This is a genomic window from Paraburkholderia sp. J8-2 (assembly GCF_905220195.1).
Lineage (GTDB): Bacteria > Pseudomonadota > Gammaproteobacteria > Burkholderiales > Burkholderiaceae > Paraburkholderia.
In genome coordinates, this window is the sequence record NZ_CAJMZA010000018.1 from 1 (window position 1) to 56,089 (window position 56,089).

The window sequence follows — 56,089 nt, forward strand, 5'->3', positions numbered from 1 at the left end:
TCCGGCCACGGGCGTGATGCGTCACGCGGACGCCGGCTACGAACTCGCGCAGCAGACCGCGCGCGAGGCAGGCCTCAAGCTGCCGATGCTCGGCCGATGAGCGGCCATAAAATGGCAGGCGGCGCGGTGCAGGCGGCGAGGCTCACGCTGCTGCGTGGCGCGGCGCTCGTGGCGTCGCCGTGGAAGAACGGCGGCGGCGTCACGCGCGAAATCGCGGTGGCGCATGTGGCCTCGCACGCTAGCGCGTCGCTCGACACGTTCGCGTGGCGCGTGAGCGTGGCCGATGTCGCGCAGGCGGGGCCGTTCTCGCGTTTCGAGGGCGTTGATCGTACGCTGGTGCTGCTCGAAGGGGCGGGCATGCTGCTCGATGAAGCGGGCCGCACGCATGCGCTTACGCAGCCTCTGGACGTTGCGCGTTTCGCGGGGGAAGCCGCGATCGATGCGCGCCTCGTGAGCGGTGCCACGCGCGACTTCAACCTGATGGTGCGCCGTGGTGCGGCGCGCGGCACGCTCGAAGTGTGGCGCGAAAACGGGCCGCGCAGCATGCATGCGCAAACGGTATTGCTGTACTGCGCGCAAGGCGGGCAGGACGTGCGCGTGGACGCGGAACGCCGCGTGCGCCTCGAAGCGGGCGACACGCTGCGCATCGATACGCTCGACGCGCAATGCCCCTTGCACATCGAAACGCGCGGCGCGGGCGCCTTGCTCGCCGTGGCGCTCGACGTGCTGAACGCGCCACAGCAAGACACTACGGAAACGGCATCGCGCGATGCTGTGCACACCTGATGAAACGCACTCTCTGGCAAAACCTCAACCTGTGCCCGCATGGCGACCCGGGCCACACTATCGAGCACGCGGCGATTGCGGTGGAAGACGGCAAGATCGCGTGGCTCGGCGCCGCTGCCGACTTGCCCGCGCAGTTCGCCGAGTGGCCGCGCGAGGACCTGGGCGGCGCCTGGGTCACGCCCGGTCTCGTGGATTGCCACACGCACCTCGTCTACGGCGGTCAGCGCGCCGATGAATTCGCGCAGCGCCTCGCGGGCGTGAGCTACGAAGAAATCGCGCGCCAGGGCGGCGGCATCGTCTCGACGGTGCGCGCCACGCGCGCGGCCGACGAAGCCACGCTGTTCGCGCAGTCGGCGGCGCGCCTCGAAGCGTTGCTCGCCGAAGGCGTCACGGCTGTCGAAATCAAGTCGGGCTATGGCCTCGATCTGACAAGCGAGCGCAAGATGCTGCGCGTTGCGCGTCAGCTTGGCGAGCGCTACCCGGTCACGGTGCGTACGACCTTTCTCGGCGCGCACGCGTTGCCGCCCGAGTTCGCGGGCCGTGCCGACGACTATATCGACGAAGTGTGCGAGCGCATGCTCCCGGCGCTCGCCGACGAGGGGCTCGTCGACGCCGTCGATGTGTTCTGCGAACGAATCGGCTTTTCGCTCGCGCAGAGTGAGCGCGTGTTCGAGGCGGCCGCGCGGCGCAAGCTCGCGGTCAAGATGCACGCCGAGCAGCTTTCCAATAGCGGCGGCGCGGCGCTTGCCGCACGTCACGGTGCATTGTCGGCGGACCATCTGGAGTTTCTCGACGAAGCAGGCGTCGCCGCCATGAAAGAAGCGGGCACGGTGGCGGTGCTGCTGCCGGGCGCGTACTACTTCATCCGCGAAACGCAACTTCCGCCGCTCGATTTGCTGCGGCGCTACGAGGTGCCGATCGCCATTTCCACCGACAGCAATCCCGGCACGTCGCCCACGACCTCGCTGCTGCTCATGATGAACATGGCGACCACGCTGTTCCGCATGACCGTGCCCGAGGTGTTGCAGGGCGTGACGCGGCATGCCGCGCAGGCTTTCGGCGACGCCGGGCGTCATGGCACGCTCGCGGCCGGCCGTCCCGCAGACTTCGCCGTATGGACGGTGCAGTCGCTTGCTGAACTGGCCTACTGGATCGGGCGTCCGCTCTGCGCACGTGTGGTGCGCGGCGGCGAGACCGTTTTTGAGCGTCGCGCATTCGAGCGTCGCGTTTGAGCGCTATTTCACGCATGAATCACACCATCGAAACGAATCCGACTTCGCGCGCGCTCTTTGCCGAGCACGCGTACTTGCCCGACGGCTGGCGCCGCAACGTGCTGCTCGAATGGGACGCGGCGGGCACGCTGCGCAGCGTGACCCCCGACCTGGCGCAGGCGCCTCAAGGCGTTGCCCGCGCGGCAGGTCCGCTTGCGCCTGGCATGCCTAACCTTCATTCGCATGCGTTTCAGCGCGCCATGGCGGGTCTCACCGAATATCGCGCGAATCCTACCGACAGCTTCTGGAGCTGGCGCGACCTCATGTACCGCTTCGCCGCGCGCATCACGCCGGACGATCTCGGCGCGATCGCGCGCTGGCTCTATGTCGAGATGCTGAAGGCGGGTTACACGTCGGTTTGCGAATTCCACTACGTGCATCACGGCAAGGATGGCCAGCGCTATGCGAGCCCCGCCGAACTGGCGCAACGCGTGGTGGACGCGGCGGACGTCACCGGCATCGGCATGACGATGCTGCCCGTGCTCTATCAGTACAGCGGCTTTGGCGCGCAGGCGCCGCGCGACGATCAGCGCCGCTTCATCAACACACCGGAACAGTTGCTTGGCATCGTCGAGTCGCTGCGCGAATGGCGGCCCGAGCATGGCGCACTGCGCTACGGCGTTGCGCCGCATTCGCTGCGTGCCGTTTCGCACGACTCGTTGCGCGCGCTGCTGGAAGGTCTCGACCGCATGCTTCCGGGCGCGCCGGTGCATATTCACATTGCCGAGCAAACGGCCGAAGTCGAGGCTTGCCTCGCGAGCGAGAGCGCGCGGCCGGTGCAGTGGCTGCTCGACCGTTTCGATCTGAGCGCGCGCTGGTGCCTCGTTCACGCGACCCATGTCGATGCGCGTGAGACCGCCGCGCTCGCGCAGAGCGGCGCGATTGCGGGCCTGTGTCTCACGACCGAAGCGAATCTCGGTGACGGCATTTTCCCCGCGCGCGAGTATCTCGACGCCGGCGGCGCGTTCGGCGTGGGCTCGGACAGCCATATCGGCGTGGACTGGCGCGCGGAGCTTCGCCTGCTCGAATACGGTCAGCGGCTCGCACGGCGCGAGCGCAACGTGCTGGCTGCGCCGCATCAGGCGCAGGTGGCCGACCGGCTCTTCGAAGGCGCGCTCGCTGGCGGCGCGCAGGCGACCGGGCGCAAGGTCGGTGCCTTGAAGGAGGGCGCGCGTGCCGACTGGATCGTGCTCGACGCCGAGCATCCGAATCTGGCCGGGCAGAAGCCGCTCACGTGGCTCTCGTCGGTCGTCTTCTGCGAGCATGGCGAAACGCCGGTGCTCGACGTCTACGCGGGCGGCGTGAAGGTCGTGGAGGCGCGCCGCCATCGCGACGAAGCGCGCCTTTATGCCGACTATCGCGCGGCGCTCGCCAGGCTGCTGGCCGAGGGTTGAACGCGGGGGTTAAACGCACCCGCCATTCACGAGACTACTTTCGATGACTGATATCTTTTCGCTGGAACGCGGCACGGCGCCGCTCATCATTTCGATCCCTCATCTGGGCACGCACATTCCCGCCGCGATGCACGGCCAGTACACGGACGCGGCGCTGACCGTTGCCGATACGGACTGGCATCTCGATCGCCTTTACGCCTTTGCGAAGGAGCTGGGCGCGACCGTGCTCGGCGCACGTGTTTCGCGCTATGTGATCGATCTGAACCGGCCGCCGAACGACGAGAGTCTCTATCCCGGCCAGACCACCACGTCGCTGTGCCCAACCGAAACGTTTCGCGGCGAGCCCCTCTATCGCGACGGCTGTGTGCCGGACGCGCCGGAGCGCCAGCGTCGCGTGCAGGCATTCTGGCAGCCGTATCACGACACGCTCGCCGCCGAACTCAAGCGCCTGCGCGCAGCGCACGCGAATGTGCTGCTGTGGGAGGCGCATTCGATTGCGAGCGTGCTGCCGCGTCTGTTCGACAACAAGTTGCCCGACCTGAACATCGGCACTCAGGATGGACGCACGGTGAACGCCGCGGTGCAGGCGCGCGCGGAACGCGCGGCGGCGGCAAGCAGCTATACATGGATTGCGAACGGACGCTTCAAGGGCGGCTACATCACGCGCCATTTCGGCGCGCCGCAGGACGGCGTGCATGCGATTCAGCTGGAGATGTGCCAGTCCGTTTACATGAACGAAGCGGCGCCGTTCGACTATGTTCCCGCGCTTGCGGAGCAAGTCCAGCCCGTGCTGCGCGAAATGGTGGGCGGCGCGCTGGAGGCCATCCAGGCGATGAACAAAGCTGCGGCCTGAAGTTGGCCGCAGCGTAGCTGGCACGATGAGGGAAAGCGGCGCTTCGCGCCGCTGGCCTTATTCCTGCTCGACCGGCAGGATCAGGCGTTCGGGAATGACCGCCGGCGTAAGGCGCATGGCGGCGTAATAGAGCGCGCCCGGCACGATCAGGCCGAGAATCCACGAGATGTCCGTGCCGCCGAGTGCATCGACGAAGGGCCCCGTATAGAAGCTCGTCGAGATGAACGGCAATTGCACGAGCACGCCGAGCACATAGATGCCAATGGCCTTGGTATTCCAACGGCCATAACGGCCGTCGGGGTTCGAGAGCGCCGGCACGTCGTAGCGCGAGCGCGTGAAGCAGTAAAAGTCCACGAGATTGATCGCGCTCCACGGCGTGAAGAACGCGAGCAGAAACAGAATAAACGCCGTGAACTCCTTGAGAAACGAGTGGCGCCCCGCGAGCGCGACGAGCGTCGAGATGCCGACCATGCCGACGATGTAGACGAAACGGTGGCGCGTGGAGATCGCGCGTTTCGCGCGAAAGGCGCTCACGATCGTCGCCATCGACATGAAGCTGCCATACGCGTTGAGCGTGGTGACGGTGAGCTTGCCGAAGGCGATGCTGAAGTAGAGCATCGCGGCCACCGCGCCGCTCGCGCCAAGGCCGACGATATAGGCCACTTCGTGATGCGCGAACGCGTGGCCCGCGAGCGCGGCGGCGAACACACCGAACACCATCGCGGCCTGCGCGCCGATTACCGAGCCGAGCCCGACCGCGAGGAACGTGCGCGCGGGCGAAGTCGAGCGCGGCAAGTAGCGCGAATAATCGGCAACGTAGGGGCCGAATGCGATCTGCCATGAAGCCGAAAGCGACATGGAAAGCAGGAAGCTCGCAATCGAGAAATGGCGGTTGGCCAGCAGCGCGCCGACGTCATGGTGCGCGAAGAGCTGCGCAAACATGAACATGAACGCGAGCACGCCGATCACGCTGGCAATGCGGCCAACGAAGTGAATCGAGCGATAGCCGAGCAGCGTCAGCACGACGATGAGCGCCGCGAACAGGCAAATGCCCGCCGTATCGGAAACGTTGAGCAGTTGTGCGGTGGCCTGGCCGGCGAGCACCGTGCCGCTCGCGGAAAAGCCGACGTACATGATGCAAACCAGCACGATCGGAATGGCCGCGCCGTAGACGCCGAATTGCACGCGGCTCGAGATCATCTGCGGCAGGCCGAGCTGCGGGCCCTGCGCGCCGTGCAGCGCCATGACCGCGCCGCCAACGAGTTGTCCAATCAATAGCGCGACGAGCGACCAGAAAACATCGCCGCCGAGCACGACGGCCAACGCACCGGTAATGATCGCCGTGACCTGGAGGTTCGCGGAAAGCCAGAGCGTGAACTGGCTGAACAGGCTGCCATGACGCTCAGCTTCGGGGATGTAGTCGATCGAGCGCGTTTCCAGCAACTTGCGGCCATCGGATTCGAGACTGGCGACGGATTCAGGCATGGCCACGGACGGCTCCGGATGAGGGGGATGTCCGCATCATGTTGAATAGACAACTTCGGTGAAATAGGGGATAACCCTTTCGACGCCAATGCTCGCCTGTCGTGGCTCGCTGTGGCCTATAGCAGCCACTCGATAGGCAGGATGGAGAAGAACCAGACGCTCATGCGCTGGTTCCAGCTGGTGTTCGGCTCGGTGTCGTAGCGAACGACCGTATCGCCGTCAAGGCGTGTCCAGTAGAGCTTGCCGTTTTCGTCCAGATGCGCCTGCCAGGCGAGCTGCGGCACGCGCGTCCAGAACGCTTTTTCGATCTGGGTGGCGAGCACGGGGCTGTCGATCACGAGCCCGAGTTCGGTATTGAGATTGGCCGAACGCGGGTCGAAATTCACTGAGCCGACGAATACGCGCTCTGCATCCACGGCGAAGGTTTTGGCGTGCAGGCTCGAGCCCGAGCTGCCAAACGGACCGCTGCCAGCGCCTTTGCCCTTCTCTTTGCCGGCCGCGCTCCGCAGCTCGAACAGCTCCACGCCGCCTTCGAGCAGCGCCACGCGGCGCCGCGCATAGCCGGAATGAACGGCGGAAACGTCGGTGGCTTCCAGCGAGTTCGTCAGCACGCGCACGGTCACGCCCTGGGCGGCAAGCTGGGTGAAGTATTCCGTGCCCACCTTGCCCGGCACGAAGTACGGCGACACCAGATCGAGTTCACGGTGCGGATCGCCCACGATCTCGTGCAGCTGGCTGAGGATCAGCGTCTCCTTGGGCGCCGTGCCTAGCGCTTTCGCGGGGTCGTCGCTGACCAGTTGCGTCTTCGCCCATTCGAGCGGCAGCGTGCCGTCCAGCAGACGACGTACGTCGGTGGTCTTGCGCAGCGATTCGATGTATTCCGCGGCGTCAGGATCCGTGCGCGCGGCTAGCGCTGCGCGATCGAGCGTGTCGAGCGCATCGGGCGCCGTGTACGGCAGGATTTGCGACGCGGGGTATGACGAGGCGCTGGCCCAGTAACGGTCGAAGTCGTGCGCGACGTCGGTGGCGGCGGGGCCGATGGCCAGCACGTCGAGATCGGCGAACACCACACCGTCGGTCGCGCCGTAATATTCGTCGCCGACATTGCGGCCGCCCAGAATGGTCGCCACGCCGTCCGCCGTGAGCGACTTGTTATGCATGCGCCGGTTCAGGCGCGAGAAGTCGGTGACAAAGCCGATGTATTTGGGCCTGCGCGTGACGAACGGATTGAAAAGGCGCACCTCGATGTTGGGATGCACGTTCAGTGCGGCGAGCGTGGGGTCCAGCGAGGACGGAATGCCGTTGTCGTCGAGCAGCAGGCGCACGCGCACGCCCCGGTCGGCAGCCTCGCGCAGTTCTTCGAGCAGCAGCGTGCCGGTGAGATCGTCGCGCCAGATGTAGTACTGGACGTCCAGCGTACGCTGGGCGGCGCGCACGAGCGCCACGCGCGAGGCGAAGGCGTCGAGCGGATTCTGGAGCGCGTCGATGCCGGTAAAGTCGGGGTGGGTGGCGAGTTCGGCCGCTACGGCCGCGCCAAGTTGAGTCGATCGCGCTTGCTCTGCCGTGAGCGCCGTGGTTTGCGTGCGCTCGCCGAGCGGCGGCAATTCCTGACACGCGGCAAGACAGGTGGCAAGCGCGATGGCGCATAGCCGCAGCGTCGTGGCGCTCAGCTTCGGCAACCCGTTTGCAGTCAGCGCGATGAGCGATCTTTGCATGGAGCGTTCGCTTTTCCGTGTCGATCCCGCTTCGAGGCGCGAAGCACGAGGCTTCGCGAGTGAGCGTGCAACGACGTCAGCTTACGCGATTGGCGTGGCAGGCACCACGCCAGGCGTCCAGCTTTGGGGCGAACGCGTTGGGAGACGCGCTTAGTGTGCCTGGTGCGCTAAGTGTCCTTAATGCGCGTCGAGCGCGGCTTGGGCTCGGGCGCGCGAGTCTTGTGCCGACTGGTTGCGCTCGGTTCGTGCATCGCGCGCTTCCTGCTTGAAGGTCTGCCGCGCTTCCGCGGTCCGGGCGCGCTGTTGCCGGTTGGCTTCGCGAACTTCCATGCGCTTCTGAACGATCGGGTCGCTGTGCGTCACCGTGGCGGAGGACGGGCCTTCGTTGCCTGCCGGTGCGGCGGTTTGTGCGAACACCTGGCCCGCAAACAGGGCGCTGATCACGATGGCGACGACGGCAACGGTGCGAGTTCTGATTTTCATACGTTTTTCTCCGGCAAGTAAGTTTGGATGACTAACTAATTCTCATGCTCCGGTAAGAGCGAGAGCGGGGCCTGTCGAGCGATGAGAGGCGGGTAGCCTCGACTGCTCTTGTTTTTCAGAGCTTTCATTTTACTTTCGGGTTGAGTCGGGTCAACCCAGGCGCGGCTCTAACGACACGGTTGCGCGCCCGCGACGCGCCTGTTCATAGGCTACTGAGGAATGTGCATGACAGATGGTCGCAGTAACGCGTTCTGTCACCGACGCAGCATGTCTGCAATCGTTTGTGTGAGCAACGTCTGCTTGTGCGCTTTCCGGTGAATCATGCCCACCGTGCGGAGGAACGGCCGGCCGGGTAGAGGCACGAGCCGCAAATTTGGATCGCTGCGCCATTTGCCGCCTTGCAGAACGGGCAGCACGCTCACGCCCACGTCGTTGCGCACCAGCGAGACGATCGTTTCGATCGAGTTCAGCTCCAGATATTCAAGCGGTTCGATACCCAACTCGGTCAGCGCGTGGTCGATCACGACGCCCGTCGGCACGCGCCGGTCGAAGCGCAGGAAGCTGCGCTCGCGCAGGATGCGGCGCGCATCGTCGCCGGGCGTCGCGCGGCTTGTGACGAGCATCAGCGGTTCTTCGTAGAGCGGCGACCACGCGAGCGACTCGTGCAGCGAGCCATCGGCACTGCCGACCACGACGGCGAGGTCCACGTCGCCGTCTTCGACCATGCGCGCCAGTTCGTTCGAACGCGCCGAGGTGAGGCGCACTTCGAGCTCCGGGTGGCCGGTTTTCAGATGCGCGACGGCCAGCGAGAGCGCGCCGATCACCGACACCACCGCGCCGATGATGATCGAGCCTCGCATGGTGTCGCCGGCACTGGCGGGCAACTCGTCGATCAGCGCGAGAATGTGCTCGACCTTCGCGCAGATCTCGCGGCCTTCGCGCGTGAGGGCGACCTGGCGCGCGCGGCGGTCGAAGATCTGACGGCCGAGCGCTTCCTCGAGTCCACGCATCTGCAGACTCACGGCCGCCTGTGTGAGCGCGGTTTTCTCGGCGGCCGTGGCGAACGACCCGCTGCGCGCGACGGCCTGCAAAGTGCGCAGCATGCGTAGGGTGAGCATGTAAATAAAACTTAAGTAACGAGAATAAAATATTAATATTTTTTTGCCATATCCTTCAAGATAATCGATAGATCAGCGTGAGCCGTGCGCGCCGCAACTGAATGCGGCGGTGCGCGGCCGCCGCTATCGTTCATCAGTTCATTACCGGAATTCGAACTTCCATGACGCGCTTCAACTGGCAAAACCCCTATCCGACGCCGCGCCTGCCGGTGTTCGCCCGCAATATCGTTTCCACCTCGCATCCGCTCGCCGCGCAGGCCGGACTGCGCATGCTCTGGAAGGGCGGGAATGCTGTCGACGCGGCGATCGCCGCCGCAGCCGCCATTACCGTGGTCGAGCCGGTATCGAATGGCCTTGGCAGCGACTGTTTCGCGCTCGTGTGGGACGGCGCGAAACTGCACGGCCTGAATGCGTCGGGCAACGCGCCGGCGGCGTGGAGCGTCGATTATTTCCGCCGCAAGTACGGCGAGGAGAACGGCCTCGCGAAGCAACCCAAGCGCGGCTGGGACACGGTGACCGTGCCGGGCGTGATCGCGGGCTGGGAAGCGCTGCATACGAAGTTCGGCAAGCTGCCGTTCGCGGACCTCATGGAGCCGGCCATCGAGATCGCGGAGCGCGGCCATGCGGTGGCGACCATCGTCACGCGCAAATGGCAGGCGGCGATTCCCGAGTTGCACAATCAGCCGGGCTTCGCCGAGACCTTCATGCCGCACGGTCGCGCGCCTGAAGTGAGCGAGCGCGTGTGCTTCCCCGGCCATGCCGCCACACTGCGGCGCCTCGCGAAACACGGCCCGCGCGACTACTACGAAGGTGAACTCGCCGAGCGCATCGCCGCGTTCGCGCGCGAAGGCGGCGCGGCGCTCACGCTGGACGACCTGCGCAACTATCGTCCGGAATGGGTCGAGCCGATCGGCAAGAATTATCGCGGCTACACCGTGCACGAGATACCGCCGAACGGGCAGGGCATTGCCGCGCTCATCGCGCTTGGCATTCTCGAGCAGTTCGACATGGGCTCGCTCGCGCTCGACAGCCTCGAATCGCAGCATCTGCAGATCGAGGCCATGAAGCTCGCGTTCGCCGATGTCTATCGCTATGTTGCCGATCCGCGTTCGATGGAAGTCACGCCCGAGCAGATGCTCGACGACGCCTACCTCAAGGAGCGTGCGAAGCTGATCGACCCGAAGCGCGCAACGCAGTTCGACTTCGGCATGCCGCGCTCGGGCGGCACGATCTATCTCTCTGCCGTGGACGAGCACGGCATGATGGTGAGCTTCATCCAGTCGAACTACATGGGCTTCGGTTCGGGCGTGGTCGTGCCGGGCACGGGTATCGCGCTGCAGAACCGCGGCTGCGGCTTTTCGATGGACCCGGTCTCGCCGAACGTCGTCGAAGGCGGCAAGCGCCCGTTCCACACCATCATTCCGGCGTTCCTCACGCAGCAGGTGGATGGCCGCCAGGAAGCGGTCATGAGCTTCGGCGTGATGGGCGGCGACATGCAGCCGCAAGGGCATTTGCAGTCGGTCGTGCGCATGCTCGACTACGGCCAGCAGCCGCAGGCCGCGTGCGACGCGCCGCGCTGGAAGGTCAACCGCGACTTCACGCTCGATATCGAATCGACCTTCAACCCGCAAACGGCGCGCGCACTGCAAGGGCTCGGCCACGAGATCAAGGGCATCGACGATCCGTACATGGACTTCGGCTCGGGCCAGTTCATCTGGAAGCTCGATCGCAACGACCCCGAGCGCGGCTATGTGGCCGCGAGCGATACACGTCGCGACGGGCTAGCAGCGGGCTTTTAAGCGGCGCGCAACGTGTGCCGCGAGCGGGAATGCCTCGCTCGCGGTTCACGGCCAACAATGAGTAGACCAAATAAAAATGGAGGAGACTGACATGGAGACCGGTTCAGCGGTTTCGAGAGCGCCGCTCAGCCGCGGCATGGTGCGCCGCATCGTGTTCTCCTCGTCGATCGGCAATGCGCTGGAATGGTTCGACTTTCTCGTGTACGGCTACTTCGCGCCCATGATCGCGAAGCAGTTCTTTCCCGTGCACGACGAATGGCTCTCCACGCTGCTCGCGGTCGGCACCTTCGGCATTTCCTTCCTCATGCGCCCGCTCGGCGCGATCGTGCTGGGCATCTACGGCGACCGCAAGGGGCGCAAGGCGGCGCTCACGCTTGCCATCGCGCTCATGATGGCCGGCACGCTCGCCATGGCGGTCATGCCGCCGTATGCGTCGATTGGCATCGCGGCGCCGCTTCTGATCCTGCTTGCGCGACTCGTGCAGGGCTTCGCGGTGGGCGGCGAATTCGGCAGCGCGACGGCGTTCATGGTCGAGCACAGCGCCGCAAAGCGCGGCTACTACGCGAGCTGGCAGTTCGCGAGCCAGGGCGCGGCGGCGATTCTCGCGGCGTCGTTCGGCGGCGTGCTCGCATGGTGGCTGCCGCCCGAGCAACTGCAGGCGTGGGGCTGGCGCGTGCCGTTCTTCTTCGGGCTCGTGCTCGGGCCTGTGGGCTGGTATATCCGCTCGCATCTGGACGAGACGCCCGAATTCCTCGCGAACCAGCAGGCGCAGAGCACACAAGATGCGCACGCAACGAAGGAGCCGGGGCTCGGCCGCCAATGGGTGAACCTGCTGCTTGCGGTGGGCATCGTTGCGCAGTCCACCGTCGGCGTGTATATCCTCCAGCTCTACATGCCGATGTACGCGGTGAAGCAGCTCCATATGGCGGCGGCGACGTCGTTCGGCGTGGTCGTGCTCAATGGCGGCCTGCAGTTCGTGCTCTCGCCGGTCATGGGTGCGCTCTCGGACCGCATCGGGCGCATTCGCATCATGCTGACCACGTCGATCCTGCTTGCTTCGCTCACCTATCCGATGTTCGCGCTCTTGCAGCGCCACCCCACGCTTGGCTGGCTGCTCGTGCTCCAGGGCGCGGCGGGGATCTTCAAGGCAGCCTATTCGGGCCCGATGCCCGCGTTGATGTCGGAAATCTTTCCCGTGCGCGTGCGCTCGGCGGGGCTTTCCATCGCGTATAGCGTTGGTGTGACGCTCTTTGGCGGCTTCGCGCCGACGATTGCCGAAGTGCTGATTCACGTAACGGGCGATACGCTCGCGCCCGCGTATTACGTTTCGGTCGCCGCCGTGATCTCGGGTGTTTCGCTCGCGATCGTGGGTTGGCGCACAATGCGGCAGGCTTCGATGCGAGCCACGCTCGCGAGCTGATGGACAGAACTCCGAACTGACCCGATTGCTGGTGCGCCCGCAGAATTGCCCTTTAAAACAGGGCGTGAATGCGGGCGCGGTTTTTTTCGTGAATGCTTCATGACTTCCTGCGGACCTCGCTGAAGCATCACGAAAGAGGTGATATAGTCGCCCCCTTACCGCCGCCGTCCGGCGGGGCGAGCATTACGTTTTGTCAGGTTTTGGGAGAAGTATATGGCAGTCGAGTATCGTGGCTTTCGAGTCACTGTCGATGCGAAAGCAGACGCGACGGACACGCAATGGCTGTGCCGCGCGGTTATGGAAGGTGTCGATGCACAAGTGGAAACGGCGAAGCTGCCTTCCGTGGAGCTTGCCATTCCCAAGCTGAAGATCGATGTGCTGATGGCGCTCAGCGTGGTCGAGCAGTCGGCCAAGCAAGCCGTCGATGAATTTTGGCACGCGAAGCAGCCGGAAATGGCCTGATGTTTCAGGCGCAGGCAATCCCGATGCGATTGCCGCGCCTTGCGCTCAACGCGCGGTCACTACCGCAGTGACCCCCGCAGTGACCCCCGCAGTGACCCCATTGCGCGGCTTGCCTTCGTAATAAGCCGCAATATTCTCGACGAGTTGATCCGCAAGCGCCTGCATGGCTTCATCGCTCGCCCACGCAACGTGGGGTGTGAGGATGAACGCCGGGTGCGAGACGATGGCCTGGAACGGATGATCGGCAGGCAGCGGTTCCTGCGTCACGACATCGAAACCCGCGCCTGAAATCGCGCCGGATTGCAGTGCGTCCACCAACGCCGCTTCATTCACGAGTCCCCCACGCGCCGTGTTGATCAGCAAGGGCCGCCGCTTCATGCGCGCGAACGCCGTGGCGTCGATCAGATCGCGTGTTTCCGCCGTCAGCGGACAGTGCAGCGTGATGATGTCGCTTTCCTCTAGCAGCGTTTCGAGCGGCACATAGCCCGCTTGCGCGTCGTTGCGCGTTTTGCGCGCGGCGAACCGCACGCGCAGGCCGAGCGCGCGCCCCATTTGTGCGACCGCTTGCCCGAGTGCGCCGTCACCAATGACGCCGAGCGTCGAGCCCGCGAGATTGCGGATCGGATAATCGAAAAAGCAGAACTGCCCCGATTCGAGCCAGCGGCCGGCGCGCACGGCGTCGCGATACGCGGCCAGGCTGCGGCGCAGCGCGAATATCAGCGCGAACGTATGCTCCGGCACGCTGTTGCCGGCGTAGTCGCGCACGTTGCTCACGACGATGCCGCGCGCCGCGCACGCAGGCAGATCGACGTTGTCCGTGCCCGTGGCCGCGATGGCGATCATGCGCAGGCGTGTCGCGCCGGCCAGCGCCTCTTCAGTGATGCGCGCCTTGTTCGTGATGACGATGTCGGCGTTGCGGATGCGTGCGGCGACTTCTTCGGGCGCGGTGCGCTCGAACGTTTCCAGTGTGTGATCGAAAGGCAGCGGGCGAAGCTGCGTCTGGGGCGCGAGTGTCGCGCGATCGAGAAAAACGACGTGCATGGTTTCCGGCCTGAGCGAAAGAGGGGCAGTACGTGTATTGTCGCGCACCGGGCGTCAGGGTGGTTTGCCCGATTCGCCAACTGACTTTCCGATGAGGAAATTCACAGCAATGCCGAGCAGGATGAGAAACCGACCGGCGCTTCCAGTGCTCTCGCAGCCTTTCCATTTGCTCAAGCCAGATTGAGCAAGCATCGATTATCAAAGGGTGCGGTCGGGTTCATCATGTCTCCCACAGTCAGTCGCAGTCAGTGAGGAGACACAGCCATGCCACGACCACTCGAAGGAATCCGCGTGCTGGAGCTCGGGCAGCTCATCGCGGGTCCGTTTGCCGGCCGCATGCTCGCCGAATTCGGCGCGAGCGTCATCAAGGTGGAGCCGCCCGGCGTGGGCGATCCGCTGCGCAAGTGGCGTCTGCTGCACGACGGCACGTCGGTCTGGTGGGCCGCGCAGTCGCGTAACAAGGAGTCCATCACGCTCGATCTGCGTACGCCCGAAGGGCAGGACGTGATTCGCCGTCTCGTCGCGCAAACCGACGTGCTGATCGAAAATTTCCGCCCCGGCACGCTCGAAGGCTGGGGCCTCGGCTGGGACGAACTCAGCGCGATCAACCCCGGCCTCATCATGTTGCGCGTCTCGGGCTATGGGCAGACGGGACCGTATCGCGACCGGCCCGGCTTCGGCGTGGTCGCCGAAGCGATGGGCGGCTTGCGCCACCTGAGTGGCGAGCCCGAGCGCACGCCGGTGCGTGTGGGCATCTCGATCGGCGATTCGCTCTCCGCGCTGCATGGCGTGATCGGCATCCTGCTCGCGCTGCGGCACCGCGAGCAGCAGGGCGGCAAGGGTCAGGTCGTGGACGTCGCGCTCTACGAGTCGGTCTTCAACATGATGGAAAGCCTGTTGCCCGAGTATTCGGTGTTCGGCGCCGTGCGCCAGCCGGCCGGCAGCAGCCTGCCCGGCATCGCGCCGAGCAACGCCTACCGCTGCAGCGACGGCAAGTACGCGCTGATCGCGGGCAACGGCGACAGCATCTATCGGCGCCTGATGGAGCTGATCGGGCGCCCGGACCTCGGCAACGATCCCGCGCTCGCGCAGAACGACGGACGGGTCGCGCAGGTCGAGCGCATCGACGCCGCCATCGGCGAGTGGACCGCGCGCCAGACGCTCGACGAGGTGCTCGCGGCGCTCAACGAAGCGCGCATTCCGGCAGGGCGGATCTACGACGTCGCGGACATCGCGGCCGATCCGCATTACCAGGCGCGCGAAATGATCGTGGACGACACCTTGCCCGACGGCACAGCGGTGCAGGTGCCGGGCGTGGTGCCCAAGCTGTGCGCAACACCCGGCACGATCGAGCGCAGCGCGCCGAAGCTCGGCGAGCATACCGACACGGTGCTGGAATCGATAGGCGTGCACGCCGCAACGCGCGCAGCATGGCGCGAGCGCGGCCTGATCTGAACGGAGAGCGGCAAGATGGGAATCGGACATAACGAAAGCTTCAAGGGCAAAGTGCTGTATCTCAACGAAGTCGCGACACGCGATGGCTTCCAGAACGAAAGCGCCTTCATCGACACCGACGACAAGATCGCGCTGATCAATCGCCTGAGCGCATGTGGCTACGCGAAGATCGAGGTGACCTCGTTCACGTCGCCCAAGGCGATTCCCGCGCTGCGCGACGCCGAGGCGGTGATGCACGGCATCGAGCGCGTGCCGGGCGTGGTCTACACGGTGCTCGTGCCGAACGTGCGCGGCGCGGAGCGCGCGCTGTCGTGCAACGTGAATGAAGTGAATCTCGTGATGTCGGTGAGCGAGACCCACAATTGCACGAACTTGCGCATGACGCGCGAGCAGTCGTTCGCGCAGCTGCGTGACGTGATCGATGCGGTGCGCGGCACGGGCGTGGCGATCAATGTTTCGCTCTCCACAGCAATGGGATGCCCGATGGAAGGCGACGTGCCCGTTGAAGACGTGCTCGGCTGGATGCGGCGTTTCGCCGAACTGGGCGTGCAGGGCGTCACGCTGTGCGATACGACCGGCATGGCGTATCCGGCCCAGGTGCGTGCGCTGTGCGAGCGCGCTTCGCAGGCGTTTGGTGCGCTCGAGCTTACGCTGCATTTCCACAATACGCGCGGCATGGCGCTTGCCAATACGCTCGCCGCGCTCGATGCGGGCATCGTGCGCTTTGACGCCTCGCTTGGCGGCCTGGGCGGCTGTCCGTACGCGCCGGGTGCGAGTGGCAACGTGTGCACGGAAGAACTCGTGCACATGCTCGAACTCGACGGTTACGACACCGGTGTCAATCTCGCCGCCGTGCTCGACGCCGCCGCGCTGTTGCCTGGCCTGATCGGCCACGACGTGCCGAGCCAGATTCTCAAGGCCGGCCGCCGACTCGACCTGCATCCGGTTCCCGAACTGACGCAAGGCATGCCCGTACAACGGGCATTCTCATGACAAGGAGCGAAGAATGGCGTTGATCGACCACCTCGACCATCTGGTGCTGACCTGCGTGGACCCCGAGGCCACGAAGCACTTCTATACGGAAGTGCTGCAAATGCAGCTGGAAACCTTCGGCGCGGGGCGGCTTGCGTTTCGTTTCGGCAACCAGAAGATCAATCTGCATGTGCGCGGCGCGGAATTCGAGCCGAAGGCGCATGTGCCGGTGCCGGGCGCGCTCGATCTGTGCTTCATCGCTTCGGTGCCGCTCGACGCGGTGATCGCGCATCTCGCGCAAAAGCACTGGCCGATCGTCGAAGGTCCGGTGGAGCGCACAGGCGCGACGCAGAAAATCCGTTCCGTTTATGTGCGCGACCCGGACCTGAACCTCATCGAAATCTCCGAGCTGATTTAGGCAGACCCAGCCATTTCGCCAGTTTTCGCCGTTGAACCGGGGGGCGCCGGCGCAGCGGCGAGCACGCCGGCCCGCGTGGCCGGTACGCGGACGTGCATTCCGGCACGTCCGCCTCTCCACCCACGCTCCGTACTTCCTCCCGAGCCCGCGATGCAGGACAATCGTCTCTCGCGCGGCCTTGCCCCATTCATCATGGTCAATCCACTTCACTTCGATCTGCAGTCGCTGCGGGTCTTTCTGCTCGTCGCGGAACATGGCAGCCTCACCAAGGCCGCCGAGCACGGGCAGCTCACGCTTTCGGCCGTCAGCAAGCGCATTGCCGAGCTTGAAAGCGTGACCGATTGCGCCTTGTTCATTCGCCGCGCGCGCGGTGTGGACCTCACGCCTGCGGGCCACGCGCTGCTCGAGCACGCCACGCGCGTGGTCGATCAGGTGAATCGCATGGCCACCGAAATGAGCGACTACGCCGCCGGTGTGCGCGGGCATGTGCGCATGTGGGCGAATACGTCGGCGATCGTGCAGTTCCTGCCCGTCGACCTCGCGTGCTTCCTGAATGAGCATCCAGGCATCAAGGTCAGCCTCGAAGAACGGCTGAGCCACGAAATCGTCGAGGCGCTCGGCGCAGGCAAGGCCGACCTCGGGGTGTTCGCCGACAACGTGCCCGCGCCCGGCATCGAGCGGCGGCTCTATCGCCGGGACGAACTCGTGCTGCTCGTGCCGCGCAACCATCGCTTTGCCGAACTCGACGTCATCCGTTTCGCCGATACGCTCGACGAAGACTACGTGGGCCTGAGCGACGGTAGCTCGCTGCTCGCGCGCATGACGGACGCGGCGTTCGCCATCGAACGGTCGCTGAAGCTGCGCATCCAGGCTTCGAACTTCGACGGTGTGTTCCGCATGATCGAAGCGGGGCTCGGTATCGGCGTGCTGCCGCGCGACGCGGTGAGCGACGAGCGCGGCAAGGCCGGCGTCGTCAAGATCAAGCTGGCGGACACGTGGGCCACGCGCACGCTGTGGGTGGGGAAGAAGGCGGACAGCGCGCCGAGCTCGGACATCTTGAGCCTGTTCGACTACATGTCGGCGCGCGCGGCGCAATGACAACCGGGGCGGCCCCGCATGATGCGGCGGCCGCCCCGATCATCGAGCAACGCGCGAGGTACCAGCCGGTCAGACCGGATTGATCTCGTCCTGGCTGCGGCGCGTAGTGAGCGGGCCAAGCGCACGCAGGGTGACGGCGACGATGGCCAGCGCGGCGGAGATCACGCCGAACATCGCGATCGGGCCGTGCTGCGTAAGCACCGGCAACAGGATGAACGGCAGGGCGCTGCTCATGATGCGCGAGAGCGAGTACGTGCTGCCGATTGCGGTCGATCGCACGCTGGCCGGGAAAATCTCGGCTTGGTACACGTGATAGGCGTTGCTGAATACATTCGACGCACAGGTCGTCAGTACGCCGAAGCATACGATCAACGCAGCCTGCCCGGAATACGCGAAGCCAAGCCCGAAAATCGCAATGGAAATGAGCGAGGCGATCACGAGTGTGCGACGCTCGATCCAGTTGAGCAGCGGCACGGAGAGCAGCGAGCCGATCGGGTAGCCGAGAAACGAGAGCGCCACGAACAGCGTGCTGCCGGTTACGTCGATGCCGCGGCTTTTCACGACCACGCCTGCAAGCGTGCCGAAGCCGTAGTAGCCGAAGGCCTGGAACAGGTGAAACACGACGAGCATGAGGTACCGTTTGTCATAAGGCGCACGACGCAGCACGGCGATGCGCTCGGAGAGGCGCAGCGGGTGCTGACGCGTTTGCGGCTCGGCGAACCGCTTGGGCATCTGCGCGCCGGCGCTTTGCGCGAAGCGGCCCAGCATCGCATAGGCTTCGTCCGCGCGGCCTTGCGCCAGCAGCCAGCGTGGGCTTTCGGGCAGACGATGCTGCACGGCCAGCACGAACAGGGCGCCCAGGCTGCCGATGGCGAGAATGATGCGCCATCCCGCGATGCCGCCCAGGTGCAGCGGGTTGAGCCAGACCGCGAGGAAGCCGACCAGCGGCACTGCGACATACGAGGTCGTATAGGCCCACGCAGCGAGCCGGCCGCGCTTTTCTTTCGGCAGAATCTCCGAGAGGAACGTGTCCGCCACGGGATAGATCGCGCCTACGCCCACGCCGGTCAGAAAGCGGCAGGCCACGAGCATGGTGGCATTCACGGAGAATGCGGCGAACAGCGAGAACGCGCTGTACCACACGAGCGTGAACAGGAAGGCGCGGCGCCGGCCGATGCGGTCGGCGAGACTGCCGAGAAAGAGCGAACCGAAAAACATGCCGACGAAGGCCGAGGCGAGCAGGAGCTTGAACGCGAGGCTGTGCGCGTCGAGCCCATACTCGTTTTGCAGCGCGGCGCCGATCGAGCTGACGAGAAAGATCTCGTACATGTCGAAGAAAAGGCCAATGCCGATCACCCACACCACGAAGCGATGCAGCGCGCCCACGGGCATGTCGTCCATGAAGCTGCTGAGCGTGACGCCTTGGGGGCTTTGAAGCGGGGCTTGCGCGGTTAGCGGGCGGCGTGGCGCTTCGCCCGGCGCGCTGCCGCCGAGGTCCAGGGGATGGCTGTTCATGCTGTCTCCAGAATTTTTGATGCCGCGCCATGAGCCGCGGTTGGGGCGCAAATCCGTACGAACGGTACGGAAGAGGCGTGATGGCAAGTGTGGGAGATTTTCGCGAGCGCGAAAATTGAGGATGCGTGAAGCGTGCTTTCCTGCGGGGAAAGGCTAGGTGAGGGGCGGCGGTCCCATCACCCAGACCTGGACTTCGTTACGGCGCGCGCTGCTGCAGCGCTTGCGTTTGAGTAAGGGGATCGATCAATCCCGAACGCAGCGAAAACCCGCATAAACGTATTGGTAGCGCGGCTGGAACCAGTTGCGGAACGTCGGCCGCAACATGCATTGCGCGGTGCGCGGCGACCCGCCTTTCATTGCGTAGTGCTGACCGTCGAAGAAGTTAGCCGAATAGCCCTCGTAGAACGGGAACGCCTTGAAACCGGGCAGCGGCCCGAAGAGCGTGGAGGTCCATTCCCAGCCGTTGCCGTACAGGCCTTCTACGCCCCACGTGCTGGCGCTGTGGGGCGTGGCATCGACGGCCACCGGGTTCCAGTTGCGGAAATCGAAGTTGTCGGTGTGGCCGGGCAGCGCACCGTGCGCCGCACGCTGCCACTGCGCCTCGCTCGGCAGCGCCATGCCGCGCCAGCGCGCAAACGCGCTGGCTTCGGCGTGGCTCACGTACACGGGCCACGCAAGCGGCAAGACGATGTCTTCGAACATCGTGCGCAGTCGCCAGCCTTCGTGGCCGCGCGACCAGAACACGGGGTGCGCCACATGCGTGCTTTCCTTCCAGGACCAGTCGGCGTCGTTCCAGAGTTCGCGCCTGTTGTAGCCGCCGTCCTCGATGAATGCGAGAAACGCGCCGTTCGTCACCATGTAGCGGTCGATCTCGAATGCCGGTACGTCGACCTGCTGCTCGCCGAACTCGTTGTCCCAGCCGAATAGTCCACGCTCGGCGGTCATGCCGAGTTCCGTGCGGCCTGCGGGCACCTGCACGGTCCCGGCCTCGACCGTATGGAGCGGGTCGGCGAGTACGCCCGCGGCGGCGGGCGCCTGCTTTTGCTCGAACGGCAACTGGTGGAGCATGTAGGCGAGTGTTTCGACATGCATGAGCCGATGTTCGATTGCGACATTCAGCAACTGACCCGGCGTGTCGTGATTCGAGGCGTCGGGCGGCAAGTCGAGCGTCGCGAGCTGTGCGTCGATGCGGCTGCGGGCGTCGCGTCCGTAGGCCAGGACTTCAGCGAGGTCGGGCCAGTCGGCGGGCGTATCGGTCGGCAGGCCGCCATCGACGGGATCGATGCCGAATGCGAACAGCTGGTCGAGACGCACATCGGCGGTGGGCAGATCGAACAGACGCTTGTCGAAGAGGTTACGGTCAAATGCTTCCAGATGACCGATATAGAACACGATGCGGTGACGTTCGCGAATAGGCCGCTCGTAGAGAAACTCGGGCTTGACGACGTTGAAGAGCGCGTCGCTGGCGCTGCGCGCCGCTTCAAGGCGAGCAGCGAGCGTGGGCGATTGCGGGAGAGGCATTTCGGCGATTCTCCTTGCGTAGGCGTAGAACGAGACTTTAACGCTGCGCAGGAGTTGTGCCAACGGCGATGCCGCGCCGGTGAGGCGCGGCACGGGCAACCCGGGTGGCCGGGCCGCCCGGGGTTTGCCGCGAATTACAGGTGCCGCAGACCTTCGAGATCGATGATGCGGATCAGCTTGCCCTGTGCGTCGATCAGGCCGCGCTTTTGAAATCTCGACAGGGTGCGGCTTACCGTTTCGAGCGTCATGCCGAGATAGCTGCCCATGTCCTCACGCGTCATGCGCAGGTTGAACTCGGCGTGCGAGTAGCCGCGCTGGCCGTTGCGCTCGGACACGTCCAGCAGGAACGCGGCGACGCGTTCGTCGGCGGAGAGCGAGCCGAGCACCATCATTTGCGACGATTCGCGGATAAGCTGCTCGCTCATGAGGCGGTGCAGCCGGTCTTGCATGGCGCCGGTTTCGCGGCACAAATGCTTGAGCGCCGAGTAGGGAATGATGCAGACCGAGCTGTCTTCGAGCGCCACGGCGCTGCAGGTGTGAAAGCCCGTGCTGATGCCGTCGAGGCCGAGCGGGTCGCCGGCCAGGCGCAAGCCGGTGACCTGCTCGCGGCCGTCGCGATGCGCCATGACCGTCTTGAGCGAGCCGGAGCGCGCGACGTAGAGATTGTCGAACGCGTCGCCGGCGCGGTACACGGCTTCGCCGCGCCGTACGCTGCGCGCGGAGCAGATCAGCGCTTCGAGTTTGGGCAGGTCGTCGAGGGTGAGGCCCTGGGGCATGCACAGGTGCCGCATGGCGCAAACCGAACAGCGCGTGGACGTGCGCGGTGCCGTCACGGGCGTGCGATTGCTGCGGCGCACAGTGGTATGGGAAACGACGTTAGGATTCAGCATCGACAATGCTCCTTTGATCTCTGTCCAGGCATTGTCTACCGGGGTCGAATCTCAGATTGGTGGCAAAGTGACGCGCTTTTGAGATGCTTGGTGTTGCGCCTTGTCAGAAGGCGCTTGCGCGCCGTCTGACGGAGCGCAAGCGACTCTTCAATAACGTGCAAAACAGCGTGCACGTAATGTGACTACTGGTCGGCATTTCCCGCGGCTGACGGAATGAGGAGGACAGGCAGGGTGGACTGCCGCACGCAGCGTTCGGCAACGCTGCCGAGAATGAGGCGCTGGAAACCGCGGCGGCCGTGCGTGCCCATGACGATCAGGTCGGAGCCTTCGGTCTTCGCGGCGTTGAGCACGAGCGTCGGGACGTCGTCGAGCGAGGAGGCTTCGCCCGTGAGCATGGCGCCTTGCACGCCGCGCTCGCTCATCGCCTTGTTCATGTCCTCTGCGAGTTCGTTGCCCTGGGCGATCATCTGGTTGCGCAGGATCGAAGGATCGTAGCCGGGCGCGTCGAAATACATGGGCGTGTTCTCGATCACGTAATACGGCTGCAGGGTCGAGCCCATGGCCTTCGCCAGGTCGAGCGCGGCTTCGAACGCGCGGCGCGACGTGGCGCTGCCGTCGACGGCGACAAGAATGCGTTTATACATAAGACCTCCTCTGTGAGTGGGATCGAGAAATCGCGCGGCCTCGGGCGATGCCATGACGAGGTGGGCGCGGCGTGTCGTGACTGTCGAAAAGCTTAATGGATCGCAAGTAAAGATGCAGTCGGACTGTATGAAATGTGGAAGGAGCGGGAAGGAAGATCAAGTGGGTTGCGTCGGAATACCGCAGGGCCACCAGGATTCCATTGGCTATTTCGTCATGTTGCACGCGCACCGTCATACCGCTATCGTTGCCTCTTTTTCGCTGCGCGCAGTCTTCCCTCCCGTGAAATCTTCCTCCGCTAACCTGCCGTTTCGCGACGCGTTGCTGGCCATGCTCGGCATCGGCCTCGTCAACATGCTCGTCGCACTCGATCAAACCGTTGTCAGCACCGCTTTGCCCTCGATCGTCGCCGAACTGCACGGCTTCGAGTTCTATGCCTGGATCGCGAGCGCCTACCTGCTGGCCTCGGTCGTGACGGTGCCCGTGTTCGGCCGGCTCGGCGACTACTTCGGCCGCAAGCGCTTCGTGATTGCCGCCGTGATCGTGTTCACGGTGGCCTCCGTGCTGTGCGGACTCGCGACCGACATGCGTTTTCTCGCGGCGGCGCGCGCGTTGCAGGGCGTAGGCGGCGGGATGATGGTGGGCACGGCGTTCGCCTCGATTCCCGATCTCTTTCCCGACCCGCGCGCGCGGGTGCGCTGGCAGGTCGTCATGGCGGCCGCCTACGGCATCGGCACGGCGGCGGGGCCGTCGCTGGGTGGCTGGCTCAGTGAGCATTTTGGCTGGCGCTCGACCTTTCTCGTCAATCTGCCGGTTGGCGTGCTTGCACTTTATTTCATCTGGGCGCATCTGCCGCGCTACCAGCCGGCGCGTACCGGCGACGTGCGCATCGACTGGACGGGTGCCGCGCTCGTCGCGCTGGTGCTGGGCGCGTTCCAGACCTTGATCGAGGCGGTGCCCAAGAGCGGCCTGACGACGGGCAACGCCGCGCTGGCGGTGGCGGTACTCGCCGGCGCTGCGCTATTGCTCGCCTGCGAACGCCGCGCGACGCACCCGATCATTCCGCTCGACCTGTTCCGCGATCCGCAGCTCGTGACGCTATTTACGCTCTCGACGCTCTCGGGCTTCGTGATGTTCTCGCTGATCTTTTTCGCGCCGCTGCTCCTGCAGGGCGGCTTCGGGCTGTCGCCCCAGCAGGCGGGCCTGCTCGCCACGCCGATCGCCGCCTGTATCGCGCTAGGCAGCCTGATCAATACGCGTATCGTGATCCGGCTGCGCAAGCCCACGACGATTCTGACGGTCGGCTTCAGTCTGCTGGTCGCGGCATCCGCCGGTCTTGCCTTCGCGTCCCGAAACACGGAGCACCTCTGGCTCGAGCTGGCGATGTCGGCCGTGGGTATCGGGCTCGGCTTCATCCTGAACAATCTGAACGTGTTCGGCCAGGAGATTGCCGGGCGCGAGCGCTTCGGCATTACAACCGCCTTGCTGCAATCTACGCGCATGGTTGGCGGCATGCTCGGCACCAGCGTCGTGGCGACGATCGTCAACCATCGCTATGCGGCCGGCGTGGGGGATGCGCTGGCGGTGATCGGCGCGCCACTGCAGCAGCGCTGGCAGCCTCAGCTCGCCGATCCGCGCGTGCTGATCGACCCGTCGCTGCGCGAGGGCCTGGTTGCGCAGATGAAGGCGGCGGGGCTCGACGGCGCGGCGCTGATCGATGCCGTGCGCCACGTGCTGGTCGACGCAATCCATCTGGGAATCGGCCTGACCGGCTGCGCGGCGCTCGCAGCGGCGCTGTGCGTGGGGCGCATTTCCCACATCCGCTTCAGCCGGAGCGCCTCGGTGGCGCAGAAAAGCGGCGAGCCGAGGGCCGACGAGGTCAAAGCCGATTAAGGCCGGGCACGTTTGGGTTCAGGCGGCGCGCCAGGGTGTTTATTTTTAATTTGTCAGACAAAAACAACAGTCCACATCGCTGAGCGCGGAAATCCGCAGCACCCAGCCTGCGCGAATCCGTCTCTGCGCGGCGCCGCGCTCAAGCGGCGTGCGCCATCGCGCCGAATAGCGCGTGGTGCGTTTGCTGGCTCATCGCGATTTCCAGCGCGACGGCATTTTCCACGCCAATGCGCATCGGCGCGCCAAGCCGGGTCAGTTCGATGCCCGTGCGGCGCAGCAGGCGCTCCATGGGCGTCGTGGTGACCGTCACATAGCTGCTGATGCCCGAGCGGTCGGCGAACGAGACAACGGCGCGCATCGCGTTCATGGTCACGTCGGCGAAGCCGAAAGCCTGGTCGTTGCCCGACTCGATGGCGAAGCGGCTCAGCTCCCAGATGTTGCGGGCCGTGGGCGCAGCCTTGCCCTGGAGCAGTTGCGGGAAGGTGTCGCGCAACATGTTCGGGCCCTCGGTGGGCATCATGCGCCAGCAGCCGCGCACGTGGCCCGTGCCGTCCTGAATCAGCATGTAATGGGGCCCGAGCGCGTCGTAGCCGTCGATTTCCATCCCCGCGATGGTAGGAATGTCCCAGCCCATGCGGTCGCGGAACACGCGCGCGCGCAGCCGGTACATCTCATTGATGTCCTCATTGTCGAAATCCTGTCTCTGTCCGATCCGTATCGCAGCTTGCATGACAACTCTCCCGATTTGTGTGGAAGCGCGGCAGTACGGTTCGAAAGCTATGCGTTATGAATATAAAAAAACACCTATCTAGATAGGTAGGTGCGCAGATAGGGCCTCTTAAGGAGAATCAGTTCCGCGGCAGTCACTCATCAGGCATATCTGACAGCGAGAGTCATCATGGAACTTATGGGCAATCAATGGCACTCGGGTGCGAGCACCATGTCGTCCTCCGGAGATTTGTCTTCGGTCGTCGACCGCGTCCTGATCATTGCGTATCGGAAGAAGAAGAAAGAAAGCCAGCGCCGCTTCTGGGCGCGCTTCGGCGTGACGCAGTCGCGCGGCAGCCGGTTCGAGTCGGGCGCGGAGATTCCGCCGCCGGTGTCGATCCTGCTCGGGCTGTATTTCAACAAGACGATTTCGGACGGCGACCTTGGCCGTGCCGAGCGCGTGTTGCGCGGCGAAGCACCGATGGTGCTTAGCCCGGGTCAATAAGACCCATCTGCGTCGCAATCACGGCGGCCGCCCGCCGTGAGTTGACGCCGAACTTCCCGCGAATGTTCTTCATGTGGAAGTTCACGACGGCCTCAGAGCAATTCAGGATGTGAGAAATTTCCCAAGTGGACTTGCCTAGCGCAGTCCACTTGAGGCATTCCTTTTCCCGTGGCGTGAGCTTGGGAATCAGCGACTGGGCGTGGTCGTTCAGGTGCCGCTGGCTCGTGTCCAGCACGAGATCGCGCAGCAGCACGAGATTCGGCAACGCGCGGTTCACGTCCTCCCAGAAGTTGTCCGTGGGATTGGCGTCGTTGACGAAGCACAGCATGCCCACTTCCTGGCGCGGGCCATGGATCGGCAGCGTGATGCCTGCGCGCAGCCCGTACGAGCGGGCCTCCTCATACATCGATTGTTGCTGCTCGGTCGCGAAAAGCTCCGGCGACCAGATGAGCGGCGCCGAGCGCGTTGTGCAATGCGACACGGTAGGGTCGAAGTAGGCCATGCCGTGGTCGTTGTACGTCTGCCGCCAGGCGGCCGAATAGTTCGTGCGGATAAACGCGTCCTCGAGCCTCATGCCCGGGCGCGGCAGGATAGCCAGCATGAGCTGGCTGAATCCCCACGAACTGGCGAGCTTCGCCACCGCGTCGAACCACGCTGCCTCTTCGGGCGCGTCGAGCACGGGCGACATCTGCTCAATAAAATGTAGAGGCACGTTCAACACTCTCCATCAGCGCTGGGCGAGATCGCGGGGCAAGCCCTCAGACACTCGCTCCTCGCTTCTTATGATGTAAGAATTTATCACTAAATTCTTATCCGATCCCCCCTCGTCTGCAATCCTTCCGCCTTGTGGGGTCATTTCTGTCGGATTTCGGTGACATTGGAGAGAATTTCTGCATTTCCTGAACAAGCGCACCGGTCTGCACCAAAGCATTGCACCGGCACTGAAATAAAGCTGGGCGGCATTTCGAAAGCGGCAAAAGCGTGCATCTCGCCGCGATAATGCCGTCGATTTATCCGCTTTCATTTATTTTCAGGCTTTTCATTTCCACTTTTAACCGCACTCGACTGAATACTGGCTGAATCCGCCAGTGCGTCGATATCGCCTGGATAATCGCAAATGGTTCGCCGCACAACGGGCGGCGAACCATCGTTCAGGGCTTGCGCAGCAGCTCGATCACGCGCGTCGGCCGCATGTGGTTGAGCGCGAAGTGCAGGCGCCCGGGGCTGCGGCGCACACCCGCTTCGCGCTCGGCGTCGCGCTGCCAGTCGTAGAAGTCGCTGGGCGCTTCAGGCGCGCTCATGCCGAGGTCGACGAGTTCGTATCCGGACTCGAGCGCGATCGGCAGCCGGTGCACGTCCTTGCGGCTGTCAAAGCCCGCCAGGCCGTCCCCGGCTTCGGGCACGCTGTTGACGAGCGTGGCGTTCGTGGTCGTCACTTCGTCCGGGCAGATGTAGCCATCGCCCGCGAGGCGCGCAGCTTCGCGGTTCTTGCCATCGGTGTCGACCGAGCTATCGTGCGTGCGGTCGTTGTGGAGTTCGGCGCTGCGCGGCCGCGACGGCGACGCGCTCACGTCTCCCACATTCGCTTTTTGCATGTCGTCGGGACGATTCATGATTCTTCCTCCTTGGAAGATCGGGGTGCCTGCGTTCAGCAGGCAAGTCCGCAAACGCTGTTCCGCTGCAGCGCCGCACCCTTGAATCGGGGTGAAAAGCAAGCCGGTTCGCCAGGAGAACGCCTCCAGCGATTTTGCATTTTTTTCGTTGGTTTGGCCTTTTTCCCAGGAGTATGATCCTCTTTCAACGAGTTGGCGCGCTTTCGATTAATGGGCCGGGCGAGGGCCCATGGCGTGGCTTTGCCACACGATCCTGAATGCACGCGCCACAAAAAATGGACGAGGCAGTCAGGGCGGGTGACACACATGCACTTCGACGCTGCATTTACGCATCGTGGCTATTTGCTGAATTGCGCACCGGCGCGCGCCGGTGACGGCACATATCAACCTTATGTGGTGATATCGCGATCGAGCGATGGCGAACTCGTCGCCAACCGGTTTTTCCCTGCCGATTTGCGCTTCGCCGATGAAGCGGCCGCTATCGCCCATGCGCGCGACTGGGCCGTGCGCTGGATCGACGCGAGCACGGTCACGCTGTGAACGCGCGCGCCCTGCGGGCGTCGCCCGCCGAGAGCGCTTCGGCGAACTCGCGCAAAACGCGGTAATCTCTGGGGTCGATACACTCACTCCTGCGCAGACCTTGCGTCTGCTGCCGCATCACCATGTCCAAAGCTGCTTCCCCCGACTGGGGCCTGGAACAGATCGTTGCCGATCTGCGTGCGTCGCGTGAAGAACGGCACCGCACGCGCCATCCACTCGGCATTCGCGAATTGCCGTCGCGCGACGCGGTCGTCAACATCGTGGCGGGCCTACGCGCCGCGCTCTTTCCCACGCACTACGGCGCGCCCGACCTGACCGACGAGAGCATCGACTACTACGTCGGTCATACGCTCGACAGCACCCTGCGGCTGCTTGCCGAGCAGATTCGCCGCGCGTTGCGCTTCCTGCCGGAAAACTCGCAGGCGAGCGACGACGAACTGCGCGTGCGCGCATTCGAAGTCGCGCGCGAGTTCGGCCGGCAACTGCCCGATATTCGCGCGCTGCTCGTGAGCGACATTCAGGCGGCGTTCACGGGCGACCCGGCCGCGCAGCACATCACCGAGATCCTGCTGTGCTATCCGGGCGTGTGGGCCATGACGCATCATCGGCTAGCGCATGCGCTGCATCGCCTCGGCGTGCCGCTGCTCGCGCGTTTCATCAATGAGATCGCGCATTCGGCCACGGGCATCGACATTCACCCGGGTGCGCAGATCGGATCGAGCTTCTTCATCGATCACGGCACGGGCGTCGTGATCGGCGAGACGGCGATCATCGGCGAGCGCGTGCGCGTGTATCAGGCCGTGACGCTCGGTGCGAAGAGCTTCGCCGCCGACCTCGACGGGGCGCTCGTGAAGGGCAATGCGCGCCATCCGATCGTCGAGGACGACGTGGTGATCTATGCGGGCGCGACGATTCTCGGCCGCGTGACGATCGGGCGCGGCTCCGTGATTGGCGGCAACGTGTGGCTCACGCATAGCGTGCCGCCGGGCAGCAGCGTGCGCCAGGGCAAGATTCGCGAGATCGAGCGGGGCGACGAAGGCCCGATGAAGTGAGGAGGCGAACGGGACATGCCGTCCCGTTCGTTTTCCGCGTGCGGGGTATTCAGGTATTCGCGACGCTCATCGAGCTTGAATTGCCGACGATCGCGAGAAACTCGCGGCGCGTGGAAGGGTCGGTGCGGAACGTGCCGAGCATGCGCGACGTCACCATCTCCACGCCTGCCTTGTGCACCCCGCGCGTGGACATGCATTGATGCGCCGCTTCGAGTATCACGCCCACGCCCTTGGGCTGCAGGATTTCATTGAGCGTGTCGGCGATCTGCGCGGTCATCTTCTCCTGGATCTGCAGGCGCTTCGCGAATGCGTCGACGAGGCGCGCAAGCTTCGAGATGCCTACCACGCGGTGCTCCGGGAGATACGCCACGTGCGCGCGCCCGATGATCGGCACCATGTGATGTTCGCAGTAGCTCTCGAAGCGAATGTCCTTCAACACGATCATTTCGTCGTAGCCGTCCACCTCCGAGAAGGTGCGCGACAGGATTTCGCGTGGATCGACCTCATAGCCCGCGAAGAACTCCTCATAGGCACGCACGACGCGGCCCGGCGTATCGATCAGCCCTTCGCGAGCGGGGTCGTCCCCGGCCCAGCGCAGCAGTACGCGCACGGCGTCCTCGGCTTCGGCGCGTGACGGGCGCGTGTTGGACGCTACGGCAGCGCTCGTTGCGCTCTTGCGTGGCTTTGCTTTTCCGGCCTTTTTTTCTTCGCTCATGCATGGGCTCCTGTCATGTGGCGCGACGTCGCTTTGGCGTGCTCCACGAGCGCCCATTGTTTCATGTTTTATCGCGCCCGGTGCGAGGGCGCATCATTTTGGCCATTCGTCCAGGGCGTCGTTGAAGAGTTCCGCCACGACGCTGCGCAGCCATTCGCCGCGCGGCGCGTTGTGATACTTGCGATGCCAGTGCTGCTTGAGATCGAAGCGCGGCAATGGCAGCGGAGGCTCGACGAGCGTGATCGATGCATGCTCGGACACGTAGGCGAAGCCGATCGCATGAGGCACGGTCGCGATGAGGTCGGAGCGCGTGAGAATGAACGGCAAGCTCATGAAGTGAGGCGTTTCGAGCACCGCGCGGCGGCGCATGCGCCGCTTCTCCAGATACTGTTCCAGCACTTCCTGGCTGCGCCCTTCGGCGCGCACGACGGCATGGCCCATGGCGAGAAACTGCTCGATCGTCATGGCTTTGCCCGCAAGCGGATGGCCGCTGCGCATCATGCAGATGAAGCGGTGCGTGAAGAGGCGCTGCTGGAAGAAGTTGTTGCCGCCGAGATCGGGGAAATAGCCGACCGCGAGATCGATGTCGCCCGACTCGAGGCCGCGCTCGACCTGGCTTGGCGGCAACGACACCGAACGCAGGTTTGCCTTCGGTGCGCGTTGGGCGAACACCTGCAGGAGGCGTGGAAGAAACACGATCTCGCCGACATCGGAGAGTGCGATGGAAAAGGTGTGGGTGCTCGTGGCGGGATCGAAGTCCTGCGCTTGCAGCATGCCCTTCTCAATACGCACCAGCGCGTCGCGCGCGGCGGGAATGAGGCCGAGCGCGCGCGGCGTGGGCTCCATGCCGCGCGAGGTGCGCACGAAGAGCGGATCGCCGAAATACTCGCGCAGCTTGCCGAGCGCCGTGCTCACGCGCGGCTGGCTCACGCCGAGCCGCTCGGCGGCGCGGCTCACATTGCGCGTTTCCTCCATGGCCACGAGGAAGGGGATGAGATTCAGATCGAGGTCTTGCATGAAGGCGAGGGCGGCGCGGCACTATGTCGAAATCAGATAAAGACTAGTCGACGAATTGGAATTCTGGATATTGGGGTATGTGCCCACGGCCCAAGCTACCCTGAAAGCGCGGCAAAAAGTGCGTCCATGCACGAGTCCGCGCGTACCAGCGCAGACATGAAGTAGATTGCCTGTGTGGGCACCCCGTGGGTAGACCCGCCTTGACAAGCGCTTGAATCCACTCCGATAATGCGCTGGACGTTCGCTAAACGAATCAGTGTTCGTATATAGAACTTTTCGCGATCGAGTGACGTGGACCTTCCGCGATGCGCATCGCTTTCAGGAACAGGCATGATCAACAAGATTTTCGACTCGCTTCAAGCCGCCGTGGCCGATGTGCATGACGGCGCCACGGTGATGATCGGCGGCTTCGGCACGGCCGGTATGCCCGCCGAACTGATCGACGCGCTCATCGAGCAGGGCGCGCGCGACCTCACCATCGTCAACAACAACGCAGGCAACGGCGACATTGGTCTTGCCGCGCTGCTCAAGGCGAAGCGTGTGCGCAAGATCATCTGCTCGTTCCCGCGCCAGACCGACTCGTATGTGTTCGACGCGCTCTATCGCGCCGGCGAAATCGAGCTCGAACTCGTGCCGCAGGGCAACCTGGCCGAGCGCATCCGCGCCGCGGGCGCCGGCATCGGCGGCTTCTTCACACCTACGGGCTACGGCACGAAGCTGGCCGAAGGCAAGGAAACGCGCCTGATCGACGGCCGCCACTACGTGCTCGAAGCGCCGCTGCACGCCGACTTCGCGCTCATCAAGGCGTATAAGGGCGATCGCTGGGGCAACCTCGTCTATCGCAAGACGGCGCGCAATTTCGGCCCGATCATGGCGAGCGCGGCGAAGGTCGCCATTGCCCAGGTTTCGGAAGTCGTGCCGCTCGGCGAGCTCGATCCTGAAGTGATCGTGACCCCCGGCATTTTCGTGCAGCGCGTCGTTGAGGTGCCGCAAGCGGCCCATCAAGCGCACGTGCAGCATGGCGGCCAGGCAGCCTGAAGGAACGGAGAGAGGCAATGAAACGACTGAATCGCGATGAAATGGCCAAGCGCGTGGCCGCAGACATTCCCGAAGGCGCGTATGTGAATCTCGGCATCGGCGTCCCGACGCTGGTGGCCAACCACCTCGATCCGAGCAAGGAAATTTTCCTGCACAGCGAGAACGGCCTGCTCGGCATGGGCCCGGCGCCCGCGCCCGGACGGGAAGACGACGAACTGATCAACGCAGGCAAGCAGCACGTGACGCTGCTCACCGGCGGCGCCTACTTCCATCACGCCGACTCGTTCGCGATGATGCGCGGCGGCCACCTGGACTACTGCGTGCTCGGCGCATTCCAGGTGTCGGTGGGGGGCGACCTCGCGAACTGGCACACCGGCGCGCCCGACGCGATTCCGGCGGTGGGCGGCGCGATGGACCTCGCACTCGGCGCGAAGCAGGTGTTCGTCATGATGGAACTGCTGACCAAGCAAGGCGAAAGCAAGCTCGTGAGCGAATGCTCGTACCCGGTCACGGGCGTGGGCTGCGTGGGCCGCATCTATACGGACCTCGCTGCGTTCGACGTGACGCCCGAAGGCCTCGCCGTGCGCGAGATCTATTCGGACATCGACTTCGACGCGCTGCAGAAGCTTGCCGGCGTGCCGCTGATCGACGCGACGCAAAACCGTCGCGCAGCGTAAACTGTTTGTCGACGTGCGTCGTTCGCACGTGCGTGGCGCGGCAACCGTCGGCATTCGTCGACGGTTGCCGCGCCCGCTTCGTTCCATCGGTACTCTCTGAACGCCTGCTTATTTCTACGCGCCACACTCCATGATTGAACGCCTCACGAGCCTGATCTGCGGGACCGAGCCGATGAATGCGGTCTGGTCTCCCGAAGCCACGCTGCAACGCATGCTGGACGTCGAGGCGGCGCTCGCGCGCGCCTCCGCTGCGCATGGCGTGATTCCGCAGTCGGCGGTGGCCGCGATCGCCCGGGCTTGCGCGGCGGACCAGCTCGACGCGCCGGCGCTCGCACGCGACGCGGCGCTGGGCGGCAATCTGGCGATCCCGCTCGTCAAGCAGCTCACGGCGCGCGTGAAGGCCGCCGACGCTGAAGCCGCCAAATACGTTCACTGGGGCGCAACGAGCCAGGACATCATCGATACGGCTACCGTGCTGCAGTTGCGCGATGCATTTGCGCTGATCGAGCGAGGTATCGATGCGCTCTGCGCGACGCTCGCGGACCTCGCGCGCACGCATCGCGCGACGCCGGCGGTAGGCCGCACGTGGCTCCAGCAGGCGCTGCCCATCACGCTCGGAATGAAGTTCGCGCAATGGCTCGACGCCATGCTGCGCCATCGAGAACGACTCGCCGCGCTGCGCGAGCGCGCGCTCGTGCTGCAGTTCGGCGGCGCGGCTGGCACGCTCGCAAGTTTGCGCGACGCGGCGCCGAAGGTGAGCGCCGCGCTCGCGCAAGAACTCGGCCTCGCGTCGCCTGCGCTGCCGTGGCACACGCAGCGCGACCGCATTGCCGAAGCCGCGTCGTTCTTCGGCATGCTCATCGGCACGCTCGGCAAGATCGCGCGTGACATCTCCCTGCAAATGCAGACCGAAGTCAGTGAGCTGGGCGAACCGGCGGCGGCGGGCAAGGGTGGTTCTTCGACCATGCCGCACAAACGCAATCCCGTGGGTTGCGCAGCCGTCCTGACGGCTGCCACGCGCGCGCCTGGCCTTGTGGCAACGGTGTTCGCGGGCATGGTTCAGGAACACGAGCGCGCGCTCGGCGGCTGGCAAGCGGAGTGGGATGCGCTGCCCGATCTCGCGCGCCTCGCCGGCGGCGCGCTCGCGCAGATCGAACAAATCACGGCTGGACTCGAAGTGCGGCCCGAACGGCTCGCGGCGAATCTCGACATCACGCACGGACTCATTCTCGGCGAAGCCGTGATGCTCGCGCTCGGCGACCAGATCGGGCGTCTGGACGCGCATCATCTCGTTGAGCACGCATCGAAATCGGCGGTGCAAAGCGGCCGCACGTTGTATGAAGTCCTCGCGGAGGATCCCGCCGTTACGCGACATCTGGACGAAGCGCGCCTCAAGGCGCTGCTCGATCCGGCCAACTACGTGGGGCAGGCGCACGCTTTCGTCGACGCGGTAGTCGCATCGTACGAAGCGAGTGCAAAACAACGCCCGTCCCATTGATCATAGAAGACACACGAGGAGTAACACGCATGCCTTACGCAGCCGTCAACGACACGCATTTGTTCTACCGCATCGACGGTACGGAGAACCGCTCGGCGCCATGGGTGGTCCTGTCGAATTCGCTTGGTAGCGACGTGTCGATGTGGACGCCGCAAATCACGGCGTTCACGAAGCACTTCCGCGTGCTGCGCTACGACACGCGCGGCCACGGCCACTCGGCAGCGCCGCAGGGCCCGTACACGATCGAGCAACTGACCGGCGACGTGATCGGCCTGATGGACCAGCTCGGCATCGAGCGCGCGCACTTCGCGGGCGTTTCGATGGGCGGTCTGACCGGCGTCGGCCTCGGCGCGCGTTACGCCAACCGTATCGATCGCCTGGTACTCTGCAACACGGCCGCGAAAATCGGCTCGCCGGAAGTGTGGGTGCCGCGCGCAGCGAAGGCTCGCAGCGAAGGCATGCTCGCGCTCGCCGACGCCGTGCTGCCGCGCTGGTACACGCCGGAATTCATCGCGAACAATGCGCTCGTGATGTCGCAAGTGCGCGACGTGTTCGTGCATACCGACAAGGACGGCTATGCTTCGAACTGCGAAGCGATCAACGCCGCCGACCTGCGCGGCGAGGCGCCGTCGATCAAGGCGCGCACGCTCGTGATCTCCGGCACGCACGATCTGGCCGCAACACCCGCACAGGGCCGCGAACTGGCCGAGTCGGTGCCCGGTGCGCGCTATGTCGAACTCAACGCCGCGCATATCTCGAACGTCGAACTGGCGGACGAGTACAACAAGATCGTGGTCGATTTCCTGCTGGAGGCGTGATGAACGACGAAGAACGCTACGAAGCGGGCATAAAAGTGCGCCGCGCGGTGCTGGGCGACGCGCACGTCGATCGCTCGCTTGCCAACCGTACGGAAGTGACCGAGGAATTCCAGAATTTCATTTCGCGCTATGCATGGGGCGAGATCTGGACGCGCGATGGCTTGCCGCGCCACACGCGCAGCTTGCTGACGATCGCAATGATGGTGGCGCTCAACCGCAGCGAGGAACTCGCGCTGCATTTGCGCGCCGCGCGCAACAATGGCGTCACGCGCGACGAAATCAAGGAAGTGCTGCTGCAAACCGCGATCTATTGCGGCGTGCCGGCGGCGAACTCGGCGTTCCATCTGGCAGACCGCATCTTCCGCGAGCAGGACGCTGAACAGGCTTAAGCAGGCCGTTCGACTGAACGCGGGGCACTCGCCCCGCGTTCAGTCGAACACCGGCGACTCCACGCCGAGCACCTTGTGCAGGCGCGTGCTGGTCGTTGTGTACTGCAGATGGATTTTCTTCTCGGGAAACACATGATGCGCGGCGCCGAATGCGGCGAGCGCGGCTTCGTGAAAACCTGAAAGAATTAGCTTCTTCTTGCCCGGATACGTGTTGATATCGCCGACGGCAAAGATGCCCGGCACGTTCGTTTCGAAGCGCGCCGTATCCACCGGCAACTGCTTGCGCTCGATTTCAAGGCCCCATTGCGCGATGGGCCCGAGTTGCGGCGACAAACCGTAAAACACGAGCACGTAGTCGAGTTCCAGCGAGCGCGTGACGCCGTCGCCGCCCGTCACCTTGATGCGCGTGAGCTTGCCGCCTTCGTCGTCGAAGCCGGTCAGTTGGCCGACGATCGACTGCATGCGCCATTCCTCGCATAGCGCGTGCATTTTCGCGACCGTTGCCGGCGCCGCGCGATAGCCCTCGCGCCGATGCAGCAGGATCACGCTCTGCGCGACGTCCACGAGTTGCAGCGCCCAGTCGAGCGCCGAATCCCCGCCGCCGCACACCACGATGTCCTTGTCGCGAAAGCGTTCGAGATCGCGTACGCGATAAAACAGTTGCGTGTCGCGGTATCGCTCGATGCCGCTCAGCTTGAGCGTGCGCGGCTGGAACGAGCCCACGCCCGCCGCGATGAACACCGTTTTCGCAAGAAACTGCGTACCCTTGCTCGTCTGCACGAAAAAGCGGCCGTCCGCGCGCGGCTCGACGATCTGCACTTCCTGGCCGAGGTGGAACGTCGCGCCGAAAGGCTCGATCTGTTTCATCAGCGCATCCACGAGCTGTTGTCCGGTGCACATCAGCACCGCCGGAATGTCGTAGATCGGCTTGTCGGGGTAAAGCTCGGCGCACTGGCCGCCGACCACGGGCAGCGAATCCACTATGTGCGCGTGTATTTCCATCAGACCGAGTTCGAACACCTGGAAGAGTCCCACCGGTCCCGCGCCGATGATGAGCGCGTCGGTTTCGATGAGCTGGGGCGAGAAGTGATCGTTGCGCTCGTTCATCGGCGCGCGCTCCTTGCGAGAAGGGGAATCGGCAGGGGCAATGCTCAAGAGTCCTATTCTTCAGGCTGCACGTCGGCGACATAGCGGCGCAGACAGGCGAGCAGGGCGGCTTCCTCGGCGCGGCTCGCGGCGTCGCTGGCCGAACCCGCGTCGCGCTCTTCGCCGAACATGGCTGCGGGCGCGGGGATCGTATCGACCATGCGGCCGTCGCGGAACACGCGGATTTGATGCGTCGCTTCCACATATTCGGCGATCCAGTGGATGCCCTCGATATGCGTGCCGATACGGACTGGCATCTTCATGAGATTCCCTCCTGGCGCAGCGCACGTCGGTCGATGCGCACGCGCCGCAATCGCGATTGCTATGGCGGATAGGGCAACAATACGCCGATGGCGTGTTCCGTGCTTGATCCCGGTCCCTCGCGCGTCCGGCTGCGGAACCTGGCGGCCGAAAAAAGAAAAGGCGGCCCGAACCCGGGCCGCCCTTGCGGCGTATTGCCAAATGAAAGCAGGCGGAAAGCCGGCGCGAGCGATGGCTCGCGCTTTAGCGCATTACTGCACCGTGGCCAGCACGTCGCGCACCGTGCCGAACAGGCGCGCGATTTCCTCTTCCGTCACGATGAGCGGCGGCGAGAACGCGAGAATGTCGCCCGTGAAGCGGATCAGCACACCTGCCTCGAAGCACTTCACGAAAACCTCGTAAGCGCGCGCGCCCGGCGCGCCGTCACGCGAATTGAGTTCGATGCCGGCAACGAGGCCGAGATTGCGCACATCCTTGACATGCTTTTCGCCGCGCAGCGCGTGTGCGGCGGCCTCGAACTTCGGCGCGAGTGCGTTGGCGCGCTCGAACAGCCCCTCACGGCGATACAGATCCTGCGTCGCGATCGCGGCGGCGGCGGCGAGCGGGTGCGCCGAATAGGTGTATCCGTGGAACAGCTCGATTGCGCCTTGCGCGCCGGCGTTCACGATCGTGTCGTGAATCGTGCGGCTCGCGGCCACGCCGCCCATCGGCACGGCGGCGTTGTTGATCGCCTTGGCCATTGTGATGATGTCGGGCGTGACGCCGAAGTACTCGCTGGCCGTGGCCTTGCCGAGGCGTCCGAAGCCCGTGATGACTTCGTCGAAAATCAGCAGGATGCCGTGCTTCGTGCAGATCTCGCGCAGACGCTGCAGGTAGCCCTGCGGCGGAATCAGCACGCCGGTCGAACCCGCCACGGGCTCGACGATCACGGCGGCGATGGTCGAAGCGTCGTGCAGCGCGACGATGCGCTCGAGGTCTTCGGCGAGGTGCGCGCCCCAGCCCGGCTGGCCCTTCGAGAACGCGTTGTGTTCGAGATCGTGCGTGTGCGGCAGATGATCGACGGCAGGCAGCAGCTGGCCCGAAAACGCCTTGCGATTCGGCCCGATGCCGCCCACCGAGATGCCGCCGAAGCCCACGCCGTGATAGCCGCGCTCACGGCCGATCAGCTTGGTGCGCTGGCCTTCGCCGCGTGCGCGATGGTAGGCGAGTGCGATCTTCAACGCGGTGTCGACCGACTCCGAGCCGGAATTCGTGAAGAACACGCGGTCGAGCCCGGCCGGCATGATCTCGGCAACCTTCTGCGCGGCTTCGAACGCAAGCGGGTGGCCCATCTGGAAGGTGGGGGCGAAGTCGAGCTTGGCGGCCTGCTGGGCAATCGCCGCGACGATTTCCTCGCGCCCATGGCCCGCATTCACACACCAGAGCCCCGCGCTGCCGTCGAGCACTTCGCGGCCGTCGGTCGTGCGGTAGTACATGCCCTTGGCCGATTCGAGCAGGCGCGGTGCGGCCTTGAACTGGCGGTTGGCGGTGAAGGGCATCCAGAACGACGAGAGATCGTCGATGACGGGGCGCGAAGTCATGCGTGCTTCTCCTCAGGTGGGTTTGGCTCAACTGTAGCGCCGGGGCTTGAACCACGGCATAGACAGTCTCTATACTGATCTGCAAACCGTGCTGGACAATTCTCGCCAACTGTATTGGTCGGCGCCCGGGTCGTTCGGGTTTTCCCTCGCACTATACGCTTGCTTTTCCCATGATCGAACTCGAACTGGAGCGCGGCCGCGGCGCAGCGACTACGCTGGTCGAGCAGCTCGTACAGGGCTTCACGCGCGCAATCGATGCGCAAACGCTGCGCGCCGGCGCGCTGTTGCCCTCGGTGCGGCAGCTCGCGCAAACGCACGAGCTCTCCACCTATACAGTGACCGAGGCGTACAACCGTCTCGTTTCGATGGGCTTCGTGGTCGCGCGGCGCGGCTCGGGCTATCGCGTGGCGCCTCGCAACGAGTCGGCGCGGGCGAGCGCGGCGGGTTGGCAGCCGCCCACGCTCACGGCCACGTGGCTGCTCTCCGACGTGTTCGCCGATCATTCGGTGCCGATCAAGGCGGGCTGCGGCTGGGTGCCGGGCGAGTGGATCAACGAAAGCGGCCTGCAGCACGCCTTGCGCGCCATGAGCCGGGTGCCGGCCGTGCGTCTTGGCGACTACGGGCACCCTTACGGCTACGCGCCGCTGCGCGAGCGCATTGCGGCGCAGCTGGACCGCCAGGGGCTGCCTGTCGAGGTGTCGAACGTCCTGCTCACGCAAGGCGCGACGCAGGGGCTCGATCTGATCGTGCGCACGCTCTTGCGGCCCGGCGACACGGTGCTCGTGGAAGACCCCGGCTACTGCAATCTGCTGCAGATCCTCAAGCTCGCGGGGCTCACGGTGCACGGCGTGCCGCGCACGCCCGCCGGGCTCGACATCGAGGCGCTCGAGCGCCAGGTGGCCGCGCATCAGCCCAAGGCGATCTTCGTGAACACGACGCTGCAGAATCCCACCGGCGCGACGTATGCGATGTCCAACGCGTTCCGCTTGCTGCAGATCGCCGAGCGCCAGCGCATGTGGGTCGTCGAGGACGATGTGAGCCGCGAACTCGCGCCGCCGGGCGCCCCGCTGCTCGCCGCGATGGAGGGCCTGCAGCGCGTGGTGTACGTCAGCGGCTTTTCGAAGACGGTCACGCCCTCGCTGCGTTGCGGCTACGTGGTCGCCGAGCGCGATGTGCTGCGCGAACTGGCGCGCGCGAAGATGGCGGTGGGGCTCACGTCGTCGGCGACCATCGAGCGCATGGTCGACAAGGTGCTGCTCGAAGGGCGCCATGCTCGGCATGTCGAGCTGGTGAATGAGCGCCTGAAGGCCGCGCATGCGTGCGTGGAGGAGCGGCTGGATGCGCTGGGGCTCGAAATTTTCCACCGGCCGCGCGCGGGGCTCTTCGTGTGGGCGCGCCTCGCGATCGAACCCGAACGGGCGGGCGCGATTGCCACGGCGGCGCTGCGCGACGGCATCTGGCTCGCGCCCGGCTCCTATTTCCGGCCCGACGACGAACCGAGCGCATGGTTTCGCTTCAACGCGCCGTATTCGACGGACGATGCGCTGTGGCGATTCATCGAGCGTGCGCGGTAGGGCGCGTGTTCAGAACAAGCTCTGCTGCCCCGACATCAGCGTGTCGAAATCCTCGCGCAGGAACGGCAGAATCGCGTCCGCGACCGGCTGTAGCTGGCGGCTCACATAGAATGCGTAGTCGAGCGGCGAGCTCAGCGTTTCGAGCGGCTCGGGCCCGGCCGTCGTCATCACGTAGCTGATCCAGCCGCCGTTCTGATACTGGAGCGGACGGCCTTTCGCGCGATTGAACTCGTCCGCGACGCGCGCGGCCCGCACGTGCGGCGGCACGTTGCGCTGGTACTCGACGAGCGGCCGGCGCAAGCGCTTGCGGTAGACGAGTTGGTCGTCCAGTTCGCCATTGAGCGTGCGCCGCACGTAGTCGCGGATGTACTCCACATAGGGCTCGCGCTGGAAAATGCGCCGGTACAGTTCGCGCTGGAACTCCTGTGCGAGCGGCGTCCAGTCGGTGCGCACGGTTTCGAGGCCCTTGAACACGACTTCTTCGCCGCCGCTCTTCGCAAGCGTGAGCCCGGCGTAGCGCTTTTTACTGCCTTCTTCCGCGCCGCGCACCGTGGGCATGAGAAAGCGCGAGTAATGGCGTTCGAACTGCAATTCCAGGGCGCTTTGGAGACCGAAGCGTTCCCGCAGTTCGGCCTTCCACCATGCATTGACGTGCTCGACGAGCTGCTTGCCGGTGCGCGTGGCGTCGGCTTCGCTGTACGCGTGCTTGAGCCAGACGAAGGTCGAGTCGGTGTCGCCGTAGATCACGTCGTAGCCCTGCGACTCGATGAGTTGACGCGTTCTGCGCATGATCTCGTGCCCGCGCATCGTAATCGAGGAGGCGAGGCGCGGGTCGAAGAAACGGCAACCGGTTGAGCCGAGCACGCCGTAGAAGGCGTTCATGATGATCTTGAGCGCCTGCGAGAGCGGGGCGTTGTGGTGCCGCTTCGCGTTTTCTCGCTCTTCCCACACCTGGCGCACGATTTCCGGCAGACAGTGCTTCTCGCGGGAAAAGCGCGCACCAAGAAAGCCGGGCACGGACACATCGTCGGCGGGATCGCTCAAACCTTCGATGAGTCCGACGGGATCGATCAGAAACGTGCGGATGATCGACGGGTAGAGGCTCTTGTAGTCGAGCACGAGCACCGAGTCGTAGATGCCGGGGCGCGAGTCCATGACGAAGCCGCCTGGGCTGTTTTCGCCCACCACGTCGCCGATGTTAGGCGCCACATAGCCGAGCCTGTGCATCTTGGGCAGATACAGGTGCGTGAACGCGGCGACCGAACCACCGCTGCGATCCACGGGCAGCCCCGTGACGGACGCGCGTTCGAGCAAAAAGGCGATCAGCTCGGTTTTCTCGAACACACGCGTGACCAGTTCGCAGTCCTTGAGGTTGTAGCGAGCCAGCGCGGGTTTGTCTTCGTCGAAGCGGCGCTGGATCTCGTCCATGCGCTGATACGGGTTGTCGATGGACTTGCCTTCACCGAGCAACGCCTGCGCGACGTATTCGAGGCTGAACGACGGAAAGCTCCAGGTGGCCGAGCGCAGCGCCTCGATGCCGTCGATGATGAGGCGGCCCGCTGCGCCTGCGAAGAAGTGATTCTCGCGAATGCCGTGCTCGCGCCACTCCATGACCTCGCCGCCACGCCCAAGTCGCAGAGGCACGCCGGTTTGCTGCGCGTGCGCGTGCAACACGCGCAAATCGAACTGCACGAGATTCCAGCCGATGATGGCGTCGGGGTCGTGCTGTGCCATCCACGCGTTCAGGCGTTCGAGCATTTGCGCGCGGCTTTCGCAGTATTCGAAATCGAAATCGATCTGGCTCGCGTCGCCGTTTGCAGGGCCGAGCATGTAGACCTGGCGTTGTCCGCAGCCTTCGAGCGCAATGGAATACAACTCGCCCTGTGCGCTCGTTTCGATGTCGAGCGACACGAGTTTCAGGCGCGGGCGATAGCCGTTGGCGGGTTTCATCTCGCCGTCGAGCAGCACGCCGCTTGCGCTGAAGTCGACGGTGTCGCCGCGAAACAGCACGGGCGCGGTGATGAAGCGCTCCATCATGTAGCGGTCCGGCGGCTGGATGTCGGCTTCGTAGACGTCGACGCCCGCTTTGGCGAGGCGTTTCGCATGCCCCGCGAGGGCGCGATATTGCGGCGAGTAGAGCCCAAGCACCGGACGGTGCTGGAAGTCGCACAGATTGAGCGGGCGAAATTCGGTGCGTGCGTCGCCCTTTAGTGCGGCGCGGGCCGCAGCTTGCTGCGAGGCCGGCACGAATGCCACAGAGGGCTGGGGGCGCAGGCGCAACTGGCGCGGCCCCGCGTCGGTCGCGAGCCAGAAGTCGACCTCGGTGTGTTCGCCCGTATCGCGCCAATGGCGGGTGAGAATAAAACCCGCTTCAAACTCAGACAAAGTGTGACTCCGCCGCCCATGTTTCCCGGTTGCGATTGTAGCGGTTGAACCGGCGTTTACATCGAAAGGCGGCGGGTCGTATTAGCGCTGCAGCAGGTGCGCGAACATCGGATACAGCGAAACGATCAGCGAGAGCGCCATGGCGACGTTGAACAGGCGCAGCCGCCGCGGGTTCGAGAGAAAACGCCGCATGCTCGTGCCGAACGCGGCCCAGATGCAGATGCACGGCAGGCCGATCACGTAGAACAGGAAGGCCATCGCCATCGTATTGGTGCCGAAGTTCGCAGAAAGGCGGATCGTGGTGGCGGCCGTGAGCACCATCATCCACGCCTTGGGATTGACCCACTGGAACGCGATGGCTTCGTGAAAGCGCATGGGCCGGTGCTCGCCGCTCTTTACCTTGAGGTCGCCAGAGGTACCGATCTTCCACGCGAGATACAGCAGGTACGCAATGCTCGCGACTTCCAGCACGACATAGAGCGACGGAATATGCCGGAACACCTGACCAAGCCCGAAACCCACCGAGAGCATGAGCACGACCACGCCTGCACTAATGCCGAGAATGTGCGGCACCGTGCGGCGAAAGCCGAAGTTGACGCCGGAAGCGAGCAACATGGTGTTATTGGGGCCGGGCGTGATGGTCGTGACCACGACGAAGAGCATGCCGGCGGGCAGCGCACTGAGCATTTCGGGCAGCATGATGGGAGGGGCTCCGGAAAGAGAAGGCAGATTCGATGGAGATCAGTTTATCGACAGTGCGCGGTACAGTACCGGTACAGTTGTGAAGACGCTGAACAGTACGGCTTGGGGCGCGATGGCGCGGTTCGGCCGAACCCTTTAAGCGCCACAGCGGATGAGACTGCTTTGGTGGACTGAAACAAGAGCCGCGGTATCGTAGACGTAGTTGAGAAGTGGACAGGCCTGAGGGGTAGCTGCCAGCGTGCAATGTTGGCTATCCACTGTCGCGTCGGGTGATGGCTGGACGACTTCTCGCACACGGGAGAGCCCGATGCGTTCTCTGGAAGCAAGGCAGACCGCGACACGAAGCTTGATCTGGCGGCTTCTTTTCTGGATGTGTCTGGTTGCTCCGATGCTTCCCGGCTTTGCGCGTGGGATGGACTTCCGTATCTATTACCAACCCCAGCTCAAGCTGAAGATGATCATCGGGGAGGGGAGGATCGAGGACGGCGATGCCCGGAAATTTCGAGCGTTTGCGAGCAGGGCCGACCGCGATGGTGATGGACTGGTCGTATTCGTTTTAAGCAGTCCAGGGGGAAATGTTGAAGCGGCATTCCGTGTCGTCGATGCCATGGACAAAGTGCGCGTCCACACGCTGGTTCCGAGCGACGCCAGGTGTGCGTCCGCCTGTGCTTCCATCCTCTTTGCCTCAGGCGAACGCCGAAGTGTCCTTGGCAGCGGTCTGCTCGGGTTTCATAGTTGCTATCGGAAAGCGGGGCAAACCTATGCCGAAGACTCGCTTTGCAACGAAATAATCGCCGCGAACGCCATGCAAAGGGGCGTCAGTCACGCTGCCATCAATCGTTTCGTCAAGCAATACGGTGCGCAAGACATGGCATGGGTTCGGCGCGATGGCGCATGCCAGTCGCTTCAGGGGCTCTGCAAGCCAGGGCGGCTGGAAGCACAACCGGATGCAAAGGCCGCGTTGATGAGCAGTCTCGATTGCAGCAAGCTCATATCCATTCAGGCACAGCTTGTTTGCGGGGACGCCGAGCTTTCCCGTGTCGACAAGAGGCTCACTGAAATCTATAACCAACGGGTCAGTGTGTCGGCAAACAAGGCGCGGTTGCGAGCGGAGCAACGGACATGGCTTCGCGATGTTCGCAATGCGTGTAGCGATAAGGCCTGCTTGCTGCGCAGCTATCGACAGCGTATCGACGATCTAAAGGAGTCCCGATCTTGAGGGGTGGCGGAGACGCTGGCCGCGTGCGGGGATTTTCTCTATTGGCTTAATGCAGGACTGAAGAAAGCACCCCGTGGGACCCGCATGACGCACAACCGTCATATGGCAGAGCGTGACGTGCTTGCGAACGTCTACTCTGCATGCCATGGACGGCGCGGCCGCATCCAGACGGTCGCGGGCCTCCACCGATGGCCCCGGCGTTCCCGGTCCATCAAGATCGGGGTACCGAACTGCCGACTGTTTCATATACTTCTCGTAGCAACATCTCCCGTTGGCAGCTAGCGCAACGTCGCGTTGCCTATTTCGATTCGAGGCCATATGAGCACGATCATGCCGGCCGGACGCGCCGAGCCCGAACAGCGCGAGCCGATTCTCAATACCGTCGACCGTGTCTGCGAAATATGTTTTGGTCTGTTCATGGCATTGACGTTCGTCGGCGCCGTCAAGGCGGTCACCGCGGGCGAAGACGAGGGGTACAAGATGTTCTTCGCCGCGCTCGGGTGCAATCTTGCGTGGGGCCTCGCCGACGCCGTGATGTATCTCGTACGAACGCTCGCCGATCGGGGGCAGCGTCTGCAACTCGCGCAGACCGTCAAGCGCGAGCAGGACCCGTCGGTTGCCGTACGGGCGCTGCGCGATGCATTGCCCGAAAAAATGGCTACGCTCGTCGAAGATGCCGACCTCGAGCGGATCCGCGTGCGCCTCGCGGCAGCCCCAACGCTGCCGCCTCGGGCGAATTTCGTGAGAGGGGATTTCGTCGGCGCGCTTGGCATTTTTCTGCTTGTGGTCCTGGGAACGTTTCCCGTCGCGTTGCCGTTTCTCGTCGTCAAGGACGTGACAACGGCGCTCATCGCCTCGCGCGTGCTCACACTCGTGATGCTTTTCATCGCCGGCTTTGCGCTGGGGCGCTACACCGGCGCAGGGGCGATGAAGGCAGGTATCGCGATGATCGCGCTCGGCATTCTGCTGACAATGGCCATTATCAAGCTGGGCGGCTAACCGTCGCGACTTTGGCCGACCTGATCCTGCCTGGCGGCGGCGCAGGCATGCCATCGTAGTGGGTGCCGGGACGGATGCGGCACGCCGTTTCGTACTGAAGGGCACGACGCGAGCGCGTAGCCGGGTTGAGCGCGCAGATCGCGCGCTGGTGAAGCGCGCGTTATCCAGGCTGGCGTCCGTCTTCCCAACGCGGGTCCGCGGTGATCTGCATGGTGAGCCGGTTCTCCAGCGGATTCGTGCTGAGCGTTTCCCATATTCGTTCGCGCAATCTGTCCTGCGAAGCGAGATCGCTTAACGCGGACGTTGCGCCGACAAGCACGCTGATTTCGACAAAATTACGCCGGCCCGCCTGGATGACGTGCGTGTGATGGCGCAGAATGCCAAGCTCGCGTTCGAGCTTTGAAAGCGTTTTCTCGATCTCCGAGCGCGGATTGTTCTCTTCGGGGCTCATGTGCAGCAATTCAGCAAAGCTCGTGCGCACGATTTTCACAGGCGCGGAGAGAAATATCAGCGACAGCCCCGCGGTCATTGCACTGTCGACATAGCGCGCCCAGAGATAGTGAACGCTTTCGGGCAAGATCGAATAGACGAAAAAGCCGAGCAGCGTGGCCGCACTGAACGCGAATTTCATGATCCATTTCCAGCCGTCGGTTTTGAGCAGCTTGGAATTGATCTGCGCGGCCGCGCGTTTTTTATAGACCACCATGGCCAGGCAGATCACGCAACTCGCGAGGCTGATCAGCATGACGCCGCGTGCATTCACGACGTGGCCGCCCGAGCGGATCCCCTCAATCCCGTTCACGAGGCCATACACGCAAACGAGCAGCATCATGAGTCCGTTTATGCCATTCACGAGCGGCTCGAGAAACCAATATCCATATTCGAAGCGGGTCGTCGCGGGCCGGCTGACCACGGTGGCCGCGAGCAATCCGAGCGCGGAACTCACGAGGTTGAGCAGATAGAAAATGGCGGTCAGCAGCAGCGTGTCGGACTGCACGAAGAAGCCATAGCCGATGTTGGCCGCGAAACCGAGGCACACGACGTAAATGGAAACTTTCATCGCGCGCTGCTCGACCGCTGCGAGTTGCGCCTTGCGGAGCGCGTAGCTGATAGGCATGGTTCCTCGCTGTCGAACGTTGGAACGTTTGAATGGCGGCGGTGAGGCGAAAAGCAGTCAGGAGACCGACGGATGCGGGCAGGCGCAACGGTGAGCGGCTAACGCCAGGCCGAGGCGCTCAGCCCGAAGATCGCAACGAGTCCGCCGCCCATCACCACGAGAAATGCGCACCACTCGGGCCGGGAAAAGAGCGCCTGGCCGCGCTCGCGCCGCGCCCACATGTAGAGCAGGCTGCCGGGTCCATATAAGAGCGCGGACATGACGAGCAGTTCCACCCCGCAAGCGTAAAGCAGGAACAGCGTATAAATCGTGGCGATGCCCGCTGTGGCATAGCTCTGTGCGCGCTTTCTCGCACTCATGGCCGATTCCGGGAGCGCACGGATCGCCTTGAGCCCGAAGGTCGCCACGAAAAAATAAGGGATGAGCGCCATGGCGCTCGTGAGGCGCAGCATGAGCGAGAACGCGTCGGTGGACCAGTACGTGCTGATGACGAAGCCCTGCACCACGCTGCTCGTGAGCCATATTGCGGCGGTGGGAAGCTGCCGCGCGTTGCGGCGCGCGAAGATGGCGGGCATGGCGTTCGCTTTCGCGCTGGCATACAGCACTTCCGCGCAGATCAGCGACCATGCAAGGTAAGCGCCGAGCACGGAGACGATGAGCGCTCCGCCAATGAACACCGCACCTGGCGAGCCGATCACGGCGCCAAGTACCGACGCCATGGAAGGTTGCCGCATGGCCGCGATGTCCGCGCGCATGAGATGCGCGTAGGGCAGCAGCGTGACGAGCACGAGCAGCAACAGCACGAAGGCGAAGCCGAGTATCGTGGCAGCGCCCACGTCGGAGCGTTTTTTCGCGTAGCGCGAATACACGCTCGCCCCTTCAATGCCGAGAAACACGAATACCGTGACGAGCATCGTCCCTTTAACCTGCGTGGAAAGCCGCCCGGCACTTTCCGCGAGATTGTTCGTGAATGGCTCCGCGCTTGCGTAGACACTCAAAATACCGATAAAAACGAAAATCGGCAAAATCTTCACGACAGTAAGAATCGCATTGATGAGCGTGGCCTGCTGAATGCCCCGCAAAAGCATCCAGTGAAATGCCCAAATGCCGACCGACGAAACCGCAATGGCAATCGGCGTATTGCCGTTTCCAAATGCCGGCACGAATGCGCCGAGCGTGGATTTGATCAGCACCCAATAGGAGACGTTGCCAAAGCAACCGGCCATCCAGTAGCCGAACGCGGAGAGGAAGCCGGCGTAGCCGCCAAAGCCGTCGCGTGCATAGGCAAAGATGCCGGAGTCGAGGTCGGGCCGGATTTCCGCAAGCAGCTGGAAGACGCGGGCCAGCATATACATGCCGCCTCCCGCAATGCACCATGAGACAACGGCGGCTGTCGGGCCCGCTTCGAGCGCGAAGTTGCGCGGCAGCGAATAGATGCCCGCGCCGACCATGGACCCCACGACCATGGCTGTGAGTACCGGCAGCGACAACTTCTGGTCATCCGTCGATTTCATGTTCGAGCCTTTATCCGATCTTCGATCTGTCGTAATGCGAGCGCGGGAAATCGCGGATTGAAAATGCGCGCCACATTGAATTGCTGAACGATTCTCGAGCGAATGTCACGTTGAATGCATCATGTGCGAATCGTATTCCATAATGTTCGTCAGGTGTCCGGAGGATGGATGGCAAAAGGAGCGTCGCCGGGCACGTATTGGCTGAATGTTCGCTAATGAGTGTGCATGCAATCGTTAGCAAACAGGTCGAACGAATTGGCGAATCCGCAATGCGCCGCATCAGGGGAATGTCATGCGATATCTCGCTGCAGCACTTCTTGGCTCCGTAGTTGGCTCGCTTGCGCTTTCCGGCTGCGAGGCGCCCACTTCAGGTTCCACCTTCACGCCGGCTCAGGCGCAGCAGGTGTTCGTGGTCGAACTCGGAGCGGTCGAATCCGTGCGGCCCGTCACCATCCAGCCAGGTCCGACCGGCATTGGCGCAATCACGGGTGGCGCGCTTGGCGGCATCGCAGCAGGCAGCAACATCGGGCGCGGCACGGGTTCGGTTGCGGCGGGCATAGGCGGTGCTGTGCTGGGCGGCGCGGCGGGCAATGCCGTGGAGCAGCGCGTCACACAGCGCGCGGGCCTTGAAATCGTGGTGCGCCTGGATTCGGGGCAACTGATGTCGGTGGTCCAGGATGCGGATCAGCAGTTCGTGCCGGGCGACCGTGTGCGTGTATTGCTCGGCAACAACTCGGTGCGCGTGACCCGATGAAGTGAACGCAGGTGGGGTTGGTCTCTCGATAAAGCGAAGTTCTGAACAAAGCGAGGAAACCGATGGCCGATACCGAGCAGAAGATGAGTCGCGTGCAGTTGACCGCGATGGTAGTCGGGGGCATGGTGGGCGCCGGGATCTTTTCTCTGCCGCGAACCTTCGCCAATGCAACGGGACCGGTCGGCGCGGCCATTGCGTGGCTCGTGGCGGGCGTGGGCATGTACACGCTCGCACGCGTCTTTCAGTCGCTCGCGGAGCGCAAGCCGAACCTCGACGCCGGTGTGTTCATGTACGCCAAAGAGGGCTTCGGCGACTATCCCGGCTTCCTCTCCGCGTTCGGTTACTGGATCGGCAGTTGCATTGGCAACGTCTCGTACTGGGTGCTGATCAAGTCCACGCTGGGCGCATTTTTCCCGGTTTTCGGCGACGGCAATACGGTTACAGCGATCGTCGTGGCTTCGATCGGCATCTGGCTGTTTCACTTTCTCATTCTGCGCGGCGTGAAGCAGGCCGCGTTCATCAACACGATCGTGACGTTCGCCAAGGTCATCCCGATCCTGGTGTTCGTCGTCATTCTCCTGTTCGTATTCAAGTACGGGACCTTCCAGCTGAATATCCAGTCCGCGGCGCAAGAGGGCGGGCTCATCCAGCAGGTTCGCGCGACGATGCTGGTCACCGTGTTCGTGTTCATCGGCATCGAAGGTGCGAGTGTGTATTCGCGCTACGCGAAGGAGCGCGCGGACGTTGGGCGCGCAACGATCTTCGGCTTCGCGGGCGTGACGGCGCTCATGGTGCTCGTTTCCATGCTGCCTTTCGCCGTGCTGCCGCGCGCTGACGTGGCGGGCATGCGCCAGCCCTCCATGGCGGCCGTGCTCGAAAGCGTGGTCGGACCGTGGGGCGGCATCTTTGTGAGCGTGGGTCTAATTGTTTCCGTGCTGGGCGCGTATCTGGCGTGGTCCCTCATCTGTGCCGAGGTGATGTTCGCGGCGGCGCGCAATCAGGACATGCCGGCCGTGTTCGCACGCGAAAACGCCAACAACGTGCCGGCCAATGCGCTCTGGATCACCAATATCGTCGTGCAGTTGCTGGTGGCCAGCACGTATTTCTCGCGCGATGCGTTCTCGCTGATGCTCAACCTCACGAGTTCGATGTCGCTGATTCCGTATCTCTTCGTCGCGGCCTATGGGTTCATGGTTTCGAACCGAGGTGAAAGCTACGAATTGCGGCCCGAAGAGCGCAAGCGCGATCTCGCGCTGGCAGCGGTCGCTGTGATCTACACGTTGTTCATGATCGTTGCCGGGGGGCTCAAGTTCATCCTGCTTTCTGCGATTCTTTATGCGCCTGGCACCGTGCTGTATTTCCTCGCGCGCAGAGAACGCAAGCTGAAGGTTTTTCAGCGTACGAGCGACTGGGTCATTTTCATCGTGGCGGCTGTCGCGGCGATCGTAGGCGTCGTGGCGCTGGCCACGGGCGCCATGGCAATCTAATGAGAACGAGCGGAGATCGATATGTCCAAGGCAAAGGGCGGTGGGAAGAGTGAAAAGAGCGAGAAAGCAGATAAATTAGAAAAGGCCGCGAAGGGGGGCAAGGGCAAGGCGAAGGAAGACAGTGCGTTGGGGGTGTATTCCGAAGTCGGCCAGCTGCGCAAGGTGATGGTGTGCGCGCCCGGCATGGCGCACTCGCGTCTCACGCCGAGCAATTGCGATGAGTTGCTGTTCGACGACGTGCTGTGGGTCGACAACGCCAAGCGCGACCATTTCGACTTCGTCACGAAGATGCGCGACCGGGGTGTAGAGGTCGTGGAGATGCACAACCTGCTCGCCGAAACCGTTGCCGTGCCCGAAGGCAAGAAGTGGATACTCGACAATCAGATCGTGCCGAACCAGGTCGGGCTGGGTTTCATCGACGAACTGCGCAGTTATCTGGAAGGACTCGAAGATCGCAAGCTGGCCGAGACCTTGCTTGGCGGCCTGTCGATCTACGACTTCCCCGAATCGCACGGTGGCGCTGCGCTCAAGGTCGTGCGCGAAGCGGCCGGCTCTACTGAATATCTTTTGCCGCCGTTGCCGAACACGCTATACACGCGCGACACCACGTGCTGGATTTACGGCGGCGTGACGCTCAATCCGCTGTACTGGCCCGCGCGCCATGAGGAAACGATCCTGGCGGCGGCGATCTACCGTTTTCATCCGGACTTCGCAGGCAAGGTCAACGTGTGGTGGGGCGACCCCACTGAGGACCACGGCATGGCGACGCTCGAAGGCGGCGATGTCATGCCCATCGGCAACAAGACCGTGCTGATCGGCATGAGCGAGCGCACGTCGCGTCAGGCGATCAGCCAGCTCGCTGCCACGCTGTTCAAGAAGGGCGCGGCCGAGCAGGTGATCGTCGCGGCCATGCCGAAAATTCGCGCGGCCATGCACCTCGATACGGTTTTCACGTTCGCAGATCGCGATTGCGTGCTGATCGCGCCAGATTTCCTCGCGCGCACTCGCACCTTTACCTACCGGCCCAGCGATCACCCGGCGGGTGTGGAGTTGCATCAGGAGAAAAAGTCCTTCGTCGAGGTCGTGAGCGCCGCGCTCGGCATCAAGAAAATGCGCGTGGTGGAAGCGGGCGGCAACGACTACCAGCGTGAACGCACGCAGTGGGACAGCGGCGCGAACCTGGTTTGTACTTCGCCTGGCGTCGTGTTCGCTTACGACCGCAACACTTATACGAACACGCTGCTGCGCAAGGCTGGCATCGAAGTCGTGAGTATCGTGGGCGCGGAGCTCGGGCGTGGGCGCGGCGGCGGCCATTGCATGACGTGCCCGATCATTCGCGATGCGGTGGACTTCTAGCGTCGAAGTGCGAGGGGACCGTTGCGGGCGCAAGCAATTGCGCCGCGATGGTGCCGAATAACAGAAGTGGGCGAAGCCGGGTTACGGGTAGGCGGACAGCTACCCGTCCGGCGGCGGCGCGCGCTTGCGGGTGCGCACATGACGCGCACCAACGCAGCGCTAGCGCACGCTAGCCCCAGTCAAAGCACGTTGAGCATGGCGAGCGCGCTTTCCTGCAGATGCGGCAAAACGCGCTGAAGCGCGGCCTCCGGGCTTTCATCGCCCATCGGCATGTTGGTGCTGAGCGCGGCGACCACTTCGCCGTTGCGATTCCTTAGCGGCACCGCAATGCCGCGCACGCCCACCTGCAACTGCTGTTCGATGAGCGCATAGCCATCCACGCGCGCCCGCCCGATCTTCTCGCGCAGGCGCGCGCCGCTCGTGATGGTATGCGGCGTGAAGGGCGTCAGCTCGACCGTATCGAGCCAGGCGGAAACCGCTTCCTGGTCGGCCTCGTGCGCGAGCAGCACCACACCGGGTGAGATGAGCGGCGCGGGCACGCGCGCGCCGAGCACGAAGCCCGTGGTCATCACGCGCGAAACACCATTGCGCGCGATCACCACGAGGTCCCAGCCATCGAGCACGCTCACATAGGCCGATTCGTTGAGCGTCGCGCTCAACTGCTGCAGATACGGCTGCACGGTGCGCGGCAGGCGCGCCGAATCGAAATACGACCAGCCCACGCGCAACACGCGCGGCGTGAGGCCGTACAGCCGGCCGTCCGTGTACACATAGCCCAGCGATTCGAGCGTGAGCAAATAGCGGCGCGCGGCGGTGCGCGAGAGGCCCGTGCGCTCCGCGGCCTGGGTGGGGGTCATGCGCGCGTGCTCGCTGTCAAAGGCTTCGAGAATCGCGAGGCCTTTTTCAAGCCCCGCAATCCAGTCGCGCGGGTCCAGTGGCGGTTTCTTCATCGGCGAACAAGACCCTCTGCCGCAAGTTGCCAAATCAATGGAAAAAGCCGCAGGCGCCAAACGCCTGCGGCTCGCCAGCCTTCGATGCGCGCGCGCTCACGCCGGCTTCATGCGCGCCGCCACGATCAGCGAGATCAGGCAGCCAATCGCCAGATACGCGGCCACGAGGTGCCACGAACCGCCGCCAACGCCCACCAGCGCCACCGCGATGAACGGCGTGAAGCCGCCGCCCACCACGCTCGCGAACTGGTAGCCCACGCCTGCGCCGCTGTAGCGGTACTCCGCGCCGAACAGTTCGGTGAAGAGCGGCTGCTGTACGCTCACGACCATGTCGTGGGCGATGTTCGCGAGCATCACCGAGAAGATCACGATCCAGACCGTGGAGCGCGCTTCGAGCGCGAGGAAGAACGGCACGGCGCTCAGCAAGCCGATGACCGCGCCGATCAGATAGATGCGGCGCAGCCCGAGGCGGTCGGCGAGCCACGCGAAGCAGGGGATCGTCACGCAGCTGAGCGCGCCCACGAAGAGGCCGATGCCGAGAAAGAGATCGCGCGACATGCCGAGGTTGCTCGTCGAATAGCTCAGCGCGAAAGCGGTCACGATATACATCGTGAAGAGTTCGGCCAGACGCAGCGCGACGATATAGAGGAAGGCCTTCGGGTGACGCGTGAGCGCCTCGATCACCGGCATCTTGAGCTTGCGATGACCGTGCTCGACCTTTTCGACGAACTCGCGCGACTCGTCCATGCTCGAGCGCACCCAGAGGCCGATCAGCACGAGCACGACGCTGAACACGAACGGCAGGCGCCAGCCCCACGAGCGGAACGACGCCTCGCCGAGCAGGTGGCTCAGGATCGCGACAATGCCCGTGGCGAGCACGAGGCCCACGCCGTAGCCGACCTGCACGCCGCTGCTGTAGAACGCCTTCTTGCCGCGCGGCGCGCTTTCCACGGCCATGAGCGCAGCGCCGCCCCATTCGCCGCCGACCGCGAAGCCTTGCAGCGCGCGGAACGCGACGAGCAGCGCGGGCGCCCACAAGCCGATCGTCGCGTAGGTCGGCAGCAGGCCGATGGCCACGGTGGACAGGCCCATCATCATCACGGTGATCACGAGCATGCGTTTGCGTCCGAGCCGGTCGCCGAAGTGGCCGAACACGATCCCGCCGAGCGGGCGGAACAGGAAGCCCACGCCGAAAGTCGCAAAGGCGGCGAGGGTGCCCGTCGATTTGCTGACCTGAGGGAAGAACGCCCCGTTGAAAACCAGCGCGGCGACAATGCCGTAGAGCAGGAAGTCGTACCAGTCGACTACCGCGCCGACAAAGCTGCCGAGCGCCGCCTTGCGGGCCTGGCTGCGCGACGGCGAAAGAGGGGCGGTGTCGGGCGAGCCGGTGGTGTCGAGGCTTGGGGTCATCAGTTGTCTCCAGACTTTTGCGCATGTGCCATGCTGCGGTATGCGCTAAACGTGAGTCGCAGCATAGGGCGGCCCACGCTATCCGGCAATGCGTGGCGGCGCCGTTTTGCGCGATTATCGCCCAAGTGCGTGCGATTATCGAACGCTTTGCGGGTTTGCACCGAGATGGCGCGTGGACCGCCCGCATACGACGGTCTTCGTCAAAATGAACGAAATGGTTAAAATCGCGCTGCTTCGCCCGTCCGTGCCGGCGAAGTGCCCGTTTCAGCGCTTGCGTCAGGAGCCTATTGCATGTCCAGCCCCTCTAATCCTCCGCCGCAGGCGGACAATCCGCTCGGCATGGCCGGCCTCGAATTCGTCGAGTTCGCCGCGCCCGAGCCGGCCGAACTCGGCCGCCGCTTCGAGCAGTTAGGCTTCAAGGCGATCGCGCGCCATGTGAGCAAGGCGGTCACGCTCTACCGGCAGGGCGAGATGAATTTCCTGCTGAACGCCGAGCCCGACTCGTTCGCCGCGCGTTACGCGCAGGAGTACGGCATGGGCATCTGCGCGATCGGCGTGCGCGTCGACAATGCGAAGCGCGCGTTCAAGCACGCGATCTCGCTCGGCGCGTGGGCGTTCGAAGGCGAGCGCCTCGGGCCTGCGGAGCTGCACATTCCCGCGATCCAGGGCATTGGCGATTCGCACCTCTATTTCATCGACCGCTGGCGCGGACGCGGCGGCCAGCGCGGGGGCGTGGGCGACATTTCGATCTTCGACATCGACTTCCGGCCCATCGACGTCGCCACGGCGCATACCGATCTCGATCACGGCGGCACGGGCCTCACGCGCGTCGATCACCTCACGCAAACGGTGGGCGAGGGGCGCATTGGGGAATGGCTCGACTTCTACCGCGACCTGCTGCATTTCCGCGAGATTCACGAGATCAACGCGAACTGGCATGTGTCCGAGGAGTCGCGCGTGATGGTATCGCCCGACGGCGAGCTGCGCATTCCGGTGTACGAGGAAGGCACGCGGCGCACGCAGCTATTGCACGACTATCTGCCCGAGCATCCCGGCGAAGGCGTGCAGCACATTGCGCTGGCGAGCAACGACATCCTCGCGAGCGTCGACGCGCTCGTGGCCAATGGCGTGGAGTTCGTCGAGCCGCCGCCCGCTTACTACGACACCGTGGATGCGCGTTTGCCCGGCCACGGCGTGGACCTGGCGGCGTTGCGCAAGCGTCACGTGCTGATCGACGGCGAGATTGGCGAAGACGGCGTGCCGCGGCTCTTTTTCCAGACGTTTGCAAAACGCCATCCCGGCGAGATCTTTTTTGAAGTCGTGCAGCGCAGCGGCCACTACGGTTTCGGCGAGGGCAATCTCGATGTGCTCGCGCGAGCGCGCGAGGCGGGCGCGAACCAGGGCTAAAAGCAGGGCTAAAGCAGGTTAAGCCTCAGCAGGCCAAGCCGCGCAATCCGCAACGTTACGGTTCCAAACGTGATTTCGCCGCGCTGCCCGCCGTTTTGCGCGCACGCGCTGTGCCGAGCGCGGCGGCACGCGGCGGGACCATCGTGCGGCAACGATGGCGAATTTCCTTGCTGAACTCGGTGCACGCCTGGGTCATCAGGTCCGTGGACCGGTACACCATGAACACATGGAAGTCGGGCAACTCGTCGCGAATGGGCAGCGTGTGCAATGCATCGCGCCTGAGGACGAGCGGCCCGCTCATGCCGTAGAACACGAAGTCCGACCACATGCTGATCACATCCGTGCAGGTCGCGAGCTGCAAGCCAAGCAGGTTTGACACGCTGTGCACGATGCGCTTGGGCATGTCGAGGCGGTTGACGCGCATGAGGCTCGCAAGCGGGCTGCCGGGATCGTCCAGCGGGTCGAGCGTGAGCCAGTCGGCCTCGAGCAGATCGCGCAGGCGCGTCGTGTCTGCAAGCGGATGGCCGGGGCGCGCGGCGAGCACCATGCCCACGGAGAACAGCGGCTCCCACTGAAACGCGCTCGTGCTGGGGCCGCTGTTCGTCGAGATGAGCGCGAGGTCGAGGCGGCCTTCGCGCAGCCCTTCGAGTATCTGTTGCGGCCGCATTTCATAGGCGTGCACCTCCACGCCCGGAAAGCGCGCGCGAAACGCCGCGATGGATTCGGGCAGCGGCCCGCTCGACGCCACGGCGGAAAAGCCGATGTTCAGTTGCGCTTCGGCATGGCCGCGCATGCCTTCGATATCTTCGAGCGCGTGGCGTAATTCCTGTTCGACCACGCTCGCGCGCTTCGCGAGCGCGCGCCCGTAATTCGTGAGGCTGACGCCGCGCACCGAGCGCGACATGAGCGTCACGCCCAGTTCGCGCTCCAGCTCCGCAATCGCCTTGGAAAGCGCGGGCTGCGAGATGTGCAGGCTGCGCGACGCCTCGTGCATGCTGCCGTGCTGCGCGAGCGCGAGCAAAACGCGCAACTGGTGCAGTTTCATCCGTGTGCTCCAACGGTTTCCGATCGGAAGAGATTCTAAACGTTGTGCAACGCGGCGACGATGGCTGCGCGGGACCCCCGCCGTTATGTCGAGACCTTGCCGACCAGATGAAAACGCGAAGACGGATGCCAAAGCTCGACAGCCGTGGCAACGGCGCTGCCCACCCACGTACGCCGCCACATCAGCAGGCAGGGCTCGCCGATATTCATCGCAAGATGGCGCCGTATGTCCGCGTCCGGCTTTTGCGCGTAGATCCGGAACTCCGCGCGTTGAACCGGCGCGAGCCGCATCATGTAGTGATTCGGCGTTTCCTGCGTGAAATCCTGCGCCAGATATCCGGGAAACACATGCGGGTTCACATAGCGGTCCTCGTACAGAATCG

At 64.2% G+C, this 56,089-nt stretch carries 52 protein-coding genes (1 of these 52 cut by a window edge); 27 read left to right on the plus strand and 25 right to left on the minus strand.

The window, feature by feature from the left end:
* Window positions 1–96: 96 nt before the first annotated feature.
* From U5A52_RS28980 to hutG, 4 genes are read left to right on the plus strand one after another with little or no spacing between them, the layout of a single operon-like run.
* On the plus strand, window positions 97–786 hold the full coding sequence (locus U5A52_RS28980; protein WP_321937131.1) for a HutD family protein: 690 nt from the start codon (window positions 97–99) through the stop codon (window positions 784–786).
* Window positions 786–2,018 carry an imidazolonepropionase gene (hutI, locus tag U5A52_RS28985; RefSeq protein ID WP_321937133.1) on the plus strand — a complete coding sequence of 411 codons (1,233 nt, stop codon included), beginning with the start codon at window positions 786–788 and terminating at the stop codon, window positions 2,016–2,018. The genes U5A52_RS28980 and hutI overlap by 1 nt, the downstream gene beginning before the upstream one ends.
* A 14-nt stretch (window positions 2,019–2,032) precedes the next feature.
* On the plus strand, window positions 2,033–3,451 hold the full coding sequence (locus tag U5A52_RS28990; RefSeq protein WP_321937134.1) for a formimidoylglutamate deiminase: 1,419 nt from the start codon (window positions 2,033–2,035) through the stop codon (window positions 3,449–3,451).
* Between the two features lie 43 nt (window positions 3,452–3,494).
* Window positions 3,495–4,304: an N-formylglutamate deformylase gene (hutG, locus tag U5A52_RS28995; RefSeq protein ID WP_321937135.1), complete on the plus strand. Its 810-nt coding sequence runs from the start codon at window positions 3,495–3,497 to the stop codon at window positions 4,302–4,304.
* 57 nt (window positions 4,305–4,361) lie between these two features.
* Here the strand turns inward: hutG and U5A52_RS29000 are convergent, their stop codons facing one another.
* The 4 genes from U5A52_RS29000 to U5A52_RS29015 form a co-directional block, all read right to left on the minus strand.
* The gene (locus tag U5A52_RS29000; protein WP_321915483.1) at window positions 4,362–5,789 is read right to left on the minus strand and encodes a cytosine permease; all 1,428 of its coding nucleotides are present in this window, start codon (window positions 5,787–5,789) and stop codon (window positions 4,362–4,364) included.
* Between the two features lie 116 nt (window positions 5,790–5,905).
* Complete coding sequence (locus U5A52_RS29005; RefSeq protein WP_321937136.1) at window positions 5,906–7,504, minus strand: phospholipase D family protein; 1,599 nt, start codon at window positions 7,502–7,504, stop codon at window positions 5,906–5,908.
* A 177-nt stretch (window positions 7,505–7,681) separates the two neighbouring features.
* On the minus strand, window positions 7,682–7,987 hold the full coding sequence (locus tag U5A52_RS29010) for a hypothetical protein (RefSeq protein WP_321937137.1): 306 nt from the start codon (window positions 7,985–7,987) through the stop codon (window positions 7,682–7,684).
* 254 nt (window positions 7,988–8,241) lie between these two features.
* Entirely contained in the window at window positions 8,242–9,105 is an 864-nt protein-coding gene (locus U5A52_RS29015; protein WP_321937139.1) for a LysR substrate-binding domain-containing protein, read from the minus strand.
* Between the two features lie 161 nt (window positions 9,106–9,266).
* Between U5A52_RS29015 and U5A52_RS29020 the strand changes: the two genes are divergently transcribed.
* The 3 genes from U5A52_RS29020 (at window position 9,267) to U5A52_RS29030 (ending at window position 12,786) form a co-directional block, all read left to right on the plus strand.
* A complete protein-coding gene (locus U5A52_RS29020) occupies window positions 9,267–10,904 on the plus strand; it encodes a gamma-glutamyltransferase family protein (RefSeq protein WP_321915479.1) in 1,638 nt (545 codons plus the stop codon).
* Between the two features lie 91 nt (window positions 10,905–10,995).
* Window positions 10,996–12,324 carry an MFS transporter gene (locus U5A52_RS29025; protein ID WP_321915478.1) on the plus strand — a complete coding sequence of 443 codons (1,329 nt, stop codon included), beginning with the start codon at window positions 10,996–10,998 and terminating at the stop codon, window positions 12,322–12,324.
* A gap of 213 nt (window positions 12,325–12,537) precedes the next feature.
* A complete protein-coding gene (locus tag U5A52_RS29030) occupies window positions 12,538–12,786 on the plus strand; it encodes a hypothetical protein (RefSeq protein WP_321915477.1) in 249 nt (82 codons plus the stop codon).
* Between the two features lie 45 nt (window positions 12,787–12,831).
* Here U5A52_RS29030 and U5A52_RS29035 read toward each other — a convergent pair whose 3' ends face one another.
* Window positions 12,832–13,827 carry a D-2-hydroxyacid dehydrogenase gene (locus U5A52_RS29035; RefSeq protein ID WP_321937141.1) on the minus strand — a complete coding sequence of 332 codons (996 nt, stop codon included), beginning with the start codon at window positions 13,825–13,827 and terminating at the stop codon, window positions 12,832–12,834.
* Between the two features lie 264 nt (window positions 13,828–14,091).
* Between U5A52_RS29035 and U5A52_RS29040 the strand changes: the two genes are divergently transcribed.
* From U5A52_RS29040 to U5A52_RS29055, 4 genes are all read left to right on the plus strand, one after another.
* A complete protein-coding gene (locus tag U5A52_RS29040; protein ID WP_321937142.1) occupies window positions 14,092–15,282 on the plus strand; it encodes a CoA transferase in 1,191 nt (396 codons plus the stop codon).
* A gap of 15 nt (window positions 15,283–15,297) precedes the next feature.
* Window positions 15,298–16,275 (plus strand): hydroxymethylglutaryl-CoA lyase, encoded by a 978-nt coding sequence (locus tag U5A52_RS29045; RefSeq protein ID WP_321937143.1) that lies wholly within the window; start codon window positions 15,298–15,300, stop codon window positions 16,273–16,275.
* Window positions 16,276–16,288: 13 nt separating this feature from the next.
* Complete coding sequence (locus tag U5A52_RS29050; RefSeq protein WP_321915473.1) at window positions 16,289–16,672, plus strand: VOC family protein; 384 nt, start codon at window positions 16,289–16,291, stop codon at window positions 16,670–16,672.
* Window positions 16,673–16,864: 192 nt separating this feature from the next.
* Window positions 16,865–17,770, plus strand: coding sequence for a LysR family transcriptional regulator (locus U5A52_RS29055; protein WP_321937226.1), 906 nt, complete (start codon window positions 16,865–16,867; stop codon window positions 17,768–17,770).
* A 69-nt stretch (window positions 17,771–17,839) separates the two neighbouring features.
* On the opposite strand, the gene U5A52_RS29060 is transcribed toward U5A52_RS29055, so the two are convergent.
* From U5A52_RS29060 to U5A52_RS29075, 4 genes are all read right to left on the minus strand, one after another.
* Window positions 17,840–19,285: an MFS transporter gene (locus U5A52_RS29060; RefSeq protein WP_321915472.1), complete on the minus strand. Its 1,446-nt coding sequence runs from the start codon at window positions 19,283–19,285 to the stop codon at window positions 17,840–17,842.
* A gap of 243 nt (window positions 19,286–19,528) precedes the next feature.
* Window positions 19,529–20,806: an SUMF1/EgtB/PvdO family nonheme iron enzyme gene (locus U5A52_RS29065; protein ID WP_321937144.1), complete on the minus strand. Its 1,278-nt coding sequence runs from the start codon at window positions 20,804–20,806 to the stop codon at window positions 19,529–19,531.
* Between the two features lie 134 nt (window positions 20,807–20,940).
* Window positions 20,941–21,696, minus strand: coding sequence for a helix-turn-helix domain-containing protein (locus U5A52_RS29070; RefSeq protein WP_415764778.1), 756 nt, complete (start codon window positions 21,694–21,696; stop codon window positions 20,941–20,943).
* A 182-nt stretch (window positions 21,697–21,878) separates the two neighbouring features.
* The gene (locus U5A52_RS29075) at window positions 21,879–22,340 is read right to left on the minus strand and encodes a universal stress protein (RefSeq protein ID WP_321915470.1); all 462 of its coding nucleotides are present in this window, start codon (window positions 22,338–22,340) and stop codon (window positions 21,879–21,881) included.
* A gap of 328 nt (window positions 22,341–22,668) precedes the next feature.
* Here U5A52_RS29075 and U5A52_RS29080 point away from each other — a divergent pair, with 328 nt between their 5' ends.
* Window positions 22,669–24,231 carry an MFS transporter gene (locus U5A52_RS29080; RefSeq protein ID WP_321937228.1) on the plus strand — a complete coding sequence of 521 codons (1,563 nt, stop codon included), beginning with the start codon at window positions 22,669–22,671 and terminating at the stop codon, window positions 24,229–24,231.
* A gap of 139 nt (window positions 24,232–24,370) precedes the next feature.
* On the opposite strand, the gene U5A52_RS29085 is transcribed toward U5A52_RS29080, so the two are convergent.
* Window positions 24,371–24,961, minus strand: coding sequence for an acyl-homoserine-lactone synthase (locus tag U5A52_RS29085; RefSeq protein WP_321915469.1), 591 nt, complete (start codon window positions 24,959–24,961; stop codon window positions 24,371–24,373).
* Between the two features lie 168 nt (window positions 24,962–25,129).
* On the opposite strand from U5A52_RS29085, the gene U5A52_RS29090 reads away from it, so the two are divergent.
* Window positions 25,130–25,444 carry an XRE family transcriptional regulator gene (locus U5A52_RS29090; RefSeq protein WP_415764775.1) on the plus strand — a complete coding sequence of 105 codons (315 nt, stop codon included), beginning with the start codon at window positions 25,130–25,132 and terminating at the stop codon, window positions 25,442–25,444.
* Here U5A52_RS29090 and U5A52_RS29095 read toward each other — a convergent pair.
* Both U5A52_RS29095 and U5A52_RS29100 read right to left on the minus strand, forming a co-directional pair.
* Window positions 25,428–26,132: a LuxR family transcriptional regulator gene (locus tag U5A52_RS29095; protein WP_321915496.1), complete on the minus strand. Its 705-nt coding sequence runs from the start codon at window positions 26,130–26,132 to the stop codon at window positions 25,428–25,430. The genes U5A52_RS29090 and U5A52_RS29095 overlap by 17 nt on opposite strands.
* A 463-nt stretch (window positions 26,133–26,595) precedes the next feature.
* Window positions 26,596–27,057 (minus strand): DUF3005 domain-containing protein, encoded by a 462-nt coding sequence (locus tag U5A52_RS29100; protein ID WP_415774069.1) that lies wholly within the window; start codon window positions 27,055–27,057, stop codon window positions 26,596–26,598.
* 306 nt (window positions 27,058–27,363) lie between these two features.
* On the opposite strand from U5A52_RS29100, the gene U5A52_RS29105 reads away from it, so the two are divergent.
* The gene (locus U5A52_RS29105; RefSeq protein WP_321915468.1) at window positions 27,364–27,597 is read left to right on the plus strand and encodes a hypothetical protein; all 234 of its coding nucleotides are present in this window, start codon (window positions 27,364–27,366) and stop codon (window positions 27,595–27,597) included.
* A gap of 122 nt (window positions 27,598–27,719) precedes the next feature.
* Window positions 27,720–28,649 (plus strand): serine O-acetyltransferase EpsC, encoded by a 930-nt coding sequence (gene epsC, locus U5A52_RS29110; RefSeq protein ID WP_321915467.1) that lies wholly within the window; start codon window positions 27,720–27,722, stop codon window positions 28,647–28,649.
* Between the two features lie 49 nt (window positions 28,650–28,698).
* On the opposite strand, the gene folE is transcribed toward epsC, so the two are convergent.
* Both folE and U5A52_RS29120 read right to left on the minus strand, forming a co-directional pair.
* Entirely contained in the window at window positions 28,699–29,364 is a 666-nt protein-coding gene (gene folE, locus U5A52_RS29115; RefSeq protein WP_321937146.1) for a GTP cyclohydrolase I FolE, read from the minus strand.
* A gap of 93 nt (window positions 29,365–29,457) precedes the next feature.
* Window positions 29,458–30,381, minus strand: a complete 924-nt coding sequence (locus U5A52_RS29120) for a LysR family transcriptional regulator (RefSeq protein WP_321915465.1) — start codon at window positions 30,379–30,381, stop codon at window positions 29,458–29,460.
* A gap of 330 nt (window positions 30,382–30,711) precedes the next feature.
* Between U5A52_RS29120 and U5A52_RS29125 the strand changes: the two genes are divergently transcribed.
* The 5 genes from U5A52_RS29125 (at window position 30,712) to pcaC (ending at window position 34,801) form a co-directional block, all read left to right on the plus strand.
* Complete coding sequence (locus U5A52_RS29125; protein WP_321915464.1) at window positions 30,712–31,419, plus strand: 3-oxoacid CoA-transferase subunit A; 708 nt, start codon at window positions 30,712–30,714, stop codon at window positions 31,417–31,419.
* Between the two features lie 17 nt (window positions 31,420–31,436).
* Complete coding sequence (locus U5A52_RS29130) at window positions 31,437–32,096, plus strand: 3-oxoacid CoA-transferase subunit B (protein WP_321915463.1); 660 nt, start codon at window positions 31,437–31,439, stop codon at window positions 32,094–32,096.
* A gap of 130 nt (window positions 32,097–32,226) precedes the next feature.
* A complete protein-coding gene (locus U5A52_RS29135) occupies window positions 32,227–33,594 on the plus strand; it encodes a 3-carboxy-cis,cis-muconate cycloisomerase (protein ID WP_321937148.1) in 1,368 nt (455 codons plus the stop codon).
* 29 nt (window positions 33,595–33,623) lie between these two features.
* Window positions 33,624–34,412 (plus strand): 3-oxoadipate enol-lactonase, encoded by a 789-nt coding sequence (gene pcaD / locus U5A52_RS29140; protein ID WP_321937149.1) that lies wholly within the window; start codon window positions 33,624–33,626, stop codon window positions 34,410–34,412.
* Window positions 34,412–34,801 carry a 4-carboxymuconolactone decarboxylase gene (gene pcaC / locus U5A52_RS29145; protein WP_321915460.1) on the plus strand — a complete coding sequence of 130 codons (390 nt, stop codon included), beginning with the start codon at window positions 34,412–34,414 and terminating at the stop codon, window positions 34,799–34,801. Before pcaD ends, pcaC begins: the two co-directional genes overlap by 1 nt.
* Before the next feature lie 39 nt (window positions 34,802–34,840).
* Here pcaC and U5A52_RS29150 read toward each other — a convergent pair whose 3' ends face one another.
* The 3 genes from U5A52_RS29150 to U5A52_RS29160 form a co-directional block, all read right to left on the minus strand.
* Window positions 34,841–35,908 carry an NAD(P)/FAD-dependent oxidoreductase gene (locus U5A52_RS29150; protein WP_321937151.1) on the minus strand — a complete coding sequence of 356 codons (1,068 nt, stop codon included), beginning with the start codon at window positions 35,906–35,908 and terminating at the stop codon, window positions 34,841–34,843.
* 53 nt (window positions 35,909–35,961) lie between these two features.
* Entirely contained in the window at window positions 35,962–36,210 is a 249-nt protein-coding gene (locus tag U5A52_RS29155; protein ID WP_321937153.1) for a hypothetical protein, read from the minus strand.
* 249 nt (window positions 36,211–36,459) lie between these two features.
* Entirely contained in the window at window positions 36,460–37,788 is a 1,329-nt protein-coding gene (locus U5A52_RS29160) for an aspartate aminotransferase family protein (RefSeq protein WP_321915458.1), read from the minus strand.
* Window positions 37,789–37,958: 170 nt separating this feature from the next.
* On the opposite strand from U5A52_RS29160, the gene U5A52_RS29165 reads away from it, so the two are divergent.
* Window positions 37,959–39,362 carry a PLP-dependent aminotransferase family protein gene (locus U5A52_RS29165; protein WP_321937154.1) on the plus strand — a complete coding sequence of 468 codons (1,404 nt, stop codon included), beginning with the start codon at window positions 37,959–37,961 and terminating at the stop codon, window positions 39,360–39,362.
* 9 nt (window positions 39,363–39,371) lie between these two features.
* On the opposite strand, the gene U5A52_RS29170 is transcribed toward U5A52_RS29165, so the two are convergent.
* Window positions 39,372–41,747, minus strand: coding sequence for a DNA polymerase II (locus U5A52_RS29170; RefSeq protein ID WP_321937156.1), 2,376 nt, complete (start codon window positions 41,745–41,747; stop codon window positions 39,372–39,374).
* An 81-nt stretch (window positions 41,748–41,828) separates the two neighbouring features.
* Window positions 41,829–42,446 carry a LysE family translocator gene (locus U5A52_RS29175; protein WP_321915455.1) on the minus strand — a complete coding sequence of 206 codons (618 nt, stop codon included), beginning with the start codon at window positions 42,444–42,446 and terminating at the stop codon, window positions 41,829–41,831.
* Between the two features lie 310 nt (window positions 42,447–42,756).
* On the opposite strand from U5A52_RS29175, the gene U5A52_RS29180 reads away from it, so the two are divergent.
* Window positions 42,757–43,668 carry a lysozyme inhibitor LprI family protein gene (locus U5A52_RS29180; RefSeq protein WP_321937158.1) on the plus strand — a complete coding sequence of 304 codons (912 nt, stop codon included), beginning with the start codon at window positions 42,757–42,759 and terminating at the stop codon, window positions 43,666–43,668.
* A 318-nt stretch (window positions 43,669–43,986) separates the two neighbouring features.
* The gene (locus tag U5A52_RS29185; RefSeq protein WP_321915453.1) at window positions 43,987–44,667 is read left to right on the plus strand and encodes a VIT1/CCC1 transporter family protein; all 681 of its coding nucleotides are present in this window, start codon (window positions 43,987–43,989) and stop codon (window positions 44,665–44,667) included.
* Between the two features lie 160 nt (window positions 44,668–44,827).
* Here the strand turns inward: U5A52_RS29185 and U5A52_RS29190 are convergent, their stop codons facing one another.
* Both U5A52_RS29190 and U5A52_RS29195 read right to left on the minus strand, forming a co-directional pair.
* Complete coding sequence (locus U5A52_RS29190; RefSeq protein WP_321915452.1) at window positions 44,828–45,784, minus strand: cation diffusion facilitator family transporter; 957 nt, start codon at window positions 45,782–45,784, stop codon at window positions 44,828–44,830.
* A 98-nt stretch (window positions 45,785–45,882) separates the two neighbouring features.
* On the minus strand, window positions 45,883–47,298 hold the full coding sequence (locus U5A52_RS29195; RefSeq protein WP_321937160.1) for a basic amino acid/polyamine antiporter: 1,416 nt from the start codon (window positions 47,296–47,298) through the stop codon (window positions 45,883–45,885).
* Window positions 47,299–47,590: 292 nt separating this feature from the next.
* Here U5A52_RS29195 and U5A52_RS29200 point away from each other — a divergent pair, with 292 nt between their 5' ends.
* From U5A52_RS29200 to U5A52_RS29210, 3 genes are all read left to right on the plus strand, one after another.
* Window positions 47,591–48,052 carry a hypothetical protein gene (locus tag U5A52_RS29200; RefSeq protein ID WP_321915450.1) on the plus strand — a complete coding sequence of 154 codons (462 nt, stop codon included), beginning with the start codon at window positions 47,591–47,593 and terminating at the stop codon, window positions 48,050–48,052.
* A gap of 62 nt (window positions 48,053–48,114) precedes the next feature.
* On the plus strand, window positions 48,115–49,539 hold the full coding sequence (locus U5A52_RS29205; RefSeq protein WP_321915449.1) for a basic amino acid/polyamine antiporter: 1,425 nt from the start codon (window positions 48,115–48,117) through the stop codon (window positions 49,537–49,539).
* 165 nt (window positions 49,540–49,704) lie between these two features.
* Complete coding sequence (locus tag U5A52_RS29210; RefSeq protein WP_233271811.1) at window positions 49,705–50,895, plus strand: arginine deiminase; 1,191 nt, start codon at window positions 49,705–49,707, stop codon at window positions 50,893–50,895.
* Window positions 50,896–51,074: 179 nt separating this feature from the next.
* Here the strand turns inward: U5A52_RS29210 and U5A52_RS29215 are convergent, their stop codons facing one another.
* Window positions 51,075–51,845 (minus strand): IclR family transcriptional regulator domain-containing protein, encoded by a 771-nt coding sequence (locus U5A52_RS29215; protein WP_321915447.1) that lies wholly within the window; start codon window positions 51,843–51,845, stop codon window positions 51,075–51,077.
* Between the two features lie 96 nt (window positions 51,846–51,941).
* Window positions 51,942–53,255 carry a shikimate transporter gene (gene shiA / locus U5A52_RS29220; RefSeq protein ID WP_321915446.1) on the minus strand — a complete coding sequence of 438 codons (1,314 nt, stop codon included), beginning with the start codon at window positions 53,253–53,255 and terminating at the stop codon, window positions 51,942–51,944.
* A gap of 291 nt (window positions 53,256–53,546) precedes the next feature.
* On the opposite strand from shiA, the gene U5A52_RS29225 reads away from it, so the two are divergent.
* On the plus strand, window positions 53,547–54,662 hold the full coding sequence (locus U5A52_RS29225; RefSeq protein WP_321937161.1) for a 4-hydroxyphenylpyruvate dioxygenase family protein: 1,116 nt from the start codon (window positions 53,547–53,549) through the stop codon (window positions 54,660–54,662).
* 55 nt (window positions 54,663–54,717) lie between these two features.
* Here U5A52_RS29225 and U5A52_RS29230 read toward each other — a convergent pair whose 3' ends face one another.
* Window positions 54,718–55,707: a LysR substrate-binding domain-containing protein gene (locus tag U5A52_RS29230; RefSeq protein WP_321915444.1), complete on the minus strand. Its 990-nt coding sequence runs from the start codon at window positions 55,705–55,707 to the stop codon at window positions 54,718–54,720.
* An 83-nt stretch (window positions 55,708–55,790) separates the two neighbouring features.
* Window positions 55,791–56,089 carry the end of a histidine utilization repressor gene (gene hutC, locus U5A52_RS29235; RefSeq protein WP_321915443.1) on the minus strand. 451 nt of this gene lie beyond the right edge of the window, so only the last 299 of its 750 coding nucleotides appear in the window; its start codon lies off the right edge, out of view; its stop codon occupies window positions 55,791–55,793.

Bases quoted from the DNA above. Each gene is read 5' to 3' on its own strand.
- U5A52_RS29230 (WP_321915444.1), bottom strand. From the start codon at position 55,707: ATGAAACTGCACCAGTTGCGCGTTTTGCTCGCGCTCGCGCAGCACGGC.
- U5A52_RS29040 (WP_321937142.1), top strand. From the start codon at position 14,092: ATGCCACGACCACTCGAAGGAATCCGCGTGCTGGAGCTCGGGCAGCTC.
- U5A52_RS29065 (WP_321937144.1), bottom strand. From the start codon at position 20,806: ATGCCTCTCCCGCAATCGCCCACGCTCGCTGCTCGCCTTGAAGCGGCG.
- U5A52_RS29130 (WP_321915463.1), top strand. From the start codon at position 31,437: ATGAAACGACTGAATCGCGATGAAATGGCCAAGCGCGTGGCCGCAGAC.
- U5A52_RS29000 (WP_321915483.1), bottom strand. From the start codon at position 5,789: ATGCCTGAATCCGTCGCCAGTCTCGAATCCGATGGCCGCAAGTTGCTG.
- U5A52_RS29005 (WP_321937136.1), bottom strand. From the start codon at position 7,504: ATGCAAAGATCGCTCATCGCGCTGACTGCAAACGGGTTGCCGAAGCTG.
- U5A52_RS29175 (WP_321915455.1), bottom strand. From the start codon at position 42,446: ATGCTGCCCGAAATGCTCAGTGCGCTGCCCGCCGGCATGCTCTTCGTC.
- U5A52_RS29030 (WP_321915477.1), top strand. From the start codon at position 12,538: ATGGCAGTCGAGTATCGTGGCTTTCGAGTCACTGTCGATGCGAAAGCA.
- U5A52_RS29120 (WP_321915465.1), bottom strand. From the start codon at position 30,381: ATGCAAGACCTCGATCTGAATCTCATCCCCTTCCTCGTGGCCATGGAG.
- U5A52_RS29050 (WP_321915473.1), top strand. From the start codon at position 16,289: ATGGCGTTGATCGACCACCTCGACCATCTGGTGCTGACCTGCGTGGAC.
- U5A52_RS29045 (WP_321937143.1), top strand. From the start codon at position 15,298: ATGGGAATCGGACATAACGAAAGCTTCAAGGGCAAAGTGCTGTATCTC.
- U5A52_RS29095 (WP_321915496.1), bottom strand. From the start codon at position 26,132: ATGTCGCCCGTGCTCGACGCGCCCGAAGAGGCAGCGTGGTTCGACGCG.
- epsC (WP_321915467.1), top strand. From the start codon at position 27,720: ATGTCCAAAGCTGCTTCCCCCGACTGGGGCCTGGAACAGATCGTTGCC.
- U5A52_RS29210 (WP_233271811.1), top strand. From the start codon at position 49,705: ATGGTGTGCGCGCCCGGCATGGCGCACTCGCGTCTCACGCCGAGCAAT.
- U5A52_RS29100 (WP_415774069.1), bottom strand. From the start codon at position 27,057: ATGAATCGTCCCGACGACATGCAAAAAGCGAATGTGGGAGACGTGAGC.
- pcaD (WP_321937149.1), top strand. From the start codon at position 33,624: ATGCCTTACGCAGCCGTCAACGACACGCATTTGTTCTACCGCATCGAC.
- U5A52_RS29180 (WP_321937158.1), top strand. From the start codon at position 42,757: ATGCGTTCTCTGGAAGCAAGGCAGACCGCGACACGAAGCTTGATCTGG.
- U5A52_RS29160 (WP_321915458.1), bottom strand. From the start codon at position 37,788: ATGACTTCGCGCCCCGTCATCGACGATCTCTCGTCGTTCTGGATGCCC.
- U5A52_RS29090 (WP_415764775.1), top strand. From the start codon at position 25,130: ATGGAACTTATGGGCAATCAATGGCACTCGGGTGCGAGCACCATGTCG.
- U5A52_RS29035 (WP_321937141.1), bottom strand. From the start codon at position 13,827: ATGCACGTCGTTTTTCTCGATCGCGCGACACTCGCGCCCCAGACGCAG.
- U5A52_RS29215 (WP_321915447.1), bottom strand. From the start codon at position 51,845: ATGAAGAAACCGCCACTGGACCCGCGCGACTGGATTGCGGGGCTTGAA.
- U5A52_RS29015 (WP_321937139.1), bottom strand. From the start codon at position 9,105: ATGCTCACCCTACGCATGCTGCGCACTTTGCAGGCCGTCGCGCGCAGC.
- U5A52_RS29080 (WP_321937228.1), top strand. From the start codon at position 22,669: ATGCTCGGCATCGGCCTCGTCAACATGCTCGTCGCACTCGATCAAACC.
- U5A52_RS29150 (WP_321937151.1), bottom strand. From the start codon at position 35,908: ATGAACGAGCGCAACGATCACTTCTCGCCCCAGCTCATCGAAACCGAC.
- pcaC (WP_321915460.1), top strand. From the start codon at position 34,412: ATGAACGACGAAGAACGCTACGAAGCGGGCATAAAAGTGCGCCGCGCG.
- U5A52_RS29165 (WP_321937154.1), top strand. From the start codon at position 37,959: ATGATCGAACTCGAACTGGAGCGCGGCCGCGGCGCAGCGACTACGCTG.
- U5A52_RS29025 (WP_321915478.1), top strand. From the start codon at position 10,996: ATGGAGACCGGTTCAGCGGTTTCGAGAGCGCCGCTCAGCCGCGGCATG.
- U5A52_RS29195 (WP_321937160.1), bottom strand. From the start codon at position 47,298: ATGAAATCGACGGATGACCAGAAGTTGTCGCTGCCGGTACTCACAGCC.
- U5A52_RS29185 (WP_321915453.1), top strand. From the start codon at position 43,987: ATGAGCACGATCATGCCGGCCGGACGCGCCGAGCCCGAACAGCGCGAG.
- U5A52_RS29205 (WP_321915449.1), top strand. From the start codon at position 48,115: ATGGCCGATACCGAGCAGAAGATGAGTCGCGTGCAGTTGACCGCGATG.
- U5A52_RS29020 (WP_321915479.1), top strand. From the start codon at position 9,267: ATGACGCGCTTCAACTGGCAAAACCCCTATCCGACGCCGCGCCTGCCG.
- U5A52_RS28990 (WP_321937134.1), top strand. From the start codon at position 2,033: ATGAATCACACCATCGAAACGAATCCGACTTCGCGCGCGCTCTTTGCC.
- U5A52_RS29190 (WP_321915452.1), bottom strand. From the start codon at position 45,784: ATGCCTATCAGCTACGCGCTCCGCAAGGCGCAACTCGCAGCGGTCGAG.
- folE (WP_321937146.1), bottom strand. From the start codon at position 29,364: ATGAGCGAAGAAAAAAAGGCCGGAAAAGCAAAGCCACGCAAGAGCGCA.
- shiA (WP_321915446.1), bottom strand. From the start codon at position 53,255: ATGACCCCAAGCCTCGACACCACCGGCTCGCCCGACACCGCCCCTCTT.
- U5A52_RS29225 (WP_321937161.1), top strand. From the start codon at position 53,547: ATGTCCAGCCCCTCTAATCCTCCGCCGCAGGCGGACAATCCGCTCGGC.
- U5A52_RS29060 (WP_321915472.1), bottom strand. From the start codon at position 19,285: ATGAACAGCCATCCCCTGGACCTCGGCGGCAGCGCGCCGGGCGAAGCG.
- U5A52_RS29075 (WP_321915470.1), bottom strand. From the start codon at position 22,340: ATGTATAAACGCATTCTTGTCGCCGTCGACGGCAGCGCCACGTCGCGC.
- U5A52_RS29135 (WP_321937148.1), top strand. From the start codon at position 32,227: ATGATTGAACGCCTCACGAGCCTGATCTGCGGGACCGAGCCGATGAAT.
- U5A52_RS29010 (WP_321937137.1), bottom strand. From the start codon at position 7,987: ATGAAAATCAGAACTCGCACCGTTGCCGTCGTCGCCATCGTGATCAGC.
- U5A52_RS29105 (WP_321915468.1), top strand. From the start codon at position 27,364: ATGCACTTCGACGCTGCATTTACGCATCGTGGCTATTTGCTGAATTGC.
- U5A52_RS29125 (WP_321915464.1), top strand. From the start codon at position 30,712: ATGATCAACAAGATTTTCGACTCGCTTCAAGCCGCCGTGGCCGATGTG.
- U5A52_RS29070 (WP_415764778.1), bottom strand. From the start codon at position 21,696: ATGCTGAATCCTAACGTCGTTTCCCATACCACTGTGCGCCGCAGCAAT.
- U5A52_RS28980 (WP_321937131.1), top strand. From the start codon at position 97: ATGAGCGGCCATAAAATGGCAGGCGGCGCGGTGCAGGCGGCGAGGCTC.
- hutG (WP_321937135.1), top strand. From the start codon at position 3,495: ATGACTGATATCTTTTCGCTGGAACGCGGCACGGCGCCGCTCATCATT.
- hutI (WP_321937133.1), top strand. From the start codon at position 786: ATGAAACGCACTCTCTGGCAAAACCTCAACCTGTGCCCGCATGGCGAC.
- U5A52_RS29200 (WP_321915450.1), top strand. From the start codon at position 47,591: ATGCGATATCTCGCTGCAGCACTTCTTGGCTCCGTAGTTGGCTCGCTT.
- U5A52_RS29155 (WP_321937153.1), bottom strand. From the start codon at position 36,210: ATGAAGATGCCAGTCCGTATCGGCACGCATATCGAGGGCATCCACTGG.
- U5A52_RS29055 (WP_321937226.1), top strand. From the start codon at position 16,865: ATGGTCAATCCACTTCACTTCGATCTGCAGTCGCTGCGGGTCTTTCTG.
- U5A52_RS29085 (WP_321915469.1), bottom strand. From the start codon at position 24,961: ATGCAAGCTGCGATACGGATCGGACAGAGACAGGATTTCGACAATGAG.